At 55.5% G+C, this 57,671-nt stretch carries 42 protein-coding genes, 1 tRNA gene and 1 pseudogene (1 of these 44 cut by a window edge); 28 read left to right on the forward strand and 16 right to left on the reverse strand.

Features of this window, described 5'->3' with window-relative positions; translation table 11 throughout:
* Window positions 1-33: 33 nt before the first annotated feature.
* From A3709_RS17995 to A3709_RS18015, 5 genes are all read left to right on the forward strand, one after another.
* The gene (locus tag A3709_RS17995; RefSeq protein WP_066058555.1) at window positions 34-747 is read left to right on the forward strand and encodes an RNA polymerase sigma factor FliA; all 714 of its coding nucleotides are present in this window, start codon (window positions 34-36) and stop codon (window positions 745-747) included.
* An 82-nt stretch (window positions 748-829) separates the two neighbouring features.
* Window positions 830-1,618: a MotA/TolQ/ExbB proton channel family protein gene (locus A3709_RS18000; RefSeq protein ID WP_066057778.1), complete on the forward strand. Its 789-nt coding sequence runs from the start codon at window positions 830-832 to the stop codon at window positions 1,616-1,618.
* Window positions 1,615-2,517, forward strand: a complete 903-nt coding sequence (locus A3709_RS18005) for a MotB family protein (protein WP_082850197.1) — start codon at window positions 1,615-1,617, stop codon at window positions 2,515-2,517. The genes A3709_RS18000 and A3709_RS18005 overlap by 4 nt, the downstream gene beginning before the upstream one ends.
* A gap of 109 nt (window positions 2,518-2,626) precedes the next feature.
* Window positions 2,627-3,019, forward strand: coding sequence for a response regulator (locus A3709_RS18010; protein ID WP_156507844.1), 393 nt, complete (start codon window positions 2,627-2,629; stop codon window positions 3,017-3,019).
* 246 nt (window positions 3,020-3,265) lie between these two features.
* On the forward strand, window positions 3,266-6,556 hold the full coding sequence (locus A3709_RS18015) for a response regulator (protein ID WP_197484279.1): 3,291 nt from the start codon (window positions 3,266-3,268) through the stop codon (window positions 6,554-6,556).
* A gap of 22 nt (window positions 6,557-6,578) precedes the next feature.
* On the opposite strand, the gene A3709_RS18020 is transcribed toward A3709_RS18015, so the two are convergent.
* From A3709_RS18020 to A3709_RS18035, 4 genes are read right to left on the reverse strand one after another with little or no spacing between them, the layout of a single operon-like run.
* A complete protein-coding gene (locus A3709_RS18020; protein ID WP_066057787.1) occupies window positions 6,579-7,586 on the reverse strand; it encodes a diguanylate cyclase response regulator in 1,008 nt (335 codons plus the stop codon).
* Complete coding sequence (locus A3709_RS18025; RefSeq protein WP_066057790.1) at window positions 7,580-8,302, reverse strand: ATP-binding protein; 723 nt, start codon at window positions 8,300-8,302, stop codon at window positions 7,580-7,582. Before A3709_RS18025 ends, A3709_RS18020 begins: the two co-directional genes overlap by 7 nt.
* Window positions 8,299-8,853: a response regulator gene (locus A3709_RS18030; protein ID WP_082850199.1), complete on the reverse strand. Its 555-nt coding sequence runs from the start codon at window positions 8,851-8,853 to the stop codon at window positions 8,299-8,301. Before A3709_RS18030 ends, A3709_RS18025 begins: the two co-directional genes overlap by 4 nt.
* The gene (locus A3709_RS18035; RefSeq protein ID WP_197484280.1) at window positions 8,834-10,189 is read right to left on the reverse strand and encodes an ATP-binding protein; all 1,356 of its coding nucleotides are present in this window, start codon (window positions 10,187-10,189) and stop codon (window positions 8,834-8,836) included. Before A3709_RS18035 ends, A3709_RS18030 begins: the two co-directional genes overlap by 20 nt.
* 311 nt (window positions 10,190-10,500) lie before the next feature.
* On the opposite strand from A3709_RS18035, the gene A3709_RS18040 reads away from it, so the two are divergent.
* A complete protein-coding gene (locus A3709_RS18040) occupies window positions 10,501-10,926 on the forward strand; it encodes a hypothetical protein (protein ID WP_066057796.1) in 426 nt (141 codons plus the stop codon).
* Here the strand turns inward: A3709_RS18040 and A3709_RS18045 are convergent.
* From A3709_RS18045 to A3709_RS18055, 3 genes are all read right to left on the reverse strand, one after another.
* A complete protein-coding gene (locus A3709_RS18045; RefSeq protein ID WP_197484281.1) occupies window positions 10,910-11,299 on the reverse strand; it encodes a GGDEF domain-containing protein in 390 nt (129 codons plus the stop codon). The genes A3709_RS18040 and A3709_RS18045 overlap by 17 nt on opposite strands.
* Before the next feature lie 4 nt (window positions 11,300-11,303).
* Window positions 11,304-11,678: a hypothetical protein gene (locus A3709_RS18050; protein ID WP_066057803.1), complete on the reverse strand. Its 375-nt coding sequence runs from the start codon at window positions 11,676-11,678 to the stop codon at window positions 11,304-11,306.
* A gap of 126 nt (window positions 11,679-11,804) precedes the next feature.
* On the reverse strand, window positions 11,805-13,754 hold the full coding sequence (locus A3709_RS18055) for a CHASE3 domain-containing protein (protein WP_066057809.1): 1,950 nt from the start codon (window positions 13,752-13,754) through the stop codon (window positions 11,805-11,807).
* A gap of 365 nt (window positions 13,755-14,119) precedes the next feature.
* Here A3709_RS18055 and A3709_RS18060 point away from each other — a divergent pair, with 365 nt between their 5' ends.
* Window positions 14,120-16,204 carry a DUF3604 domain-containing protein gene (locus tag A3709_RS18060; RefSeq protein WP_066058565.1) on the forward strand — a complete coding sequence of 695 codons (2,085 nt, stop codon included), beginning with the start codon at window positions 14,120-14,122 and terminating at the stop codon, window positions 16,202-16,204.
* The gene (locus tag A3709_RS18065; RefSeq protein ID WP_066057812.1) at window positions 16,197-17,228 is read left to right on the forward strand and encodes an alpha/beta hydrolase; all 1,032 of its coding nucleotides are present in this window, start codon (window positions 16,197-16,199) and stop codon (window positions 17,226-17,228) included. The genes A3709_RS18060 and A3709_RS18065 overlap by 8 nt, the downstream gene beginning before the upstream one ends.
* Before the next feature lie 387 nt (window positions 17,229-17,615).
* On the opposite strand, the gene A3709_RS18070 is transcribed toward A3709_RS18065, so the two are convergent.
* Window positions 17,616-19,466, reverse strand: a complete 1,851-nt coding sequence (locus tag A3709_RS18070) for a Na+/H+ antiporter NhaC family protein (RefSeq protein WP_197484282.1) — start codon at window positions 19,464-19,466, stop codon at window positions 17,616-17,618.
* A 1,567-nt stretch (window positions 19,467-21,033) separates the two neighbouring features.
* Here A3709_RS18070 and A3709_RS18075 point away from each other — a divergent pair.
* Window positions 21,034-22,116, forward strand: coding sequence for a pectinacetylesterase family protein (locus A3709_RS18075; protein ID WP_231871235.1), 1,083 nt, complete (start codon window positions 21,034-21,036; stop codon window positions 22,114-22,116).
* Between the two features lie 755 nt (window positions 22,117-22,871).
* On the opposite strand, the gene A3709_RS24645 is transcribed toward A3709_RS18075, so the two are convergent.
* Window positions 22,872-23,255: a hypothetical protein gene (locus A3709_RS24645; protein ID WP_231871236.1), complete on the reverse strand. Its 384-nt coding sequence runs from the start codon at window positions 23,253-23,255 to the stop codon at window positions 22,872-22,874.
* Window positions 23,256-23,474: a hypothetical protein gene (locus A3709_RS24650; protein ID WP_231871237.1), complete on the reverse strand. Its 219-nt coding sequence runs from the start codon at window positions 23,472-23,474 to the stop codon at window positions 23,256-23,258.
* A gap of 489 nt (window positions 23,475-23,963) precedes the next feature.
* On the opposite strand from A3709_RS24650, the gene A3709_RS18085 reads away from it, so the two are divergent.
* A complete protein-coding gene (locus tag A3709_RS18085; RefSeq protein WP_066057818.1) occupies window positions 23,964-24,815 on the forward strand; it encodes a TauD/TfdA family dioxygenase in 852 nt (283 codons plus the stop codon).
* Between the two features lie 180 nt (window positions 24,816-24,995).
* Here A3709_RS18085 and A3709_RS18090 read toward each other — a convergent pair.
* A tRNA-Met gene (locus A3709_RS18090) sits at window positions 24,996-25,072 on the reverse strand.
* Window positions 25,073-25,306: 234 nt separating this feature from the next.
* Here A3709_RS18090 and A3709_RS18095 point away from each other — a divergent pair.
* On the forward strand, window positions 25,307-26,203 hold the full coding sequence (locus tag A3709_RS18095; protein ID WP_231871238.1) for a LysR family transcriptional regulator: 897 nt from the start codon (window positions 25,307-25,309) through the stop codon (window positions 26,201-26,203).
* A gap of 101 nt (window positions 26,204-26,304) precedes the next feature.
* Window positions 26,305-26,628 carry a hypothetical protein gene (locus tag A3709_RS18100; protein WP_066057821.1) on the forward strand — a complete coding sequence of 108 codons (324 nt, stop codon included), beginning with the start codon at window positions 26,305-26,307 and terminating at the stop codon, window positions 26,626-26,628.
* 33 nt (window positions 26,629-26,661) lie between these two features.
* Here A3709_RS18100 and A3709_RS18105 read toward each other — a convergent pair whose 3' ends face one another.
* A complete protein-coding gene (locus A3709_RS18105) occupies window positions 26,662-28,164 on the reverse strand; it encodes a hypothetical protein (RefSeq protein ID WP_066057824.1) in 1,503 nt (500 codons plus the stop codon).
* 158 nt (window positions 28,165-28,322) lie between these two features.
* Here A3709_RS18105 and A3709_RS18110 point away from each other — a divergent pair, with 158 nt between their 5' ends.
* The 3 genes and pseudogenes from A3709_RS18110 to A3709_RS18120 all read left to right on the forward strand — a co-directional run bounded on the left by A3709_RS18110 (window position 28,323) and on the right by A3709_RS18120 (window position 30,719).
* Complete coding sequence (locus tag A3709_RS18110; protein ID WP_066057828.1) at window positions 28,323-29,111, forward strand: SDR family NAD(P)-dependent oxidoreductase; 789 nt, start codon at window positions 28,323-28,325, stop codon at window positions 29,109-29,111.
* 55 nt (window positions 29,112-29,166) lie between these two features.
* Window positions 29,167-29,802 (forward strand): annotated as a pseudogene (locus A3709_RS24655) (DUF1223 domain-containing protein).
* A 176-nt stretch (window positions 29,803-29,978) separates the two neighbouring features.
* Window positions 29,979-30,719 (forward strand): SDR family oxidoreductase, encoded by a 741-nt coding sequence (locus A3709_RS18120; RefSeq protein ID WP_197484283.1) that lies wholly within the window; start codon window positions 29,979-29,981, stop codon window positions 30,717-30,719.
* Window positions 30,720-30,822: 103 nt separating this feature from the next.
* On the opposite strand, the gene A3709_RS18125 is transcribed toward A3709_RS18120, so the two are convergent.
* Both A3709_RS18125 and A3709_RS18130 read right to left on the reverse strand, forming a co-directional pair.
* A complete protein-coding gene (locus A3709_RS18125) occupies window positions 30,823-32,067 on the reverse strand; it encodes a sulfotransferase (RefSeq protein ID WP_197484284.1) in 1,245 nt (414 codons plus the stop codon).
* Window positions 32,068-32,175: 108 nt separating this feature from the next.
* The gene (locus tag A3709_RS18130; RefSeq protein ID WP_066057834.1) at window positions 32,176-34,047 is read right to left on the reverse strand and encodes a CocE/NonD family hydrolase; all 1,872 of its coding nucleotides are present in this window, start codon (window positions 34,045-34,047) and stop codon (window positions 32,176-32,178) included.
* 260 nt (window positions 34,048-34,307) lie between these two features.
* Between A3709_RS18130 and A3709_RS18135 the strand changes: the two genes are divergently transcribed.
* The 5 genes from A3709_RS18135 to A3709_RS18155 all read left to right on the forward strand — a co-directional run bounded on the left by A3709_RS18135 (window position 34,308) and on the right by A3709_RS18155 (window position 43,796).
* The gene (locus A3709_RS18135; RefSeq protein WP_066057837.1) at window positions 34,308-36,710 is read left to right on the forward strand and encodes a TonB-dependent receptor; all 2,403 of its coding nucleotides are present in this window, start codon (window positions 34,308-34,310) and stop codon (window positions 36,708-36,710) included.
* A gap of 71 nt (window positions 36,711-36,781) precedes the next feature.
* On the forward strand, window positions 36,782-38,404 hold the full coding sequence (locus tag A3709_RS18140; protein ID WP_197484285.1) for a glycoside hydrolase: 1,623 nt from the start codon (window positions 36,782-36,784) through the stop codon (window positions 38,402-38,404).
* Window position 38,405: 1 nt separating this feature from the next.
* Complete coding sequence (locus A3709_RS18145; RefSeq protein ID WP_066057841.1) at window positions 38,406-41,444, forward strand: beta-galactosidase; 3,039 nt, start codon at window positions 38,406-38,408, stop codon at window positions 41,442-41,444.
* 3 nt (window positions 41,445-41,447) lie between these two features.
* Window positions 41,448-42,845, forward strand: coding sequence for a melibiose:sodium transporter MelB (melB, locus tag A3709_RS18150; RefSeq protein WP_197484286.1), 1,398 nt, complete (start codon window positions 41,448-41,450; stop codon window positions 42,843-42,845).
* 27 nt (window positions 42,846-42,872) lie between these two features.
* Entirely contained in the window at window positions 42,873-43,796 is a 924-nt protein-coding gene (locus A3709_RS18155; protein ID WP_066057844.1) for a hypothetical protein, read from the forward strand.
* 5 nt (window positions 43,797-43,801) lie between these two features.
* Here A3709_RS18155 and A3709_RS18160 read toward each other — a convergent pair whose 3' ends face one another.
* A complete protein-coding gene (locus A3709_RS18160; RefSeq protein ID WP_066057847.1) occupies window positions 43,802-45,820 on the reverse strand; it encodes a tetratricopeptide repeat-containing sulfotransferase family protein in 2,019 nt (672 codons plus the stop codon).
* Between the two features lie 105 nt (window positions 45,821-45,925).
* Here A3709_RS18160 and A3709_RS18165 point away from each other — a divergent pair, with 105 nt between their 5' ends.
* The 4 genes from A3709_RS18165 (at window position 45,926) to A3709_RS18180 (ending at window position 52,292) form a co-directional block, all read left to right on the forward strand.
* Window positions 45,926-46,960: a UDP-glucose--hexose-1-phosphate uridylyltransferase gene (locus tag A3709_RS18165; protein ID WP_066057850.1), complete on the forward strand. Its 1,035-nt coding sequence runs from the start codon at window positions 45,926-45,928 to the stop codon at window positions 46,958-46,960.
* Window positions 46,961-46,963: 3 nt separating this feature from the next.
* Window positions 46,964-48,115, forward strand: coding sequence for a galactokinase (gene galK / locus A3709_RS18170; protein ID WP_066057853.1), 1,152 nt, complete (start codon window positions 46,964-46,966; stop codon window positions 48,113-48,115).
* Window positions 48,116-48,265: 150 nt separating this feature from the next.
* On the forward strand, window positions 48,266-50,578 hold the full coding sequence (locus tag A3709_RS18175; RefSeq protein WP_082850205.1) for a TonB-dependent receptor: 2,313 nt from the start codon (window positions 48,266-48,268) through the stop codon (window positions 50,576-50,578).
* A gap of 103 nt (window positions 50,579-50,681) precedes the next feature.
* Window positions 50,682-52,292, forward strand: a complete 1,611-nt coding sequence (locus tag A3709_RS18180) for a sulfotransferase (RefSeq protein WP_231871239.1) — start codon at window positions 50,682-50,684, stop codon at window positions 52,290-52,292.
* Here the strand turns inward: A3709_RS18180 and gcvA are convergent.
* Window positions 52,274-53,209 (reverse strand): transcriptional regulator GcvA, encoded by a 936-nt coding sequence (gene gcvA / locus A3709_RS18185; RefSeq protein ID WP_066057856.1) that lies wholly within the window; start codon window positions 53,207-53,209, stop codon window positions 52,274-52,276. The two genes, A3709_RS18180 and gcvA, sit on opposite strands and share 19 nt — an antisense overlap.
* A 187-nt stretch (window positions 53,210-53,396) precedes the next feature.
* Here gcvA and A3709_RS18190 point away from each other — a divergent pair, with 187 nt between their 5' ends.
* The 4 genes in view from A3709_RS18190 to A3709_RS18205 are tightly spaced (at most 26 nt apart) and all read left to right on the forward strand, a layout consistent with a single transcriptional unit that may run on beyond the window.
* A complete protein-coding gene (locus A3709_RS18190; protein WP_066057859.1) occupies window positions 53,397-54,173 on the forward strand; it encodes an SDR family oxidoreductase in 777 nt (258 codons plus the stop codon).
* Between the two features lie 26 nt (window positions 54,174-54,199).
* Window positions 54,200-55,189 (forward strand): NADPH:quinone reductase, encoded by a 990-nt coding sequence (locus A3709_RS18195; RefSeq protein ID WP_066057862.1) that lies wholly within the window; start codon window positions 54,200-54,202, stop codon window positions 55,187-55,189.
* A complete protein-coding gene (locus tag A3709_RS18200) occupies window positions 55,189-56,727 on the forward strand; it encodes a carboxylesterase/lipase family protein (RefSeq protein ID WP_066057864.1) in 1,539 nt (512 codons plus the stop codon). Before A3709_RS18195 ends, A3709_RS18200 begins: the two co-directional genes overlap by 1 nt.
* Window positions 56,724-57,671 carry the 5' portion of a BCCT family transporter gene (locus A3709_RS18205; RefSeq protein ID WP_066057866.1) on the forward strand. Its footprint extends 570 nt past the window's final position, so the window shows 948 of its 1,518 coding nt (coding positions 1-948); the start codon lies at window positions 56,724-56,726; its stop codon lies beyond the right edge, outside the window. The genes A3709_RS18200 and A3709_RS18205 overlap by 4 nt, the downstream gene beginning before the upstream one ends.

The following is a 57,671-nucleotide window of genomic DNA, read 5'->3' on the forward strand; positions in this document are numbered from 1 at the left end:
CGCTCAACGCGGCTGTCAGGGATGGAAGAAACGATGTATACGGCAAACGGACAGCTTGAGCAGCGTGACTTGGCCGAGGAATATATTCCGATTGTACGCCGTCACGCACTGAGCCTCAGGGTGCGGTTGCCGGCCAGCATAGAGTTGGATGACCTGGTTCAGGCGGGGTATCTCGGTTTGCTCGAAGCGATGCAGCGTTTTGATGAGAACAATGGCACCCCATTTCAGGCCTATGCTAGTGCCCGTATACGCGGTGCTATGGTGGACGAGTTGCGCTCGCGTGACTGGTTGCCGCGCAGCGTTCGTCGTCGCGCCCGGGAAATGGAAGCCGTGGTGTCGCGGCTGGAGCAATCCTTGGGGCATCCGCCTTCGGAATCTGATATTGCAGCCGCCATGGGAATTGATCTGGAGGACTACCTGCATCTTCTGGCCGATACCAATAACGGCCTTATTCTGCCGCTGGCGCAGTTGGCTGAACAGGGGTGGGAGCCGGGCGACGACGCTGATGAAGATGGCACACCTTATTTGGACGCCCTCTATGAGGAACAACATGAACATTTGGTAGAGGCCGTCGAGGCTGTCCCTGAGCGCGAGCGACTTCTGCTGGCGCTTTATTATCAGGAAGACCTTAATTTGAAAGAAATTGGCTCGCTGATGGGCGTAAGTGAATCCAGAGTATGTCAGTTGCATAGTCAGGCCGTGGCCCGTATCCGTTCAAGGCTGGGACGAACTATGGAGATGAACTGAGCCTAACCCCCAGGCTCAAGTATTGGATTTGCGGGCCGATCATTTGCTTAGGTGAATTGTTTAATTGTGGTGGCGAAGGCAAATGGATTCGGCGACGCTTATTGGGATGGTGGGTGCAGTTATAGTAGTTGCATTGGCTATTGGGCTCGGTGGCTCAGCAGCCACGTTCATCAACTTGCCGGCATTACTGATTGTTCTGGTGGGAACCCTGTTCGTCGTTATGATGAAATTTTCCCTGCACGATTGTCTCAATGCTTTCAGTGTGGCTTCCCGCGCCTTCAAATATCGCCTCGTGCCTCCCCAGGAGCAGGTCGATACACTCGTAGAGATGTCCAAATTATCGCGCAAGGAAGGCATGCTGGCACTCGAGCGGCTAGAGATAGACGACCCGTACCTGGCGGATGCGGTGGTGATGCTGGTTGACGGTATGGACCGCGCATCTGTCGAGGCGCGTATGAGCAAGTTGTCGCAGCAGACGGCGGATCGCCATTCCTGGGGCGCCGAAGTATTTTATGCGGCGGCGGACGTTGCGCCGGCGATGGGTATGATTGGCACGCTGATTGGGCTTGTGCAGATGCTATCGAACATGGATGACCCAAAGAGTATCGGTCCGGCGATGGCAGTGGCCCTGTTAACAACCTTGTATGGTGCGGTGCTGGCCAATGTATTTGCCAAACCGATTGGTGATAAGCTCAGCCTGCGAAAAGACGAGGAAGCACGCAGTAATGCGCTTTCCCTGGACGGTATTCTGGCTATACAGGATGGATTGAATTACCGTATCGTTGAAACGCTGTTAGCAGTGTATCTAAAGCCCCAGCCGCAGGGGGAGGAAACAGAAGAAGTAGCTGAGGCTTCGCGGGCCGCCGCGTGAGCTCGCGAAACTCAGGCTCCAGCGGCGCCCCGGCATGGATGGCAACATTTGCCGACCTTATGTCGCTGATGGTTTGTTTTTTCGTATTGCTGCTGTCGTTCTCGCAAATGGATATCGTCAAGTACAAGAAGCTTTCTGAATCTATGCGACTAGCTTTTGGCGTGCAGCGGGATGTGCCTGCGATGGAGATCCCCAAGGGGACCAGTGTCGTTCGCCGGGAGTTTAGTCCCGGTACACCCAGATCCACGCCTCTGCCTGAATTCAAGCAGCAAACCACGGATCAGGTCAGTCGCAACCTGAAAATCGGGAACACCGACAGCGAGGAATTGTCCGAATACGACGTCGAGAATATGCGGCCGCAAGAAATCGATGAACTGAAGAGTATGCTGGCAGAGCTTGGCGAGGAGGAAGTGCTTCGCAAGGTACTCAAGCAGGGCATTGATGAAGGTAAAGTGGAATTTGATTCGACGCATAATCAGGTGACGATCCGTATCCGTGAACACGGATCTTTTGCCTCGGGCCTGGCGGTGCTCAATGAGGATTTTCTGCCGCTGATCGCTGAGTTACGTTGGGCCTTGCGAGAGGTTCACGGTACGATATCGGTAGAGGGTCATTCGGATGATGTTCCTTTTCGCGGCGCGGGCTATGACTCCAATTGGGAGTTGTCGATTGATCGCGCTATGTCTGTGGCGCGAGAGCTGATGCGCGATGGGCTGCTTGATGAAGATCGCTTTATGGTAGTGGGGCATGCTGATACACACCCGCTAAAGCCCAATGATTCGGTTGCCAATCGCGCCGCGAACCGACGTGTGGAGATCGTGATTCGTGACAAAAAACTTCCACCCATTGCCGAAACCCCGGGTGGCACTTTGGAACTCATCTCCGATTCAGTTCCCTAGTCTGCTTATTGCCCTGACACGTCAGCTATTGGTCCGAAAAGATGACGATTTTCTCAATCGCGTCTATAATTTTCGAGGCGGTTATCAGTGACGTTAGGGAGGACGTCGAGTGCACTTAGTAAAGATCGTTTACATCGAGGACAATATCTCGAATATGACCTTGGTGAGAAAAATTATTGATCTTGTCGACTCAATTGAAATGGTCGGCGCATCGACAGGTAGTGAAGGCATTGAGCTGGTGCGTTCAACGCTCCCAGACATCGTACTTCTGGATATCAACTTGCCGGATATGGACGGCTTCAGCGTTCTACGCACCTTGAAAGAGGACAGTAGCACTGAGCGTATCCCCGTAGTGGCACTTACAGCCTCGGCCACCCGGGCGGAAGTATTGGAAGGGAGAAAATTGGGCTTTGATCGCTACCTCACCAAGCCCTTTAATATAGAAGAATTTCTAGACCTGCTGAGCAATCTCGCACCCACTGCTGAACAATTGAAACTATGAGTCGCTGGGAAATATCCTATGGCCGATAATCACCCGCTTGTAGCACCGAAACATACTCCGAGACAACTTCCTGAGTCGTTGCGGCTGTTGATAGGTGGCGTGGTTTTTGTGCTATTACTCCAATTTATCTACATGGCGTCTGTTACGCTGGCATATCGCGAGCTGCAAAGAGACGTTGATCATGCCGCTGCGGCTTTAATCTCGACTCGTGCAAACGAAGTTGCTGTTTACAGTCGGTGGGTCGACATGATGGGCCCCGTCCTAACTCGTTCACCGCCCGCCAGGGCGTTTGCAGACCAGGGCTTGGGTTCAGATGCATCTCAGGTTGGGAGTTCGAACGATGATTTGTTCGAATGGTTGTCCGACGTTCTGGTCAGTCATCCAAATATGCAGGGTATCTACTTCGTCAATGAGTCGTTGGATGAGGTGACGTACTCGATTCAACGCGGGCCATCTGGCACCCCCACCAGTGGCATGTATGTCGATACCGAGGCCCTTATGGCGGCCTTACGTCAGCCAGGCTTGGGCAGTGCCGGAGTGAGCTCGGAAACGGAGCTACGGTACTACTCGCTTGAGCTCTTACAAGGGCTTGATGAAGAAAACAGTTACACGATCCCCGGGCGGCTCACTGCGATGCATCTATTTGATTCCCAGGGGCGGCCGGCGGGGCAAATGGTACTTCAGTACTGCATCATAAAATGGGCCAAATCCATTGCGCTTAGGGATCCGTCGAATCTTTTGTCCAGCTATCTGGTGGACGAACGCAACCAGTTTTTAGGTGTAGACGTTGTCAGTGACAGTGCCAGGGATTTTCTGCATTCCCAGCTTCAACCTGAATCGCTCATGGGCTGGCAGGAGGGTGGTCTTATGCAGGCCTATCGGAGGAACGGCGAGTTTGTGATCGCGGCGCGAGTGCCACTGGCAGAAGAAGGCATTATTAGCGAACTCAGCCAGGTCTTAATCGGCAAGCCCGAGGTCATCGCTAGTTACCATGCACAGCTGACCCGGGATAACTTTATTGCCGGTGCTGTACTTTTGGTTGTTCAGTCGCTGTTCTGTATCTACCTCTATCAGTCTATATATCGGAGAAACCGTCTTTTGCAGAGCAATGTCGAATACGAGCGCATCGTAGAACACAGTCTCGCAGGAGTCATGGTTGTTGCCGCCGATGGCGAAGTGTTGTCGTGTAATGAAGCAGGCCTGGCGATATTTGGCTTTGAGGACGAGCAAATCGTAGGTGACGATCTCTATCGCCGAGTGCATTGCGGCGACGATGTCAGGCTTAGTTTCGAGTTGCTCGACGAACTTGCCGACAGCGGGCACGGTAACAACGAGGTAACTTGGACGGTCGCCGCGCAGAAGTTGGAGCTACTGATCAATGTGGCCTGGTTGGATTATGAGGGCCACGAAGGAGCTTTCACACTCATCATTGTTGATAATAGCGAGCAGGTCGCTCTGCGTCATCGCATGGAATCCGCCAATGAGAAGCTAGAGGATGAAGTTCGTAAACGCACTATTGAACTTGAAAAAGCGCATGAACTGGCCCTGACAACCAACGAGCTGAAAACCGGGTTTATTGCTAATATCAGTCACGAGTTGCGCACGCCTATTCATGGCATCTCTGGTACATTGCGCCTGCTGCGCCAGGATCCGCTCAACGAGCGTCAGAATCACCGCCTAATGATGGCGGAGGAGAGCGTTGCCGAACTCAGTCGCATTATCGGCGGCATAATCGATGTGTCGAAACTGGAGGCCGACCGACTCGATCTCGAGGAGTCCGAGATCAGTTTGCCAACGGTGATAAACAAGGTAGTGGCAGATATCGCGCCACGGGCGGCCAAGAAAGGACTGGAGTTGGTCGTCGATATCGTGGACGTGAGTGAAGGGCTGATCTATGGCGACGGTGATCGCGTAGGGACGGTGATTGAGTCGTTGCTGGACAACGCAGTCAAATTCTCCGAGCAGGGCGAAATCTATGTGCTAGGTAGCACATCCCTTGGCTACGAAGATGAAGTTTTGTTCCATCTGAGCGTGCTTGACGACGGTCCGGGTGTGACGCCATCTGAGGTGGAAAGCCTATTCGATCCCTACTATCGTGGTCAGGCAGCCGGGGACGAAGGCTGGAAGCCAGGTGTTGGCATGGGCCTCGCGGTTGGTCGCCAATACTGCAGACTGATGGGCGGTGAACTACATGTCGAGGCACCCGAGAGTGGTGGCAGCCGCTTTACCATGGAACTTCGATTAAGTGCGTTGGAACCGGAGCGGGTTACCAGTCTTGTTGCCGACGGGGTTTTACAACAACGGCGTATCGTGGTCATGGAGAGTGGTCCAAATGCCTTGTCAGTCATGCGCCGCACGTTGGATGCGCAACGAGTTCAGGCGCATTTCTGTGTAGATTTAATGGATTTGAAACTCTCCCAGTGGGAGTCGCTGGATACACTAATAGTGCCGCTGGGGGTCTATGAAGAGTATCGCAGCATGATCCGGGATCGGCTTAATCGGGATAAGGGTATTGTGCCACCTCTGGTGCTGGTAACTGCCTATCCGCTGCCAGAAATTCTTATGCGACAAACAAGTTTCGACGACAACGTATTTCTTCTGAGGAAGCCGGTCACGCCATTCACGCTGGAGAATGCGATTCTGCAGGCCGAGGGCGAGCAGCCGCCGTCGCACGGTGATAGTCGCGAGCTGGGCGACGACGATAGCAGAAAGATCTGGGAGGTATTACCTTCATTGACGGTCATGGTTGTCGATGATAACGAGATCAATCTGCGAGTGGTCGGTGGTCTACTCGAAAGCTACGGAACGAACGTTGATTACGCGCGCCAAGGCCAGGAGGCGATCGATATTTTGTTGCGCAACCGCGGCAAAGTGTATGACGCCATTGTTATGGACTGCCAGATGCCGGTAATGGATGGCTATGAGGCTACTCGACGTATTCGTGCTGGCAAGGCCGGTATTGAGCGCCGCAACGTACCTGTTGTAGCCGTCACTGCCGGTGCCATGGGCGCGGATCGTGCCAAGTGTCTTGAGTCGGGCATGAATGATTACCTCGTCAAACCACTTGAGCCCAATGCCCTTGAGCTCAGCCTGGTGCGCTGTGCGGACGGCAGTGACGTAAGCGAGACAAGCCAGGTTCAGAGTTTGGCCGCGAAAAGCGAGGAATTGAAGCTGGCAGAAAGAAACCTGAGAGGCCTGCCAGACTGGAGTCGAGAAGATCTCGAGCGGCGTATACTCCACAATCGCGATATATTCCATACTATTGTTGAGCTCTATACTCGTACCTCTCCAGACCTTGTTGCCCAGATGGACGATACGCTGGAGGCTGCCAATTATCGTGATTTGCGTACTGCAGCCCATGATCTGAAAGGCATGGCGGATAATATCAGCGCCTCCAAAGTAGCCTATCTCGCTCGCGACATAGAAATGGCCACGCTCGACCGACGCATCGATGATGTCAGTGCTTTGCTGGAGTTACTCAAGCGATGTAACCGGCGCCTGGTGTGGCTGCTGGAGGAAGAAACTCAAGCGCTTTAAGTCGATGAGTTGGCTGACACCGTCAGGGCTGGTACTGAACAGTTCTCGTCAACGGTTGTGTTGGTACGCTACGTGGAATTTCTGTGGGTTTGAGAGCGGCGTATTTTTTCTGCTTGTACATTGCTTTGTCGGCATATCGGAGAAGCGCCGGTAGGTCGGGACATTCGGGATAGGTTGCTATGCCTATTGCTGGCCGGCAGGTGACATCGATCTCACCCACTCGAAAGGGTTCGTCAAAGGCGCCTTCTATGCGTTTAGTCAGGCTCTTAACTTCACAAAGGTCTTGCAGAATGTCGGTGAGAATGACAAATTCGTCGCCTCCCAATCTGGCCAGCAGATCGCATTGACGCACCAGCGAATTTAGTCGACTAGCCACGCCCTTGAGCAATTCATCACCGACATCGTGGCCATAGCTGTCGTTAATCAGCTTGAAGCCGTTAAGATCAAGAAACATAAGCGCCAGCGAGTGTTTTCTCCGACGCGCCTGTTTAATCGCGCGCTCTCCGACTTCCTGCAGCATCAGACGATTCGGTAGCCCTGTGAGGCAGTCGTAGCGTGCTGCGCAGGCCAGCAGCTCGTTTTGCTCGGCCGTCCGCTCCAGCTCTTCCTGAAGGCGTTGGGTGATTTCCTTGCGCTCTACGGCGTAACGAATCCCCCGCGAGAGTAGTTCTGGGCTAAGTTGGCTTTTTGGGAGATAGTCCTGAGCGCCCGAGCGCAGTGCCCATGCCGCAACTTCATCGTCCTCATTGCCTGTAAGCACTACAATCGGCAGTGCCGGCACGCGGTTGCTGATGTCGTCGATCTTGTCGACACCCTGGTGATCAGGGAGGCCGAGATCGAGTAGTAGTATGTCAAACACATTGCGCTCTATGGCTGCCAAAGTATCGTCTAGGCGTGTGACAAAGCAAGCTTCCAGATGCTGCGGGAATGCGCGGTTCAGCATCTCTTTGATGAGTTCGGCATCTGCTAGGTTGTCTTCCGCAACTAATATTCTTCGGATAGCTGGAGCGATAGTTGGTGTCGTTAACATGGTGCATCTCCTTTATTTCGAAGAGGCATTCTGCAGTGCACTGCTAGCCCGCCTAGAGCACTGTGATTGAAAGAAATATGACCGCCCGCCAAGTCGACGATTCGCCAGCAGTGAGCGAGGCCCATGCCAATGCCAGGGTACTCCTCTGCCCCATGCAGCCGAGAGAAGGGCGATGAAATCTGTTCGTAATCTTTGGGCTTTACTCCAATGCCATTGTCCTCCACCAGAAGCTCAAACTGGTTCGCTATTGAGCTTGCAGAAATTGCAATCTGTGCTGCGTTACCGGTGCGCTGGTAAGTTAAGGCGTTGTTCAGCAGATGCTTCAGTAATTCCTCGAACTGAGCTCGATCACCTGTGATGTATTGATTGGATGCTCTCGAATGGACGACGGCACCGGCCTCTCGAAGTTTGGCTTGTAGCTCGCTGAGTACATTAGCGATGGCCTGGTCAACGTCGATTGGCTGGCCCTCCTGCCGCTCGCTGGCTAGTTTAGTATAGTGAAGAAGCGCCGCGAGCATTGTCTGACTACGCGCACCATTTTCGGCGACGAGTTTTAGCCAGAAGCGTTCCTTGTCGTCCAGGCGCGAGTCCAGACGATCCAGCAATAATCCCGAAAATTGTACGACCGAACGTAGCGGTGCGCCCATGTCATGGGCAAGCCCGTATAGCAGTCTTTGTTCAATATCAGTCTGGCTTGTAGGCTCAAGTCGGCTCATACTTCGCTCTCTTGAAAGTTTGGGGTTGCAGACTGATCTGCGCGTGGAAGCGCGACTATGTTAATCCAGAACGTTTCGATCATCTGTATGACATTGAGAAAATCCTGTAGCTGAACGGGTTTGGTAATAAAGCAGTTAGCGTGAAGCTGATAGGTTTCTTGAATGTCGCGGCTGGCCTCAGAACTGGATAGTACGATGATTGGAATACACCTGAGGTTTTCATCGGCTTTGACCTGGGCGAGAATTTCCCTGCCGCTGACCTTCGGTAGGTTTAAGTCGAGCAAGATCAGGTCAGGTAAGTTTGTGGACGAATAGGGTTCACGCTGTAGTAGATAATCCAGGGCTGTCTCGCCGTCGGTGATGACATCCAGCTGATTGGTGAGTCGCCCCGTTTCCAGAAGTGCTTCGCGGGTAAGTTCAATATCTCCAGGATTGTCCTCGATAAGTAGAATGCTTATCGAGCCACTCGCCCTGGTCGAGTCATCGTTATGACCGTCGAGCCTACTTATGTTCCGGTTGAATGGGGAAAGGTTATGCGACTGACTTGACATGACGACTCTCCTCGCTGGTTTTGCTACTGCTGTCGGCGCTAGTGACGTTCTTTCTGGGCCATTTGAGGACGAATCGAGAACCCTCATCGGCGCTGCGATCGAGACTGATAGTGGCGTTGTGTCGCTCGGCTACCCGCTTGCAAATGGCGAGTCCCAAACCCGTACCCGGATAGTCTGCTCTTGAGTTCAATCGCGAAAACATCTCGAACAATGAGTCGGCATACTTTGGAGGGATGCCAATGCCGTTGTCGCTTACGCTGATCGTCCATAGGTCCTCGTGACATTCAGCAGATACTTCGACACAGGGAGCTGCGGATTCGTTGAATTTTATGCCGTTAGTAATCAGATTGGTAAGCAGCTGCAAAATCTGGGAGTGCACACCTACTATTGTAGGCAGGTCATGCCATTGAACACTGCCGTTAGCTTCAGACAGAGAAATCTGCAGTGTTGTACATACCTGTTCAAGTACAATATTGAGGTCTACCTGCGCATAATTCTCGGCACTCTGATCTACCCGACAAAAGCTAAGGATATCGGTGATCATGGTCTTGGTGGTGGTTGCTGAATTGGTAATATACTCCAAGTATTCGCGGGATTTGTGGTCGAGTGAATCTGCCGCGCGTTTCTCTAGGAGTTGACTGAAGCTATGCATCATGCGCACAGGTTCTTGTAGGTCATGTGAACAAATAAAGGCGAAACGTTCCAGTTGCTCATTGGACTGGGTAAGCTTTTCAAGAGCAACATTCATTTCCCGATTGCTTTCCTCGAGTTGCTGCATCACCCGGCGACGGTCACTAACATCCATAACGGAGATTGCAACTGAGCGATCCTTGCCCAGCACAACAGGCGCCAGCCCGATTTGCAGCGGCAGTAGTTCACCGCTCCGCGACAAACCGAATAATTGATCATTCCCTTCAGACATATTGCGCTGGCGGTTTTCCTGCGAGAAGGCGGCGCGATAGCGCGGATGGATTGAGCGTTTTTCCTGTGGAATCAGGTTCTCGATAGGCATATCCATAAACTCCTCCTCCGAAAAACCAAATAACCGACAAGCTGCGCTATTGGCCTCAGTTATGAGCCCCTTGCTGTTGATGATCAGCAGGCCAGTCGGCATCAGTCTGTTGATGGCCCTGGCGCGCTCACCTGCCTGAACGAGTTTGTCGCTTAGCTGGTTGTACTGTTGTGGTTGGAAGGCCAGCAGCAACAGCGCCATGGGAGTAACCAGGAGGTGACTCCACAGCAGGGCCTTCGAGCCGAAAAACTCGGTTGTCTCAAAAAGCAGCTGATAGTACGACACCAGACCAAATATCAACTGCAGGAACAGCAGCAGTAACACAAGTGGCATGGCGAACTTACGCATATTGCATCCCGATTACCTTGACCTGAGCGTGTCAGATCTGTCGCCTTTCGACATCACGATCGCCTTTGTAAACTTCGATATTCCAGATTCTATCGGCCGTTGGCGGCTTCTCTGAAATACATGACCGAGCACGCCAATAAATATCATGCCGGAGCCTTAATTTACGCCTTTCGTCGTCGATAATGTTGGGTAGAGGTAGGTGTATGGGTCAGTGTTTCGTTACTATTTGTGTTGGGGTAGCCCTCGCCGTATTGGCAGGTTCGCTACGTGCGCAGGAATCATTACTTATGGAGATCCGCTGGCAGACGCCGGCTGTAGAGCCTCGTTACAGCACGCGAGATGCCCGAACAGAGCAACAGTTAGTGCAAGTAGTGACGGGCAGCACCACGCGGTTGCAGCGCCAGAGCGGGGTGGATTATGAGCTACGGTCCAGCTATCTGGGCTTGCCTCAGGTTCAGCAGTTGGCCCATGATGTTGAGGCCTTTAGTGTCACGCCGGGTGTTGAGGGTGACACGGTCATCGCCGACCTGTCGGTCACTAAGAAACGTGGTAGTGAGAGATTTAGCTTTGATACTCGACTGCTGGGGAAAATCGGCGAGTGGCTCGTCGTGCTGCCGGAGCAAAACGCATCGCAATCCAGCCATAGCTACTCCAAGCGATCCAGCAGTCATGACGCACCGGCGCTTTACCTTCGTTTTACCCGTTCTCGGTAGCTTTAGTATGCGCGTCTGATGCAGGCAGGTCGCGAGTGGTTGAGCGCGTCACCGGGGTAGGGTGCATGGGGCCTTCTCCCATATTTTGGAAGGCTTTGGTTCGGTTGCGACCGGCAGACTTGGCGCGATATAGAGCTACATCGGCATCATGAACCAAACCCTCGAAATCAATCTGCTCCCCAGAGCCAATCGCAACTCCAGCGCTGACAGTAAACGACAGTTTTCGCTCTTGTGAACCGCGTATCTCCAGCCCCGCGATTGCCTTACGCATGGTTTCTGCCTGTAAGCAGGCATGCTCCAGAGTGGAGCCAGGGAGTATGACCAGAAACTCTTCTCCGCCCAACCTGCCTGCCAATGCTCGGTGTCTGCACAATTCCTCAATCGTCTGGGCCGTCAGGGCAATAGTCTTCGGTACTCCCGGTGAGGAGATACTGCATATAAGACCGATCGATAAGGGCCTGAATCAATTCAGGGCTGGCTCCAAAGGGCTCTAGTAACGACACACTGCGAGAGTAACTTGCGTGCGCGTTTTCTTGCCGCTCGAACGCTTCCCACCGAGCGCCGATTAACGCATATCCTTCGGCGAGTCCAATCGGATTCAGATTCCTGCTGTCGAGGTTCGTCTCGAACACAGCAAGGGAATTCTGGTCTGCAAGCAGATTAATCTCAGCGCTAAGCTCATTGCCCGATGTATTCATCGCAGACAGCAGGCACAGAATCGTCAATATGCAAGAGCGATATTTGATTGCCATAACGAGTTGTTTCAAAATTAGATCACTACAACAACCGTGCGGTTGCACGAGTTGAATCCTGTTCGTGCAACATAGACCGGTTGTGGCCTGCTAGCCACTACGTATCACTGTCATTGGCCATTGTCGTCACGAGGATGGAGCAGGCACTACTATATTATTTGGGCCTTTAAGGTAGGCGTCGAGTAGATCGTGGAGATGGGCAAAGTCGAAAGGTTTAGCCAGGTAAGCAGCAAACCCTGCGTCCATGCCTCGCTCGATATCCCGGTGCATAGCATTAGCAGTCACTGCGATCACAGGTATGCTCTTAAGCTCGTTGGTTTGCTGAATGATGTTGAGTACCTGATAACCATCCATACCGGGGAGATTAATGTCCAATAAGAGCAGGTCAGGTTTGTGAGTATTCGCCAGTTCGATACCAAGTTGGGGGGTATGCGCGGTTAGAAGCCGCAGTTTACTCCGTTTAGCCAGAACTTTTCGCATGAGCTTAAGATTAGCGGGGTTGTCCTCGATATACAGTACAGTTTTCAGCTGCTCAGGCAGAGTGCTCATAGTAACCTCTCCGTCATTTTCATTGACGTCATGTAATGTGGCAAACACCGGATCACCAAGAGGGAGGAAAATGTGGAACGTAGCTCCTCTGTATTGATTGTTTGCATAGGAAAGTTCACCGTCCATCAGTGTGATGAGTTTCTGGGTGAGCGTCAGCCCGATACCTGTGCCCTCAATGTCGGTAAATTCAGCACCTAGTCGCTCAAAGGGCTTGAATAGTGCTGCCTTGTTTTCCTCGGCGATTCCTGGCCCCGTATCGGAGATGCTGATGCGGTATTTCCCGTCGCTGCTTATGGCACCCGATAATTCGATTTCGCCGTACTCAACATTGTACTTAATCGCGTTGGAAAGCAGATTAAGTACAGCTTGCTTCAGACGGATTCGATCAGCAAAAATCACCCCTGGCTGGATATTCTGAAATTTAAAAGTCAGGCTTCTTCTTTCGATCATTGGCTGTACAAGTTCGATGCATTCTTTGAGTATTGACTCAATCCCCAGTGATTCCAATGACAGTGACACTGTACCGGTTTCGACCTTGGAAAGATCAAGGACCTCGTTAATGAGATCCAGAAGGTGGTGCCCTGCCGCTGTGATTTCATGTACGCTGTCGCGGTGTTCTGGACTAAGTTTCTCATCGTGGTCCATATATTGGCCGAAACCGATAATGGCATTGAGCGGTGTGCGCAGTTCGTGGCTCATGCTCGAAAGAAATTCGGTTTTTGCATTGTTTGCTTTTTCGGCCTCCTGCACTTTCACAGCCAACTGGCGTGTGCGTTCCTCAATCAGTAGTTCCTGGTTGTCTGAGTGTATCCTGAGCTTTTCTAGTGCAGCGGCTCGCTCTTTCTGTGCTTCGATGAGACTCTGGCTTTCACCGCGGCTGTGCGCCAGCAGTCGGCGAAAATTGCGAGTCGCCGAGAATGAAATCGCCAGAATAAGAACAAGGCTGACAATTTCAACGGTAGTGCCGGCTATCTGAGTCCTTTTCAGTGTCGCCTCGCGAGTACTCAGCAGATACGTTTCTTCATCTGCCATGCGCTTCAATACCTTCCGCAGCTGTACCATGAGTGACCTGCCCAGGTCGGAGTCCACGATTTTCAGCGCTCCCGCCCGGTCACCATTGGCCGTCAGATTAACGGTTTCCTTTAGCTCGGCTGTTTTGGCATCTATCAGGTGTCGTGCGTCGTCGATAAGTGCTTGCTGGCGGACATTCTCGGCGGTCAGAGCGCTTAGATATGTGATCACTCCGTCCACGTCGCGCAGCGCCTTGTCAAAGGGCGTCAGATACTTGGGGTCTGCTGTGAGAACATATCCGCGTTGGCCGGTTTCCATATCCTTCATTACCGAGAGTAGGTCGGTGATGGCGGCCATTACCGTTTGGGTCTGAAATAACTTTTCGGTGGCTTCACGCTGTTTATTACCCACGTAGACCTGGGCGACTACGAAGAGCAGAACAACGGGGAGTGCCAATAATAATCCGCTCGAGTTAACGCTGGTCGACTTATTTGTTATTTTGCCGAGGTGCTTCATGAAATGTCCCTTCTCTAATATATACAAGCTAGCACTAAAAGAGATATTCGTCCTCTCGCAATCTAGATATATTTATCCCAGTTACGTTGCAGCGAGGCGGTTGTATGTCTCGCCAGTAACTTGCATAAACGATCCGCGGAATTCAGATTTTTCTGCGTACACGGCGATTTCGCATAGTGAACAGTGGTATTCACCGGACGTTGATTGCCAGTCAATTCGATTGCAAATCGATTCAATCAAGACCTATGATGAGTGCTTCTGTGAGGACACTGTGAATAACAACAATACTGTGTCGGATGGGGACGTCACCTTTTCGATCCATGTGCCAGAACAGCCTCTACAATCTGATTTACACGGCATCCGATATGCACTTTAAAATAGCCCGAAGGTTGATGTTACCTGTTGCCATAAGCCTTCTGGCTAGCTGTGGCAGTGACGGTGAGGCCCTCAAGGGCATTGGCTCTGACGAAAATGCCAGCCTGACCGGTACCAACTCCAGCGTCCCCGCGCTACCTGAGCCGCGAGGCACGCTTGAGCGGGGCCCCTATCCGCGGACAAAGGAGACCTCTGTTTACCCCCAGCGCACGGCTTTATTTGGCGACTTACACGTGCACACCGAAAATTCCTTCGACGCTTACACCTTCGCATCGCTGGCCACTCCGGCAGACGCCTATCGCTATGCGCGGGGCGAGGCTATCGCCCATCCGGTTGGTTACGACATCCAACTTGATCGCCCGCTGGATTTCTATGCGGTGACTGACCACGGTATGTTGATGGGGGTCGCCAAGGCCGCGGCTGATACCAGTACTGAGGTTTCCAGACTGGCGATCTCAGAGCGCATGCATGATATGAATCGTTCCGACAACATGGGAACGCTAAGCCTGCTCGAGCGCGGCTTGGCGTTTGGCCTGTTTGTGCCGGAAATGACGCGTATGTTGCAGGACGGTGAGGTCGATCCTGAATTGGTGTTGGAAATTACTCGCTCCACCTGGAAGCAGAATGTGCAGGCGACTGACGACGCATATGATCCAGGCACGCTGACTACCTTTGCGGCCTACGAATACACCACCTCCACCGATGCGCGTGGCAACCTGCATCGCAACGTGATTTTCCGGGATACTGAGCGTCTGCCGGCGGTGCCATATTCACGCTTGCACTCACAAAACCCCGAAGGATTGTGGGCCTGGATGGATGGCTTGCGGGAGCAGGGGGTTGAGAGCCTGGCGATACCGCATAACTCCAATGGCTCCAATGGGGAGATGTTCAAACAGATTGACTGGTCGGGCCAGGCCATGGATGAGGCCTACTCCGAGCAGCGCCTGCGCAACGAACCCTTGGCAGAGATTACTCAGATTAAGGGTACTTCCGAGACGCATCCGATGCTGTCGGATACCGATGAATGGGCCGGTTTCGAGCTTATGGAGTACCGGGTAGCTACCAAGTTGGCTTCAGAGCCCAAAGGCTCTTATGTGCGTGATGCGTTACGTATGGGCCTGGAGATGGAAGCTGCGGGAAACGGTAACCCCTATCGTTTAGGTTTTATCGGCTCAACCGATACCCATGTGGGTGGCGGGGCACTCAAGGAAGAGAAGTACTTTTCCAAAGCCGGTGTTCAGGATGGGTTGCCCGAGCGGCGTGGCTCGATACCCATGAACTGGCTCTACGGGGTGCTGGCGAGCTGGGTGTCGGATGACCTCGTTAAGGACGTCGATGGCCGCAGGTACATGGCAAGCAGTGTGTTCGAATACTGGGGTGCTTCCGGCTTGGCCGCAGTGTGGGCCGAATCCAATACCCGTGAAGCTGTGTATGCAGCGCTGCGGCGCAAGGAAACCTTTGCCACCTCGGGCCCGCGCATTCAGGTGCGATTCTTCGCGGGTAATCATTACCCCGACAATCTGATCAATGATCCCGATTTGCTGTCGACCGCCTATGCTGAGGGCGTGCCTATGGGAGGATCCCTGGTGGGCGAGCCCGAAGAACGACCCAGTTTCTTGGTTTGGGCGATCGCCGATGCTGAAGCCGCGCCATTGGACCGTATGCAGGTGATTAAGGGGTGGATGGAAGAGGGGGTCAGTCACGAAAAGGTCTTCGATGTGGCCTGCTCCGGGGGTGGTGAGGTTGATCCCGTGACCCACCGCTGCCCTGATAATGGCGCCTGGGTGTCTAGCGATGACTGCAGTATCCCCACCGAAATTGGCGCGTCGGAGCTCAAGGCGCAGTGGCAGGACCCGGAATCAGAATCGAATCAGGATGCGTTCTACTATGTGCGTGTACTGCAAAATCCCACCTGCCGCTGGTCAACCTGGGATGCACTGCGGGCGGGTGTAGCGCCGCGCAGCGACCTGCCGCGCACTCTCCAGGAACGTGCCTGGTCCTCACCGATCTGGTATCAATCACCGAATGAGGCGGTCTCCCACCTCGACAAGCAAGGAATAGTAAGTCATGAGTAACCTCAACGACGATCCCCGAATCGATCCCCGCATCAAGGCCCTCATGGGCGGCATGCCCGCCCCTGTGAGCAAGGACATGGCCTCGCGTGAAGAACTGTTGGAGGCCGCGCAGCGGCCGGAGAGCCAGGAGCGCCTGGAACAGATGCGGGCCATGTTGGACATGGTAGACAACGAAGATGTGGCGCCCTCGGAGGGGCTGACGATCAGCGATCTTGAATTCATCTCCCAGCCCGATGGCAATACGATCAAGATCCAGTTTATTCGTCCGGAATCGGAAACGCCGCTGCCCTGCGTGTACTACATTCACGGCGGAGGCATGCAGTCTATGTCCTGTTATTACGGCATTTACCGGGCCTGGGGCAAGATTATTGCCGCCCAGGGCGTGGCGGTGGCCATGGTCGATTTTCGCAATTGCGTGAACCCATCCTCCGCCCCGGAAGTGGCCCCTTTCCCGGCAGGGCTGAACGACTCTGTCTCCGGTGTGCGTTGGCTGGCGGCGCAGGCCGACGAGTTGGGTATCGACAAAGACCACATCATAATTTCCGGTGAGAGTGGCGGCGGTAACCTTACCATTGCGACGGCCCTGCGCCTGAAGCAGGATGGCGATCTCAATCTCATTAGGGGGCTCTATGCATTGTGCCCTTACATTGCCGGCGCCTGGCCTCAGGATCGCTATCCGTCATCCATCGAGAATAATGGCCTGCTGTTGGACCTCCACAGTAACTATGGCGCTATGGCGTACGGGATGGAGGAGTTTGATAAGGGCAACCCCCTGGCCTGGCCTGCTTTTGCAATGGAAGACGACGTGAAGGGGCTGCCACCCACGGTCATCAGCGTGAACGAGTGTGATCCTCTGCGGGATGAGGGCATTGAATTCTACCGCTTGCTGCTGCGGGCCGGTGTTTCAGCCCGCTGTTTGCAGACTATGGGCACTATCCACGGTACTGAGATCTTCGCCGTGGCCTGCCCCGATGTGAGCCGCGAGACCGCCGCGAGCATTGCGCGCTTCTGCTCGGAGGCCTAGTCCGCCGGCAAGGAAAGGAGACGCGCGAATAGTCTGGTCCAGTGAAGTGACTTGTTTCTCTCTTTTTACAAAAGTTGCCGAAACTGCGTGATGGCGCACTGAGTTACAGCATTGGTGAATATAGCCGAATTGTCGATCCCAATAGTGTCATCTGGCGCATGACAGGCAGCACGCCAGGACCTCGCCAGATTATCAATGAAGTGACCGAAGATATCGTGAACCGCATACCTTAGCCCATTCCGGCACTGCCTGCCGGCTTGCTGTTGCTCACTATTGGCGGTGTGCTGCTGGTGGTGCTCCGTCGAGTGCGCTGAAGTAGCAATCTTCGGCTATGAGCCACCTACTGGTGGCTCATGGCCTCTTCAGATTGGGCTGGTGTTCATTCAACTAGGCAAGAAACAGTGCAGAAAGGGTCCACAATACGCCAGCACTTGCGGCAGCCAATGTGGCGGGAGCAATCTGTGTTTTCACGTGGTCCATTAAATCACAGCCGGTTGTCATCGAGCTGAGAATCGTGGTGTCTGAAATGGGCGAACAATGATCGCCGTAGACACTTCCGTTGAGCACCGCCGCAAAGCAGATTGACATGTAGAGCATTGGGTTTTCTATGCCGGGCTGCTGGGCAATCACCCACGCCAGCGGCATTGCCAGGGGGAACGTAATCGCATACGTGCCCCAGCTAGTACCCGTGGAGAATGCAGTCACCATGGTAAGCAACTGCAGAATCACCGGCAGGGCCCAGAAGGGTATGCTTTGACCAAGCAGGTCGACCATGTACTGCCCGGCACCTACCTCCTTACTGATCGCACCCACGGTAATGGCGAGCATAAGAATGACGGACGCCACGACAACCCCCTTGAGTCCATCGCCAAAACCCTCGATCAGGTTGCCCAGGCTCATGCCCCTGAACAGCGCGCTGAACGCCGAAACCATCAAAGCCGCGCCGAAGGCCCAATTGACCTTGGGGGTTCCGCCGACGATGAATGACCCGATGGCAATACTGATCAGTACGATAAGCGGCACGAGGAACTCGAGTACATGTGGGCTATAGCCGGCGGGAACGCGACTCTCCTGCAGCTCACGAGCGCTGAGTGGGGAGGCCCCTGGGGCATCCAATGCACCGGTTTCACGCGCGCGCTTCCGTGCTTCCCGAAGTCCCTTGCCCGCGAAACGGTCGATATCCAGGCTCAGCAGAAGGGTTCCGGTGACTGCCAATATTCCATAGAAGCTGAATGGAATGCTGCTGAAAAAGAAAGCGATTCGGTCCGCCTCAGTGGCAAGAAAAGCAACCCCGGGGACAAAGATCAGGGCCTGTACATAGGCAGGCCAGGCATTGAACGCAAGTATTGAGGCAATCGGCGACGCTGTAGAGTCGACAATATAGGCAAGCTCTTCATGGCTGACCTTGTTCTGGTCCGCCAGCGGCTTGACGGTTGATCCCACCAATACCGTGCTCATGGTGCCTCCTTGGAAGAAGAGGGCGCCCAGTAGCCAGGCGACCAGTTTTGCTGAACGTGGCCCGCGCACAAAGTGCTGGGTCATGAATGTGGCGAAGGCCTGGGCTGCCCCGGTGCGCGACCATATGCCCATGAGCCCGCCCAGAAGCCAGAGGTACAGCATGAGTACGCCCGCAGCGCTGTCGGTCGCCAGGTTGGGTATTAGTACTTCGTCGGTGATATCGAACCTACCCAGTAGGAACGCTCCGACAATAATACCGCCGAGCAGAGCGGTGAGGGGCTCCCTGGTCAGCAGGCATAAGGAGACAGCCACGAGCGCAGGCAGTAATGACCAGAAGCCGAAATGGCGGGTGGCTGACAAGGTTGAATAGGTGGGGGTGCCGTCATCGGCGAATTCCACCACCCATTGTTGTCCCAGGGTGGGCTGCGCACCGGGTACGTCGAGTGCTTCCTGACGCAGCGGCGAGCGCTCATAAGGCACCACGTTTGGGAGCTCGATTTGCTTGCCACGATGGGAGTACACCAGCTGTCCCTCGGCGCCCTGTTCAACCTGATAAACGGTCTTTTGCTCAAGCCAGTGGGAATCAATATTGAAGTGAACATACAGGGCGCAGATAAGCCCTACCACAATCAACCACAGAGAAGGTTTTAGCAGAGGGTCCAACATAGCCGCCTGCTCTGGTGAAAGGTCGGGTTGTTCCAGGGTTCCTGTGCCGGCTTCTCCAATACGGGTAAAAGGCTCCACTCCAGGTGATTTCTCCGGCCTGCTGTTGTCGCTCACGATTATTTTCCTTTTTGATAGTCTCAACAGTTTCTGGGCAGCTTAAGTATAGAGACCCACGTCAGCTTTGGGGCCGAAGTTGAAACTGTTAACTGTCTATTTACAAAACGCCACAGATGGGCGGTCTGTTGCCTACGGCTGTTGGTAAGAAGTTACTGTGAGAGGGAAGCAGCATCCGAACCGGTATTAACAACGTGACCGATGAGGATCAGTCGCTGGGATTTTAAGCCTTCGGATTTGAGGCAGAATTGCTCTGAAACTGCGCGTTACTATTATCTGAGTCTGCGCTATGCGCTCAAGTTCTACACCTCCCTTGTGCCTGGCTGAAGAAGCTTCTGGCGAACCTACCATTTTCTACCGCGCCAGTAAGCAGGGTATGAGGGGACGGTTTTTTTGTTAATGTGGGAAAGGCGATAAACAGGTCCGATATTGCTCTTCGAGCATTGGAGAAACCGGTTCTATCATCCGAGGGCGGTCCTTTGCTCGGTTGAAGACAGAATATATGAGCGGTGCTAGTGCGAGCATGAAGTGGACACACTTTGGGTGTAATCAAAGTGGCAGCGAAAACGCTTCGCCGCTGCAGAAACTTCAGCTCATGCTCTTTCGTTCGGTCGGCTCCTAGAAAATAGCTATCAATGGCTATAGCCAACCAGCGTATCCTATCCTCATTCCATTGAACGTCGACGTAAACATAAATATAGCATCCGTTCTGACAGCCATACACAGTCGCTATGCTGATTTTTTGCGCATAACTGTGAGCCGTAACATGCACGGTATTGCTAGCAATAATTCGTATGAATGTTTCTGTGCAACGACCCTGAGCAAATAATTTAGGAAACTCTTTGTTTAAATATCCTGCAGTGCGTTCTCGTCCGCCCATGTGTCCTGGTAGGTGGCTTCGTCGTCGCTTGCAGGCGGTAACTTATCAATGCGAGTTTATTCATAAGGTGTCCGTGTTCAGCCAGAGCATCAGCTCATTCTATGAGGTCGACAGCCGAGTAAGTCGTTTCTTGATGCCCTGAAGCTGCCCACGCAGTTTAGATCAATGACCATAAGGCACTGCTCCGATACTGCCATTCGCAGCTCATGCCTTTGACCGGGAAACGCACTGTGCCGGACTGGTCAAGTTGCGGCCTTTCAGGTTAGTATCCAGCCGGTGCGCGTGGAATGTTGATTGGCGCGGGCTGATAGCCCGTGGGCTAAAGCTCCGAGCATGGATCAATCGAATTTACACCTTGAACAGCAAGCAGCGACAACGAGGGACGCACAAGAGTACGTTGAAGAATATCCTTCGGACGCACCCGGCGAGGTTGAAAGGTAAAACCGGGCGGGCGCTCCAGTTCAGGATACACCAGTTGAAAAAATGGACTGAAGATTGCGACTAAGCGCAGGATGGCCTGTCATTCTGCGATCGACGATGTGTAGTAGGTTGCGCACCGCAGGGACCGCCAAACCTTCACTACTGCCGACAAGTCTATGAGTGAAAAGAGAGATAAAAGTGTTAAAAATCAATAGTTTGAAAAATCCCGGGGCTCGGCGCGGCTGGGTGGTATGCAGCGCGATGTTAATGACGTTGTTGGTTGGCTGTTCTGACGGTAGCGACGGTGGCAGTGATTCCGGGCCAGACCCCGTGATCGCACCGTTTCAGGAACTCTATGACCAGGGTATTAATCGGTACATAGGCGTTTACACGCCGATGCAATCTGAAGGAGCCGACGGTGTTGTCGATCACACATTCGGCGCGGGTGATGGCCCCCTGTGCCTCGATGGTTCTGAGTATGCTATGGCTACGCGGGACGTCGGTTCTGAAGATCTTATGATTTTTCTTCAGGGAGGGGGCGCTTGCTGGTCAGAACTGTGTGCGGCAACCCCGTCAGTTGAGGGTTCTGGCGTGCCGCAGGGCGGCATTTTGGACCCCGGTAAAGCAGACAATCCGCTGAAAGGCTACAACGTTGCTTACTTACCCTACTGCGACGGCGGCATTTTTAGCAGCGATATCGACTATGACAGGGATGAAGACGGGAGCGATGACCAATTCCAGCGCGGCCTGCATAATCTGTCGGCCGGTCTGGATGTTGCCGTACGTACGTTTCCAAATCCCAGAAGAATTGTACTCGCAGGATCAAGCGCAGGTGGCCTGGGTACGACGATCGCGTTGCCCCTGGTGCGACTGCTTTACCCGGACGTACGCATTGACATCATCAACGATGCCGGAGTGGGTGTAGCAAGGCCCCAGCAACCAGAGTATCTGGAATTGCTGCTCAGCGACTGGAACTCCCGTGAATTTATTCCGGAGAGCTGCCCCGAGTGCATTCCAGACGATGGTCACTTCAGTGACTACCATATTTGGCAGATGAATCAGGATCCGAACGTGCGTCGCAGCATGCTGAGTCACAGCGAGGACACTGTCTTTGCATTGGGTTTTCTCCAAATTGGTTATGAAGCCTGGAAGGAGGCGCTCTATCCCGAAATGCAGCAACTCGAAGATGCTCACCCCGAGCGCAGCAAGTACTGGATTCCCGACGCCACCGGCCACACTTTCGTTCAAATTAGTGAGGAGTTCGAGCGTACAGCGGGGGGCGTACGTTTAGTGGATTTCATCTCGGCTATGCTGGATGATTCTACTGAATGGCAGTCCACCAGGGACTGAAAAACGGCATCAAGGCCGAGGCATTAATAGAGCGTCTTGTCGCTGGCTTGGTCAGTTTTCGTTTGCTGCCGGCGACAAGTATTCTAGCGACCTGAACTACAAGTGGCTTTTTATCGCAACGAGCTCGGCGCGACGTAATGCTGAGCCCTGACCAGGCGCCTCCCTAGACCGAACAAATGCTGAGCCACAGCATAGGCGGTTGCGAATACCTGAGTCTGGTCAGTGGACTGGCATCGTCGCATCCGTTGCTCTCGCACCCCAGTCGCCCCGTGTGATTGTTGAGTCCGGTGGTTTTCATACTGCTGTTGGCTTTGGAATAGATATTTTCCCATCGCTCTAACTGAACCCATGGTCGCCTTCTTATTGAAGGCCAGCCATGAGGGCTCTGGTAATCGTGGGTCGACTTATATCAAGAAGAGTCGTTTCGCTAATCTAGATCAGCTTGCGGCCTGAACTGAACGCTCGGATATGGTGGCCCCCTTCGAGCAGTACAGCGTCTTTTAGCCGGTTCCGAATCGTCCGCTCGTCTTACTTTACGAGGGTAGCAAGCTCGGTGGTAGTGAGATAGGTTTGGTTGTCTATAGTAGGCTCCTAACGATGCGGCAATCGGTGGGTCCTTACACATGAACGGGTGGATTTATGAACCCCAGATTCTGTAGGTCTCATGGGGCATTCAATGAACACCGCAAAGTTGATGGCTGCTATCGATAGCAAAGCGATGACTTTCCTGATTTCTGTGCTCTAAGGGTTTACTCTTAATCCTGTTGCTGTTTCGCCAGAGCCTTCCCGCAGAGCCAGAAGTGGCCGGAGCCCCACAGCCCCACCAGGCTAAGGAAGGCAAGTGCCACGCTCAGTGCATCTTCTCTATGTTGAGGAGTAAGCAGGTCGCTCAGTAAGCCTACCAGCAGTGGCCCCAGGCCCATGCCAACGAGGTTGAGGCACAACATCATGATGGCCGACGAGGACACGGCTCGCATTTGCACAGGCGACAGCGTCTGTACCATGGCGATCGTGGGCCCTATGACGTAGTTTGCCGCTACACCTGGAATGATGAAAAGCAGTATCGCTGTGAGCAGGTCGTCGGCCAGCAAGCCCGCGATGAAGAAGGGCAGGGTGACAAAGGGAACCATGGCGAGCATTCATATGCCGTGTTGGAAACCGCGGTGGGAGAGCCGATCGAACCACTTGCCAAAGGCCAGCGCGCCTATTGACCCCGGAATGCCAAATACGCCGGCCATCAGCATGCCAGTCTGGGACTGGCTGAGATCGTGAACCCTGAAAAAGAAGGTCGGCAACCACTGTGTGAGGCCGTAACTTATCAGCCCCGCGACCACTGAACCTGCGATAAGGTGTCGCATGGCGGGATTAGCCCACATGGTGGTAGCAGTGGTCAGTAAGGGCGGGGGAGCGGGTGGTGCTTACGTTTCGAAGGCCCCTCTAGATGTCGTCATTGAATCCCACCATATCACCATGGGGCCCAGTGCAGTTTTCAGTAGATAGGTTGAGCGTGGTGAGCTGGCTCTATTGGAATTGCCCGTGCCTATTCGTTGGTATGCGGTCTGTCTCACCCGCCCTAAAAGTGGCTGCCTCCCCGTGGTCCAGAGGGTGATGCAGCGCTGACCAAGGAACAATATCGCTATGATGCGGCAGTGAGCTACCTGCCTTGTGTACTGATAGCCTGGAGACGAACTGAATTGTATTCTTGAAGAAGTTGAGAAAGTGGAAGTGGCTGGTGGGTCGAGGGCTGTGCGCACGAAGACCAGTACCGGTGAACTCCACACCCCGAATGAGGGGCTCTTGCGAGAACGCATCTCCCAATTCAAGCATAGAAAATGTTGGAGAATATAATGTCTATAACTATTGAACCGTCAGCCGCGGCATGCGGCGCCTTCGCTACCGGCGTTAACCTTGCAGAAGAGGTTTCGCCTGAAGTTGTGGCTGAGCTGCGCAGGCACTGGCTTGAACACAAGGTGCTGGTCTTCCCGCAGCAGGACCTGAGCAATGATGATCTTGAGCGTGTGTCAGCTTACTTTGGTGAGCTGGGTGACGACCCCTTCTTTGCGCATATCGACGGACATGAGCATATCTGTGCGATTCAACGCAATGCAGATGAAACCGCACCGGTTTTTGCCGAGGTCTTTCACTCCGACTGGAGCTTTATGCCAGTACCGCCCGCTGCAACAGCGCTTTATGGAATTACTATTCCACCGATGGGAGGAGACACCCTTTTTGCCGACCAGGTAGCTGCTTATGAGCAGATGCCGGATGACTTGCGAGTGAGAACAGAGGGACTTATTGCGATCCACTCCGCTGAATTGGGCTATGCGCCGGACGGTCTGTACGGTGATAGCGAAGAAAACAGCAAGCGCAGTATGAAGATTGTGACCAGCGAAAAGGCGCGAGAAAAGCAAGAGCACCCACTGGTGATTACGCACCGGGAAACGGGCAAGAAAGCGCTGTTCTCTTCGCTGGCCTATATTCAGGGGTTTGTCGGTATGGACAAGACTGAGTCTGATGCGCTGCTGGTTGACCTCTATAACCACCAGTCAACGGAAGAATTCGTCTATCGTCACAAGTGGGAAAAAGGCATGCTGGTTATATGGGATAACCGGTCGCTACTGCACTCTGCCACTGGTGGCTACGATGGCTATGATCGGCTGCTTCACCGCACTACCATTGCGGACTCAGTTGCCAGCTAAGCAGACTTTAAAAGCCTGAGATTGAATCTCCGGGGGCTGCTCGATGCTTGAAATCAGCATCGGGAGGCGACCCTGAGCGCAGTTTTCATCTCAATAAACTGATTGCTTGATAGAACGATCACGCCATCTAGGGACGTCGACCAGACCTTATCAATAGAAAGGAAAAGCGCAGAAAAAAAGTGGTAGCTACGGGTGGACTTGAACCACCGACCCCAGCATTATGAATGCTGTGCTCTAACCAGCTGAGCTACGTAGCCACATTCTGCAAAACGGGACTGGCTGTCCCGAGAAGGCGCGCATTTTCCGCGATTGTCGGGTTCGAGTCAAGGCCCAGCTAAGGCATTTCTACCCCCTCCTCGATCGGGCCTAAAAACAGTCGGTTGGCGGCTGTCTGCAGGGTCAGAATCACGCCCAACCAGGCGCCACTGGCATCTCATTTTGCAATCACTCACTATAGATGGCCTGACTTCGCAGCTTGCAGGTAACGAGTGATGAACGGGATGGATTGGGACGATATCAAGGTGCTGCTGGCGCTGGCGCGCCAGGGCTCTGCACGGGGGGCTGCCCAGGTGCTGGGCGTGAGCAACTCCACCGTGACCCGTCGTCTCGATGATCTTGAGCAAACCCTGCAAACGCACTTGTTCGATCGCACCCCGGATGGTTATCGCATGACGGCCGCGGCGGAGCAGCTATTGCCCACCGCCGAGCATGTGGAGGAATTGATTCTTGCGGCGGAGCGCCGTATTCAGGGGGGTGATCAGCACCTGGAAGGGCCGGTGAGAATCACCTTGCCGGCCAGTGGTGGTATGAGCCGCCTGATTGACCGGTTGGCGCTGTTTGCCGAGGAGTACCCGGGTATTGAACTGGAGATATCCTCGAGCGCCCAAGCCCTGGATCTCAGCAGGCGGGAGGCCGATATTGCCTTGCGGGTGATGCCGGTGGGTGTGAAGCCTCCCGATTACCTGATTGGGCGCTATCTTTCGCCCATTTCTGCCAGCACTTATGTACACCGTGATCTGCTGAATCCCGATACGCCCCAAGACGTCTCGCACCTGCCGTGGGTAGGAAAGGCCGCCGCTGGCGACAGTGAGGATTGGCTTGCGGAAACGAATCTGCAGGACAATCCGGTGCGCCATGCTATTGTCGATCTCTCGTTACTGGTGAGCGCCCTGCAGGCCAAAATGGGTATGGGGTTTATGCCGTGCTTTTACGCAGCAGACCATGAGGAATTGGTGCGTGTTCCTGGTGCCACGGTGGTCCATCAAACCGACCTCTGGGTGTTAACCCACAAGGACCTCCGCCCCAGTGCCCGTTTGCGTGCGGTGCGGGATGTGATTGCCGATGAATTGCAGCACCAGCGGCCGCACCTGGATCGCCGCGGCACATAGGGTGCCCAAAAATGCAGCGCAGCTAATCATTTTTGGCCATTTTCAGCATAAATGGGCATGCCTAGTATTGATCTCGCAGACCCTATAAAGGAGAGCGAGTAATGAACAAGGTAGTGGCAATGGCAGTAATGAGCGTCGCGTTGAGCGGCGCAGGTGTGGCCCAGGCTGAGTCTCCGCTCGGGCAGCAGTTCACCGAATGCAAGGCGCAACTGGCGAATATTTATGGTGATGACACCCGCATGCGTTTAGACGGTAAGGCGCCAGGTCGAGGAACGATTCTCAAGCTGCGTGTTTATCCGGAAGGGCAGGGGGTGACACGAGTCCACTGCACACGCGATGTCGATGGTGAACTCAGTTTTGTCGATCAGCACGGTATGGCGCTGGTGCCAGCAAAGCAGGATGAGGACGCATTGTCGGCGCTCTAACGGGAGCGGCTGTACCCGTTCGGGTGCAGCCGTTCACTCATTGTCGGTGATTTTCACGAGTCCGCCCATCATGCCGACATAGGCTGCGCCGTCAGGGCTGATGGAGATCGAACCATAGTGGTTGTTGAACAACCAGCCGGTGCCGGTGAGCTGCTTATACACCACGTCACCCGTGTGAAAATCCACTGCGGTAAAGTACCAGGCGTGTAGGTCCTCCGGGTTCTTGTCGTCACGGGTATAGAGGTATATCAGGCCATTCGCGGTAGACACTTTAGGCACGGCAGAAGGCGAGGTGATTGTCAGTTTTTCCCAGGCGGTGTCGCAGCCGCTGCCGTCAGCGCGAATGTCCACGCGGGCGAGGCCGGGTTCGGATTGCGGGATGTTCTTCGGGCCTGAGTAACCGAAGTTGTTTTCAGCGATCAGTGACAGGCCGACAGCGGCCAGCGAATTTTCCGTGGTGCCTCGGTTCTCTAGGAAGATCGGATGCTTGCAGATCTGCTGCGAACCATTGCGCGGTGCCTGCGCATACACCATAACGTTCACCCGGCCGTCGGCGTTGTCGGTGATGGCCACGTAGTCATTGCCGACAAGGGTAGGCGTGGTGCCGGAGCCCCAGCCCATCGTGCCTTCCTTGGGAGCGCTGCCCCGGTCGTAGGGTGCGCGCCAGGTAATGCTGGGCTTGCCGCTGTCATCGCGGCTGAAGTTGTACATGGCATGGCTGGAAACAACGAACACACCGTTCTTGCCCACGGCCAGGGCATTATCAATGCCTTCTTTACGTTGCGCCTCGCCCAGTTGTATTGCGTGGCCGTTCTGACCGGCGCGGTCGATGCTGCCGATAATGCCTGCGCGGGTGATAAACCAATAGTTGCCCTGCCAGTCCGGCATCACGTCGATGATGTGGTGAGGGCCCTTGTCGATGCGGTTAAGTGGCTCGGCGAGGTCCAGGCTCTCGTCCAACTGCCAGCGCCAGTTTTCACCTTCTCGGGCCAGTTTCCACAACTGTATCGCCAGTTCGTTGGTGGCCAGCAATACCCGGTCCCGGTGGTCGAGATGAAAGTAGACGCCGCCGCTGAACTTCTGTCCGATGGGTAGCCAGCGGGTAATGATTTGCCGAGCCAATACTTCGAGCGACTCAGGATCACGGGCGACCAGCGTGACACCAAAGGGGCTGACGCAGGTGCCTACCATGGGCCCCGCCTGCGTAAATGACTGGGCCACACAGCTGCCCGCCAGACGGTGAAACTGACGCGAGCTCACCTGCGCAGAGTGCCCCAGGGGGCCGCTCCACGGATAGCTGTCGGTCTGGCTTGCATCGTTGTGCATGCTGTTCACGCCGGCGCCGGCGAGGTACGGGTGTTGGATGGGTGACTGTTCCGTAAGTGCCACAGGTCGTGGCTGTGCGGGGCTGCCGAGAAAAGTGGGGACGTCGGCCGCTGTTGACGGTGTGGGTCGCGCCGGATCGGCGTTAAGCCAGGCCCAGCCCAGCCATAATGCGGCACACAGTGAAGCGAGTACTATTGTTGTGCGTTTCATCGAGCCATCATAGCAACGGTGTCATGGTTCATTTCTATAAGTGTATATCGTGTGCACCTGCTAGTATGACCGGCGATACCGGCGGCGAGAAAAATCATCCTTTCACGGCTACGGCATCGAAACATATACGCGCAGCGCGACAGGAAAACCGAAACACAATGAATATAGAACTAGCTGGGCGCACAGCCCTCGTCACTGGCTCTTCCCGCAATACCGGGGAGGTGATCGCACGCTCACTGGCCCTGGCAGGTGCAAAGGTGGTGGTGCACAGCAACGACGACGGCAGCGCACAGGCCACCGCGGCCGAGATTGAGCAGGCCCATGCTGTGGTCGGGGACATCGCCACGGTAGACGGTTGCGATGATGTGCTGGCGCAGTTGTCGGCAGCAGGTATGACCGTAGACGTCCTGGTGAACAACTACGGCACCGCCTCCCGGGGCAAGTGGCAGAGCGCCAGCGAAGAGGACTGGTTGGATATGTATCAAAAGAATGTGATGTCGATGGCGCGGTTGGTGAAGGGGCTGAGCCCGGGCATGGTCGAGCGTGGCTGGGGGCGTATTGTGAACCTGGGCACTGTGGGTTCGCATCGGCCCGGGCACCTGATGCCCCATTATTACGGTGCCAAAGGTGCGCTGGCGACGCTCGGGGTGAGCCTGATGCAGGAACTGGCCGGCACAGCCATTACGGTGAACACCGTGTCGCCGGGCCTGATCCACACGCCGGAGCTGGAGGCGGGTTATCGCCTCAAGGCGCAGAAGAAAGGCTGGGGTGAAGATTGGGACGACATTCTGCGTCACATCGTCGCCGAGGATTTTCCCAACCCCTGCGGCCGGCTGGCCACACGCCAGGAGGTGGCGGATCTGGTGGTGTTCCTTTGCAGCGAGCATGCCGCCTTTATCAACGGGCAGAATGTTCGCATCGATGGTGGTGCGGTGGCCTATGTTTAAGTCTTGCCACGGCTGAATCGGGCGAACCTACGCGCCGTGTTGTGGTCCTACCCACATGGCGCGATATTTTCCTCTTGCGATTTTTCTTGTCTTCCTGACACTGCCGGCACTGGCCGAGCAGCGCTTTGTATCGCCCGAGCGCCAGGCGAGATTGCTCGAACTCTACACCTCCCAGGGCTGCAGCTCCTGTCCGCCGGCGGAGCGTTGGTTAAATACCCTGACTGATTCATCTTGCCTCTGGGACGATCTCGTGCCGGTGGTCTTTCACGTGGATTACTGCAACTACCTGGGCTAGAAAGATCGCTTTGCCCGGGCCGAGTTCAGCCAACGGCAGCGCCGGTATAAAGCCGAGGATGCCGTGCAGGTGGTGTACACCCCGGGGGTGATGGCCATGGGTTGGGAATGGCGCGCCTGGCGTCGAGGCAGTGGCGTTCCCCGCAGCGATGAGGTGGTAGGTGCGCTGTCCCTTGTATTGGATAGCAATGGGTTCACCGCGCAGTTGAACAGCAACAAGTTGGTGAACAATGCTCGCTTGTCTGTGGCGATTCTCGGCTTTGGTCTAGAAACCCCTGTGCGGGCCGGTGAAAACCGTGGTGAGCAACTCGAGCATGAGTTTGTGGTGCTGGGCTTTGCGAGCTACCAGAGCAATGGCCGATGGCAGGGTACGCTGCCTGAAGCACCGCTTAGGTAAGAGGCGACGCGCCTGGGCATTGCCGCCTGGGTGAGTGGGCCTGACGCCCAGCGTCCCCTGCAGGCCGTAGGGGGCTGGCTCAACTAGCTGTTCACATTGCGAGCCACACCGCGGCGCCGAATCTAGCCCAGCTGCTAGACTGAATCCATCTGAATAATCCATAGGAGATAACAACGGTGTTCAAATCAATTGTACTTTTTGTGTTGGTTAGCCTGACCAGTGTGTCCGCCAGTGCTGCCACAGTAATGACGGTGCTGGTGACCGGCGCCAATCGCGGTATCGGGCTTGAGATGGTCAAGCAAATGAGAGCCCAGGGCCTGGATGTGATCGGTACGGCGCGCAAACCTGCCGAGGCAGAGGAGCTGCGTGCTACCGGTGCCCGGGTAGAGCAGTTGGATGTAACCGATGCTGAATCACTGGCGGCCCTCGCCGAAACCCTCAAGGGCGTGAAGATCGATATGTTGGTGAATAACGCTGGTGTCGGTGGTCAGGCCCCCGTCAGTTTCCGGGAAACTGATTTCGCCGCCACCGATTGGACCTTTGCCGTGAATACCCTAGGGCCGATGCGGGTCACCCAGGCGCTGATCGACAACCTGGACGCCGGTAAGCACAAGACCGTTATCCATATCAGCAGCGTGATGGGTAGCATCGAGCGCAACCGCGGTGGCTACTACGGCTACCGGGCGAGCAAGGCGGCGCTGAACATGATGAACAAGTCCCTCGCTCAGGAATTGGGAGAGGAAGGCTACACTTGTGTAGTGATGCACCCTGGCTGGGTGCAAACGCGTATGGGAGGGCCAGGCGCCGCGATTACCTCTGAAGAGAGTGTGAAGGGTATGCTGCAGGTGTTCGCCGGACTCGGTACGAAGGACAACGGTCGTTTTTATGACTACCAGGGCGAGTCAATTCCCTGGTAGCCTCGGCGCTTTAAAAGCACTGATAACATTAACAAAATAGCTGATGGAGCATGGCGGTCTGGTGAGTGAACAGCATCTTGTGTATCGGCGCCACTCTAGCTGCCTAGCTCACTTCCTCAAGCGCAATACCATAAGCGTTCTGATAATCGGTAAAACGTTCGCGCTCAAAGTCTAGGTCCAGGCCAGAGTCCGCAAGGGTATAGCCATGTTGCCCGTGGCGTTTCGACTCATGCCCTGCAGCGAGGAAGGCGGCCATGCGCTCGCGCACATCGGCTGACAGTTCGTAACCGAACTGGTCATAGATAGTTGCCACCACGGCCAGCGGATCCTGGCGGAAATCCTTGAATTGTACATCGTAAGCTCGCTCTGCACTTAGCAGGCCGCGCTGCCGGACACTCATGGTTTTGCCGACACCGTAATGCAGTAGGTCAGCGTATTCCTGGGTGACCTCGGTCAGGTCGACCTTATTGGAGCTGAGCTCGCGCAGGGTAGCTGTCAGGCTGCCTATCGACATGGCTACCCGCACTGGGTCACGATGCGTCTGGACAATGCGAGCATCGGGGTACTCGCGCAGCATGTCTTCGATATTCCACAGGTACTGAGGCGATTTGAGCACCCATGTGTCGGCGGGGCACTTCCATTGCAGGATTTGCAGCCAGCGACGATGGTTTTTGAACACTTCTGACATGTCTTCCTGCAGCAGCCACTCCTGGTACTGTGCAACCCGGAACTGCACGTCAAAAATCATGGACGTAAAGTCGTAGGCAAAAAGCCCTACGCATTCCTGGGGCAACTCGGCGCCCATGGGGTGCATATATTTGAAGTCGGGTAACAGGCGGTCGATGTTTGCTAGCTCTGCGTCAACCTCAGCAATCCGAGGATCACTCCGATAAGTGGCTGAATCAGGGGGTGGGAAAGGGTATGCCACTTCCCAGCTCATGGGTACGCGAAACTGCGGGTCCAGGGCCACCAGTTCATGCAGGCTGGTGGTGCCTGTGCGCGGCATACCCAGAATGAAAATAGGCTGCTCTATGGGAGTGTCGTTGATTTCGGGGTGTCGCTCCAGTAGGTCCACGAAGCGCAGGCGGTTACTCAGCAGGCGCAGAATATCCTGGCGCGCTATCATCCTGCCCAGCGCATTCAGGTGGGCGTCTTCCTCAAGAGATTGGCACAGGCGTACCAGCGGAGCGCGGAAATAGTCCGACCCGAAATTCGTGAGGCCGGTACTCCGCTGGGCCGATTGCATGAGTTTGTCAGGATCCAGTCGGGCTATGCGCCGACCCACTGGGCCAGTGAGACTGAATGCGCCGTTCATAGCGCGAACCGCGAGTGGCAACCTTGCCGTCATAGTGAGACTCCGCAGCATGGGCGATTAATGTCGTGGCAGTGCAGTGTATGTGCTGAGAGTGTGCCCCACAAACGTGGGCCTGCTGACAGGCCCCGTTGGCGCAGTTTGTTAAACCGGGTTTCGCCCGCCCGCGGCCAGTGACCTGGTTTTTATCGGCAGCGCGATGTAGCTGGCTTTCTGACCGCCCAGCAGAAGCCTGTTGTCGGCCTTGATATAGGTGGTTTCGTCGTAGTTGTTGCCACCGGTATTCAAATTCCGTTCCAGGCGCGGATAGTTCGAACTGCTGATCTCCACCCGGATCCTATGTCCAGCTTTAAAAGTATTCGCGGTGGTATGTAGATCGATATCGGCCGGGTAAATCTCACCAGGCGTCATCAGTTCACTGTCGCGCAGGCTGTTGCGGTAACGCATTCGCAGCGCGCCTTCCTGGATATTGTAAGCGGTGCCATCCGGGTAGACGTCCAACAGTTTGACTGTGAAATCGGTGTCTTTGGCTGAGGAGCTGACATACAGCCTGGCGTTGATGCGGCCGACCATTTCCAGGTCTTCGGTCAATGGCTCGCTAGTGTATACCAGCACGTCATCGCGCAACTCGATCTCGCTCTGATCGTAGCCACCGGCTTCGGTGTCAGTGCCGGTGCAGCACGTATGGCCGCCAAGTGACGGCACCGGGTTGCCCGGGTCGTAGGTGAAGCGGTCATCGTTCGCCGTTTTGCTTGCTTCGCGAAGCAGGCGGCCATCGCCAATGCGAGAGTTTGCTCCCTCTTGACTGCTGAAGTACCACTTCTGGGGAATAACGCCTTCAGGTGGCCACTGGTTCGTGGACTTCCACTCATTGTCGCCCATCTGGAAGTAGTGAATCCGGTCACGATCGAGTACGCCGTTGTCTTCACCTTTCATCCAATAGTTGTACCAGTCGATCTGCAATTGATGATAGGGGTAGCGGGCGTCGCCAACGGGGCGCTCACCGACAATCGTGTTTTCGGTTGCGCCGGAGAAGCTGCAATGGGTGCCAGGGCCAATGACCAGGTACTGGTGTTTCCGCGCGGCTTCAGTGCGACCGTTGGCGCTGAACTGGGCGAACATTTCCAGTGTCTCGGTGGCGCCATAGTCATACCAGGAGTCCATAAACAGGGCCGGAATACTGAACTCATCGTCGCGCTGTACCAGGTCGAGGTTGCGGTAGTAGTCGCCGTCCGGTGCCGAGCGGCGCCAGGTTTCAAAATCAGTCGGGGGCACGCCGGCACGTTGAAGCACGTCGATCGTGGGCAGGGTTTGCAGTTCTTTTAGGTAGCGGGCGAAGTCTACCGGAGGCGTCATTTCGATCTTGCCACCGTATTCTCGGAAGTACTCACCGCGGTCGACGCCTTCCGGGGGCTGGGTATAAACCTTGGAGCCACTGCCGGCGAACCAGCCGGCTGTCTGGCCCAGTTCAAACACTCCGCCACTCCACGCTTGCCAGGCGCGTCCTGGTGCGTAAAAGCCTGAGCCTGGCCACATTGGCACTGCCGTTACCAAGGCCGGGTGGTTGGTGGCGGCCAACACGACCTGTGATTCACCCTGATAGCTGCAACCGGCCGTGGCCACCTTGCCGTTGGACCAATCTTGGCGCGTAATCCAGTCCAGTGTATCGATACCGTCTTCGCGCCGGCCCATCCCCAGTTTGTAGCTGCCGCCAGACTCATAGCGGCCGCGGATATCCTGTATCGCGAGTGCATAGCCCTGACCGATGAGTGCTACCCAGGCCGGGTTCCAGCCAAAGACCTGGCGTTTGTTGTACACCGTCCGTACCAAAATAAGCGGCATCTTTCCCTTGTAGCCTTTGGGAAAGTAAAAGTCGGTGGACAGTTCAACACCGTCGCGCATGGGAATCATGACACTGGCCTGCTGCTCGTAAGCTATTTCATCCGCCGCTTGAGCCGGGGTAATCAGGCTCAGGCAGGTGAGCAGTATCAGGGTGTTTAGGGCCAGTGTCCGCATGCGGTACCTCCGAGAGCAGAAAGGGCTCATTGGTGAGCGTTTTTGTTGTATGTTTTTCGAGGGTGCTAGTAAACCTTGGTAGCAGAGCCCTGTGAATAGATTTACAGATTAGATTATCAAATCTATTGTATAGTTATTCTCACTCTGAGTTGCGAGCCATGAAGCGGGGGATTGGTTTAGCATACAGGGAACGAGGAGAGTCGCACTTACGCAAGAGTGCACCGCTCTAAGATGAAAAAAATAACCAAGGCTGCACGCACATGAAGAACAAGCTGGTTCGTTACAAACTGCACCCATTGGCCAGGGCGATTGCCCTTGCCACCGCCACCGCACCTGCCGCTACACTGGTATTCGGCCAGGAAGCGCAAACTCCGGCGCTGGAAGAAGTCATCGTCACTGCTACCAAGCGCGAAGTAAACATGCAGGACCTCGCCCAGAGTGTCCAGACATTTAGTGCGGAGCAGATTTCCAAACTTGGTCTGGACAACATGGGGGATCTGCTGCGTGCCATTCCCAGCATGTCCACCGTTACTACTTCACCCGGACGCAATGAGGTCGTTTTTCGGGGCATAAGCACAGGCACGGGTGAGTGGCGCACAGATTCTGGCTCTGCTGTGTATCTCGGCGATGTCCCAATGACTTCTGCGACGCAGGCTGTTGATCCACGCAATGTTGACATCGAGCGTGTCGAGGCCTTGCCGGGGCCTCAGGGTACTTTGTTTGGTTCTAGTTCGCAGTCTGGTGCGTTGCGTATTATCCCCAACAGACCTGACTACTCTGGGACTTATGGCGCTGTTGATGTGGGTGCCACATACATGGAAGAGGGTGACCCCGGACACACGCTTGATGGCTGGCTGAATCTGCCGGTTATTGAGGACAAGTTGGCACTCCGAGCGGCGCTATTTGACGTTAAAACGGGCGGTTTCATTGACAATATTTATGGTACTAACGTTTTTAGCGACGATGACAATGCGGATGTCGTTGAAGACGACTTTAACGAGTGGACCCAGCGAGGAGGTCGCATCAGTGCGCTTTGGAGTATCACTGAAGACTGGGAAGCTGAACTCATGTATATGCAGCAGCACCAGAGATCTAAGGGTGACTGGAAGTCCGACCCAAATGCACAAGGAGTTGGTGATTTAGAAATCGTTCGTTTTCACAAAGATGATCGAGAAGATGACTGGTGGATCACATCGCTGACCGTTACAGGAGATTTGGGATTTGCTGAGCTCAAATCGATCACAAGCTATCTAGATCGAGACATTGTCTACGAATTTGATGCCAACCTTGATGGCCAGATTCGTGCTGAATCGGTGCGCACTCCGGGTGAATATATTTACTACAACGTACTTTACGATACTGGTTTCCAGCCAGAAACAACGGTCAATGACCAAAAGGCTGAGCGCTTTACCCAAGAACTTCGACTTGCATCGTACGGCGATTCGCGGCTGCAGTGGATGCTTGGCGCGTTCTACGAGAAAACAGAAGATGCGTGGATATATAGTTTTGCACGGGTGGAAAATCTGAGTGAGACCAACTTTGGTCAGTACTGGGACTTGGGTGGGGAGCTCGCAGACACCGACGACTGGTTTAGGGAAGACTACCAAGCCACAACAGAACAGATCGCGGTATTTGGCGAGGTTAACTACCAATTCACAGACAATCTATCGGCAACCGTTGGCGCGCGCTGGTTTGAGTATGATCGAGATCGGAAGGAGTTCAAGAGCTGGCCTGAGGGCAATCCTTACGACACTGACATCTATGAGGGTACCGACGACGATACGTTGTTCAAGTTTGCCGTGAATTACGATTTGTCCGATGACAAGATGCTTTACTTTCTGTACAGCGAGGGATATCGGTTGGGCGGTTATAACTCGATTAAGAACCCGGCGTCGCGATTGCCTGAGACTTACGAGTCTGACAAGTTAATCAATCATGAGGTCGGTCTGAAGAGTGAATGGTTGGATAATCGCCTGCAGCTGAATATCTCCAGCTACTTTATGGAATGGCAAGACATTCAGCGCGGTATCACCGACCCCGATGACTGGACCGCCAACGGCACCATCAATATGGGCGATGCTGAGATACTGGGCGTTGAAACGACGCTAGCCTACCAAATAACGGGTAATTTGCGAGTAGATGCTTCATACGCGTGGAACGATTCCGAATTAAATGACGATTATTTTGCTAGTGATACCTTCGATCTGAGTGATCCAAGTCAGGACTTCCAACTGGGTGCCGGCGGTCAGGAATTGGCTATCGCACCTCCTTCGAAGTGGTGGGTTGGTGTGGAGTACAACATGCCGGCGCTGGTCGGAAGCATGGACGGCTGGATACGTTATGACCACTCTTGGCGCGATGAAATGTACCATGATTGGTGGAATGCCATGAACGCGGAAACAGGTTTGGGTGGCCGAAAACTCCTTGAGGAGGCTGACGAGGGCAGCCTGCAGATGGGGCTAGTGGCAGCCGGTGACTGGAGCGTGACACTGAGTGTATGGAATATCTGGGACGATCGTAATGCCGAGTGGATTGACTCTGGCTACGACGGCAGTTTCGGGCCAGAGGGCACCTGGTCGGGTGTCGGTCGCTACGTGAATATGCCCGGTTATAACCGTCCCCGTGAATTCGAATTGACGTTCAGCAAGGAATTTTCCTTCTAAACCTTCTCTGTTCCCCGGGGCCGCGACGCGGCGCCGGGGTGCCGCTGCGGCAGCAATTTCCGAGGTATACAGTGATCAGATCACGGCGGCTGCTCCGCTCTTTCAGTATTCTTTCGTTGGTGGTGGCGCCTGCGCTGCACGCTTCTGACGCTCAGACGCTGAATATTGATTACCAGCAGACATTTCAGACCATCGAAGCCTTTGGCGCATCCGATGCCTGGGCGATCGATCCTGCAGTGAAACGCTGGCAGCACGAGGGTAATCCAGAGGCAGTCGACATGCTGGCCGATCTCCTGTTTGACACCCAAGAGGGCATAGGCCTTTCAGCCTGGCGGTTCAATATAGGCGCGGGCAGTGCCGAGCAAGGGGATGAGAGCAGTATTCCCGATCCCTATCGTCGTGCTGAGTTGTTTGTGGCTGAGCCCGGCGGTGAGGTTGATGCAAGTAAGCAGGCGGGCCAGGTGCGGTTTCTGCAGGCGGCTCACCAGCGGGGCGTGAAAACCTTTGTGGCCTTTGCGAACAGTCCTCCGCACTGGGCGACCAAGAATGGCCTGACGCATCCAGCAGACGGTGCGGGCGTGGGCTCCACCAACCTGAACCCCGTGCACCGTGATGACTTCACCCAGTTTCTTGTGCGGGTGCTACAGCATCTTCGCAGTGATGCGGTTGGTGTGCCCGTGAACTACATCAGCCCCGCCAACGAGCCCACCTGGCATTGGCAGGACCAGACTCAGGAAGGTAGTCGTTATAACAACGAAGATCTGAAAGCACTGTATCGTTCACTCTTCGGGGCACTGAAAGCTCAGGGACTTGAACATGCCGTGGAGATAGATGGCCCTGAAGCCCCCGAATATCGAGTAGCCCTCGACGACGATCTGCACAAGGGCCTGTATGGCAAGGTCTATAAGGGCGGCATGAATAAGGAAGGCGAGGGCAGTTTCAGGAACTACTTTACCGAGTTTCTGGGCGACCCACAGATGCAATCCCTGCTCGGCAACAAGGTCTCGTTGCACGGTTATTTCTCTGAGCAGGGTGAGTTACAGCTGGGTCCATTACGTGACGCCATGATGGAAAATCTTTCCCGATATTCGCCGTCACCCAGGGTGTGGATGAGTGAATATTGCGTGTTGGGCGGCCCAGGCGATGTTCGCGATTTCGATGGGCACGGTTTTGATGCCGAGGATTATCACCTGGCGGAGCATATTGCGCGCATCATTCATCGCGACTTCACTCGCCTCAACGTCACCGCGTGGTTCTGGTGGTTGGCACTGACGCCCTACGATTACAAGGACGGGTTGATCCAGGTGGCCGATGATCTCGATGCTCGGTCCGTAAAGCCTTCTAAAGTGTTCTGGGCGCTGGGGCAGTACAGCCGCTTTATTCGCCCGGGCTACGAGCGTGTGGCAGCACCAGGCTTTGACGATGTTCACGGCCTAATGGCTTCTGCCTATCGCAGCCCCGAAAACAAGCGTCTGGTGGTGGTTGTCGTTAATGCGGGTGATCAATCCCAGTCGCTGTCACTTGAATATCAAAATTTGCCTGCAGAGCGTGCTGCCGCCTTACCCAAAATCTACAAGACCGACGCGACAAGCAATCTCGCCCACTCACCAGCGCTACTGAATCAGGGGCGGGTAACGCTGCCTGCACACAGTATCGTCAGCCTGGTGGTGGATCTCGTCGCGGATACACAATGATATGAATGCACTGGAAATACTTTGTAAGAGCGAACCGCGTGATTGGGAAAATCCCGCTGTGTTCGCGGTTAATCAGCTGGCGCCTCATGCGCCACTGTTTTCTTGGACGGATGAAACAGCGGCGAGGGTCGGTGCTGACAGTCCGCGTGTAAGGTGTCTGGACGGGCAGTGGCAATTCAAGTTGTTTGCGTGCGCTGAGCAAGTGCCTGCGCAGTGGTTACACGAGGACGTGGCAGGAACCGATGAGATTACCGTGCCGGGCAACTGGCAGTTGCAGGGCCACGACCATCCCATTTACACCAATGTGAAGTACCCATTCCCCGTTGAGCCACCACAGGTACCCGCAGACAATCCGACCGGCTGCTACTCGCTAGACGTTAAGCTGGACGAGGCATGGCTCGATGACGGGCGAGTAACGCTACAGTTTGAGGGCGTTAATAGTGCATTCTATCTGGTTGTTAATGGCCAGCCTGTTGGCTACTCACAGGATAGCCGCCTGCCCGCTGAATTTGATATCAGCGGAGCACTTACGCCCGGTATGAATCGTATCGCCGTCATGGTCCTGCGCTGGTCTGACGGCAGCTACCTGGAAGATCAGGACATGTGGTGGCTAAGCGGTATCTTTCGCTCAGTGCGTTTGCTTCATAAGCCAGCCAGCTACCTGGCGGATTATCGGGTCACAACCAGCGATTGCTTGCAAACGGTGGCGCAGGTGGAGGTGCGAGCGAGTGTGCACGCAGATGCAGGCCATTCGCTACTGGCCCAGTTGTACGATGGCAGCACCGCTATTAGCGAAACGTTAGCCACCATCGACAGCGATATGGAGGGAGGCTGGTGCCACCTGTCCGTGCCTGTACAAGCGCCCCGCCTGTGGAGTGCAGAGTGCCCGAACCTGTACCGCTTGACGCTCAGCCTGCTCGATGACAATGGTCACGTGATTGATGTGGAGGCCACTGATGTGGGGCTGCGCGAGGTGGCGATTGCTGATGGCTTGCTCACGCTCAATGGTCAGCCACTGCTGATTCGTGGGGTGAACAAGCATGAGCACCATCCCGCGCTTGGTCATGCTGAGCCTCTGGCGCAGGTTGAGCAACACCTTAAGTTGATGAAGCAGAATAACTTTAATGCGGTGCGCTGTTCTCACTACCCGCATCAGTCTGGGTTTTACGCGTTGTGTGATCGGCTGGGGCTGTACGTCGTAGACGAGGCAAACATCGAAACCCATGGGATGCAGCCCATGAATGCATTGGCCGAGGACACCGCCTGGACGGGCGCCTTCGTGGACCGCATGCAGCGCATGGTCGCGCGTGACTTCAATCATCCCAGTGTCATTATCTGGTCGCTGGGGAATGAGTCGGGCTACGGCGCAGCACATGACAAGATGTACCAGTGGGTGCGCGCCGCCGATCCTTCCCGGCCGGTGCAATATGAAGGCGGCGGCGCAGATACACCGGTTACTGACATTATCTGCCCGATGTACGCACGCACCGACGAAGATTTCCTTTATCCGGGTGATACAGTGCCGGTGCCTTCGTTGATGACGCGGCTTGAACTTGATCATGAGCGACCTGTGATTCTTTGTGAATATGCCCATGCCATGGGGAATTCACTGGGCAACTTCGGCGACTATTGGGATGCCTTCCGTGAGCAGCCCCGACTGCAGGGCGGCTTCATCTGGGACTGGGTGGATCAGGGGCTGGATAATTACACCGACGCAGGGCGCCATTTCTGGGCCTATGGGGGTGACTTCGGCGATACCATTAACGATCGCCAGTTCTGTATTAATGGCCTGGTGTTTCCTGATATGACGCCTCATCCGGCGCTGCAGGAAGCGCGTTACTGCCAGCAGCCGCTGCAGTTCGAGTTACGTTCCGCACAGCCACTGCGCGTGCAGATGAGTAGTGAGCACCTGTTCCGTAGCACCGACAATGAGCATCTCTACTGGGAAGTGGTTAGCGCCGACGAGGTGCTTGCGCGCGGTGACCATGTGCTGCGTCTGGCACCCGGTGAGGTCAGCGAGATTAAGCTGCCTTTTGAGCTCCCTGACAATGGAGAGTCGATATGGCTTAACCTGCGCGTCGAACAGCCTCATGCCACCGCCTGGTCAGAGTCGCAGCACGTGGTTGCACAGGAGCAGTTCGTGCTGCGTGACATAGCGTCTGCATCGCACAACGATGTGTCGGCTCAATTATTTCTCGATCAGGGTGATCACTGGCGTATTCAGGCTGCTCGCAGTGAGTGGCGAATTGGCAAGACCAGTGGCCGTATCGAATCCTGGTTAGTCGATGGCGTGGAACAACTGGCGGTAGAGGTCGCGGACAATTTTGTGCGGGCGCCATTGGACAACGATATAGGCGTCAGTGAGGTGGACAGACCCGATCCGAATGCCTGGCAAGTGCGCTGGGACAATGCGGGCCTATGGGATCTGCAGCACCTGTGCCGTGACCTGGTTGTAGACCCGGAGCGGGGTTCCGTTACCAGCATGCATGACTATATGCACAACGGACGCACTGTATTGGCGACTGTCTGGAACATGCATTTCAGCGAGTCTGGGCAGGCGACACTGAGCATTGATGTGGAGGTCAGCGAAGATGCGCCGCCACTCCCCAGAGTCGGCCTGGCAATGGCACTTACCGCAGCCCCCCAGGTCATCGACTGGACCGGTCTCGGGCCCCATGAGAATTACCCGGATCGCCTGCGTGCCGCTCAAATGGGCCGGTGGCAGTTGCCACTGGAGCAAATGCACACGGACTATATTTTCCCTACGGACAACGGCTTGCGCTCGCATTGTCGGAATCTGCGGCTGGGTAACGTACAGGCTCAGGGAGACTTCTATTTCAGCGTATCGCCTTATGGTCAGCCGCAGCTACGTGAGGCAATGCATACCAGCGATTTGGAGCCTGCGGATGTTGTCTATATCTATCTGGATGGTTTTCATATGGGTGTCGGTGGCGATGACTCCTGGTCGCCAAGTGTGAAGCCAGCGTATCGTCTGGACGGTAAGCGCTATCATTGGTCGTTAGAACTGAAGCAGGTGTAATCTGTGAGCAATAGCAACGAAATGGACGCGCAGCAGAGCGACACCGTCAGCCTCGGTACCAAGGTATCGTATGGCCTGGGGGCGCTGGGTAAAGACTTCGCCTGCTCCATCATTTACATCTTCCTGATGTATTACTACACCGACGTGGCAGGTCTGTCAGCGGCGTTTGTCGGCACCTTGTTCCTGGTGGCCCGGGTAGTCGATGCGGTGACTGATCCTATGATGGGGCTGGTCGTCGACAACACTCGCAGTCGCTTTGGCAAGTTTCGTCCCTGGATTGTTATCGGCACGCTGGTCAATTCTTTTGCGCTGGTGGCGGTTTTCAGCACGCATATGCTGACTGGCCCCTGGTTGTATGTGTATGCCGCGGTCACCTACATTCTATGGGGTGTGACCTACACCATTATGGACATTCCCTACTGGTCAATGGTCCCGGCCTTGTCCAGCAGTCGCCCCCAGCGCGAGCGTCTTGTGGTTTGGCCGCGGATTTTCGCGAGCATTGCCTGGATGTTAATGGGCGGGTACGGCCTCTGGGCCGTGGGTATCCTGGGCGGCGATAACAAGGGCGAAGGCTTCTTTTATCTCTCTCTGGCGATTGTTGTGTCGTTTGTCGCCAGCGCCCTGATTACGTTCTTCATGGTGAAAGAGAAATTTAGCGCTCCTGCGACCGCGGCCCGGTTTACGATGGCCGATGTGAAAAACATCATCATGAGTAACGATCAGCTCAAGGTACTTATCGGTGTTGTACTGACGTTCAATATCGCCATTCAGCTGATTGGCGGCTTCGCCATTTACTATTACACCTATGCCGTTGGTCGCGAAGATCTATATCCCACCTTCGCCCTGGCCTCCGGTGCCGCCGAGATAGCCGGTGTATTTGTCTTCCCCTGGCTGTGCCGGGTATTGCCGCGGCGGACCATGTGGCTGTTAGCATGTGCGTTCCCTGTGCTGTGTTCGATGGTGCTGCTGTTTACCGGCATCTTTTCACCGGAGAGCGCGCTGCTGGCTGCTATCGCGGGCGGGGTGCTCAAATTTGGCGGCGGCCTGTCCAACGGCCTGTCCACCGTCATGTTGGCTGATGTAGTGGACTACGGTGAATATCGTACCGGTCAGCGCTCAGAGAGCATTATTTTCTCGGTGCAGACAATGCTGGTGAAATTCGCCGGCGCTTTCTCCGGGTTCTTCATCGGTGTGGGTTTGTCGCTGGTGGGCTATATCCCGAACGTCGTGCAGTCTGAAGAAACTGTACTCGGATTGCGGTTTATGATGATTGGAACCCCTTTTATTCTCGTCATCCTGAGTGCGCTGATTTATCGCAGTTGGTATAAACTGCACGATCAGTTTCAGGAGCAGGTCATCGAGCACATTACAACCCGCAAGGGCGTGCCGGCTGAAGCCTGAGTTCGCACTGGGATTAAAGAGAAATTCATGACAACACTTATCGCCAGTTCTGTTGTCCGCGGCAGTCAGCAGGGCGACAGCCACGGCGGCGTTTACCTGGTTGATCTGGACGCGCAGCAGGTCGAGCAGGTGCTCGACTGGAACACCATGGATATTGACTGGCAAGGCCGCGGCGCTGATCGCGGCTTGCGAGGGATTGCCTTTCATGGCGACACCATCTTCATTGCTGCCAGCGATGAGCTAATGGCGTTCGATAGAAATTTCAGGCAGACCGGTGCATGGCGCAACCCCTATCTCAAGCACTGTCATGAAATTTCTGTGCACGAAGGGCAGGTGTTTCTCACCTCAACCGGGTACGACTGCATTCTGGCGTTTGATATTGCCCGAGCTGAGTTTCACTGGGCTTTATACGTGGCAGACACGGGCTATCGTTACGAGGGTCGGGTGTTTGATCCGCGCGGTGGCGAAGGGCCACTGCAGCTCAACAAGTTGCATTTAAACAGTGTCGTTGCCAATGCTGACGGACTGTATATCGCCGGTGTAAAAAGTGGGGGCATGCTGCACTTCAACGGCAAGAAAGTGAACCTCAGCGCCAGTCTGCCGGCTGGCACCCACAATGCACAGCCCTATGGCAATGGTGTGTTGTTCAACGATACGCGAGCCGATTTCGTGCGCTACGCCAGCCGTGTATCTGAGGAGGATCGCGCGTTCAAAGTGCCGATGATGGCTGAAGACCAGGTCACCGGTCAGGGTAAGGACGACAGCAAAGTCGCCCGCCCGGGATTTGGGCGGGGCCTTTGCGTATTGGGTAATGGTCTGATAGCGGCAGGGGCTTCACCTTCGACACTGTCTGTGCACGATCTGAAGTCGGGTAAAACACTGCTCAGCGTGTCACTGTCCACCGACGTGCGAAACGCTATTCACGGGCTCGAAGTCTGGCCCTTCTCCTGAAGCAATCATCCTGACGCAGCACGCACTGACGGTGGCAGCGTGTCGATAATATCTGCCATCGCTTCCTGCCACTCTCCCAGATGTGATTCGTAGTTGCGCCACAGACCAAGTGCGCTGGTGTAAATGGGCCGCCTGACCTGTTCGGAGCTGGCGGTTTTTACCGCCCGGTCGGTTTCGTAGTAGCGCAGGCAGTTTTCCTCAAAGGGTAGTCCGCAATAATCCAGAATACGCCTGACTTGACCTTCGAGGTCTGTCACCGTGTCCTCATAATGGACATCGAGCACTTTACCTGGCAGAACCTCGTGCCAGTACTCCATAAGGTCGACATAACCCTGATAGAACTCGGCGAGTTCAAACATGTCGTAGGTAAAATGCTGGCCCTTGGCAAACAGCTGTTTGTAAACACCCAGGCAGCTGTCCATAGGGTGGCGTCGGGTATTGATGATGCGGGCATTTGGCAGGGTGAGTGCAATCCACCCGACATGAATAAAATTGTTGGGCATTTTGTCGATAAAATGGGGTGTACCCTGAACCCGATGGCGCTGCACCTGTTGCAGGTATTCTTTTCCATACGCTGTGAAATCACGCGACGTCAGCGCGTCAACGGTGCCCGGATAAATCAGGCCGTCATGGCGGTACCGACCTGTGCCAGTGGCAATCGCAGCGAGATTGGGGAGCTCTGCGGTGCCTTCAACCATGCTGTGGGAAGCCAAAATCTGTTCAATCAAGGTAGAGCCAGAGCGCGGCATGCCTACAATGAAAATGGGTGATGGGGCATCGCAACCAGCATCGGTATTGGCGGCGAAGCGCGCTGCGCTGAATGCCTCGCGAAGTTTGCGAAGGTGCATGTCATTTTCGACAGGGTCGTAGTCTACGCGTGGGCGCTGTAATTGATTGCCCGTGTGGTAGTGATGCCAGGCACGCTCGTAATCGCGTTGGTCTTCGTAGGCTTTGCCTAAGGCAAAGTGAAAGTTGACCCGACCTTGTTCCGAAACTTCTTCGGTGTTCAGCTGAGCCTCCATTGAGGTGACTTCCTCGGGTTTGAACTTGAATATTTTGAGGTTGGCCATGCTCCAATAGCTTTCACCCAGGCTGGGCTTGATGCGTATTGACTCGCGATACGCCGTCAGGGCGTCTTCTTGCTGGCCGATGGTCTTCAGCATATGTGCTAGGGCCATGTGAGCCGAGGCGATGTCTGGATTAAGCTTGATTGACTCGCGATACGCCTCAATCGCTGCTTCGATTTCGCCGAGGTGGGCGCGGGCGCGTCCCAGGCCTGACCAGGCCTCGTCATTGTCAGGTTTGAGTGCGACCCAGCGCTCGTAAATTTCCGCCGCCTCCTCTGTTTTGCCGTTCTCAATAAGAATCCGACCCAGATTGCCCAGCGCCTGGTGAAAGTCCGGGGCGATGCCAATAGCGCGGCGCAGCAGGGCTTCAGCGTCGTCGAGCTGGCGGCCCTCACCGTGATAGACCATGGCCAGGAAACGCATTGCGTCTACATTGTCGGGATTGGAGCGCAGCGCTTTCTTGAGTGTGTCCTCGGCCTCGGTCATACGTCCGGCGCGCCAATGTTCAGCGCCGGTGGCCACGAGTGCGGCGTCCGCATTGTGATCGAGAAACCCTTCCATGGCCTCATCGATCTCATTGTGACGTCCTGTTGCCTGCAGGGCCTGGGCCAGTTTCTTGTGTGCAGAGCTGAGCCCCGGATCAATCTGTACCGCGCGCTTGAGAGCATCGATAGCAGCGTGATGATCACCTTGCATGCCGCGTATGCTGCCGAGGTCCTCGTACAGGGGGGCAAAGTCCGGCGCGATTTTTATGGCCATCTCCAGTTGTTCCAGCGCCTGGGGTAGCGCGCTTTGGCGAACCAGGATGCGGGCCAATAGTTGCAGGTGTGGAACAGAACCCGGGCTCTCGATTAGATAGTTACGGCACAGGGTTTCGGCAGTGCCAATATCCCCATTGCGCAGGGCGGCGACCACGGCACTGATGGATTGCTGTTCAGGAGCTGGTGATTGTGGCATGAAAAACGGCTTTTTTTACGGAGTAACAGGAGAGTACCCGCGACAGACCAATGCTCGCAAGCGTAGAATGGGCGTCGCAAAATGAGTCTGCGAAAGGATGGAACAATGGGTGCTTTCAATCGGGAAGATAATCCCCATCGCCGGCGTAACCCGCTAACCGGTGATTGGGTGTTGGTCTCTCCTCACCGCAGCAAACGTCCCTGGCAGGGGCAGACAGAAGAGGCCGTCCCTACCGAGGCGTCAACTTATGACGAAAGTTGCTATCTGTGCCCTGGTAATCATCGGGTCAATCGCGAGCAGAATCCACTCTATATCGGTCCCTGGGTATTCGATAACGACTTCGCGGCGCTGCAGGATACCGGGCTGACCGAGCGCAGCGATGACCCGCTCATGGCAATGCAGGCGGTATCAGGCGTCAGCCGGGTGATCTGCTATTCAGAACGCCACGATCTTACGCTGCCTCAATTGCCCGTGAGCGGCGTGCAGGCGCTGGTTGATACCTGGTGCGAACAATGGGATGAATTGTCCAGGCAATACCGGTGGGTGCAGATCTTTGAAAACAAGGGAGCGATTAACGGCTGCTCGAACCCCCATCCACACGGCCAGATCTGGGCCAGTGACTTTATGCCCACATTGGTCGCGCGCGAAGATGAGCAGCAGGCGGATTATCTACAGAAGCATGGTTCCTCACTGCTGCTCGACTACGTCCACCGCGAGTTGGAGCAGGGCGAGCGCGTGGTGTGCCAGAACGATGACTGGCTGGCGGTGGTTCCCTGGTGGGCAAGCTGGCCCTTTGAGACTTTACTTATGCCATTGGTCCCGACGCCAGATCTCGCCGCTTTGAGCAATGAGCGCCGTGTCTCGCTGGCAGCGATACTGCGAGATCTCACAACGCGCTACGACAATCTGTTTAAGTGTTCTTTTCCCTACAGTATGGGCTGGCATGGTGCGCCGGCGCGTGACACGCGAGGTTGCTGGCAGTTGCACGCCCATTTTTACCCGCCGTTGTTGCGCTCAGCGACAGTAAAGAAATTCATGGTGGGATATGAAATGCTCGCTGAAGTGCAGCGAGACCTCACACCTGAGCAGGCCGCTGCCAGGCTGCGTGACCAGCCTGCGAAACATTATCTGGAAAGCTAACCCATGCAAGACCAAATCTTGTCGGCCTTCGAGTCGACATTCGGTGCCCGCCCTGCGGCGCTGGTGCGAGCCCCTGGCAGAGTCAATCTGATTGGCGAACACACCGATTACAACGCGGGCTATGTGCTGCCCTGTGCGATTTCCTATGAAACACTGGTGGCCATCAGCCCCCGGCAGGATTCACATGTCAATGTGATTGCGCTGGACTGGGAGTTGCAGCGCGACGCCTTTGATTTACAGCAGCCGATAGACCATCACCCACAGCAGCAGTGGAGCAACTATGTGCGTGGTGTCGCGGTGGAGCTGATCCGGCGTGACTACGCTCTGCGGGGCTGCGATATCGCCATCACAGGCAATGTGCCTCAGGGGGCTGGTCTGAGCTCATCCGCCGCGCTGGAGGTAGGCCTTGCCAAGGCTATGCTGGTCGCCAGCGATCTCGATGCTCCCCCTCTGGAGTTGGCCCTTATCGGACAGGCTGCAGAGAATGACTTTGTCGGCTGTGCCTGTGGCATTATGGATCAACTGATCAGCGCTGCTGGTGTCGACGGGCAGGCGTTGCTGATCGATTGCCAGGATCTTGCCATAACGCCGGTCCTCTTACCGGATTCCCTGCGGCTGGTCATGATTAATTCGAACGTTCAGCGCGGACTGGTCGATAGCGAATACAACACGCGCCGAGAGCAGTGTGAAGCGGTAGCAGCTCACTTTGGCGTCAGCAGTCTGCGCCAGTTAGACCCCGCCCAATTTGCGGCGCGGGCCTCTGAGCTGGAACCCGTCGCGAGAAAGCGCGCTCAGCACGTACTCGAGGAAAATCAGCGGGTGCTGGATACCGTCGCTGCATTGGAGCAGGGTGATCTGCCGCGGCTCGGGCAGTTGATGGCGGCCAGCCACGCCTCCATGCGTGATTTGTTTGAAATCACCACGCCGGAAATCGACCTGCTGGTCGAGACGCTGTCTGAGGTGGCGGGTGAGCGCGGTGGGGCGCGGATGACCGGCGGCGGTTTTGGCGGCTGTGTCGTTGCGTTACTGGCCAAAGACCTTGTTGATTCAGCGCTACAGGAGGTCAACAAGCGCTATTTTGCCGCCACCGGGCTGCGTGAGACGGTTTACCAGAGCGAACCCTGCGCCGGTGTCTCGGTTATTGTTACAGATTAACTGCCAATTCCTCAGCGCAGAAATTGATGGGTTATTTTTTCTAATGTATTATGAAGAATTACTCGTTTGCGTCACGCCGGTGAGCAAACGTAACCTGAGAGCAGGTGAATAAAACACCTGCCGAATAACTATAAACACCGGAGAAATTCTATGGCGCGCAAGACCAACCCTCGCCAACCGAAGTCCGTCCCCTTTACTCGTCACCGCTTGTCGCAAAGTGTGGGCCAGATCGCCCGGGCCGGTTTGATCGCCGCAGTTGCAGGTGTACCTGTTGCTCAGGCACAGGAATCGATGCAGCTGGAGGAGGTGGTGGTCACCGCTACCAAGCGCTCAGCGAGTATGCAGGACGTGCCGATTAGCATCACCGCTCTGGGTCAAAGTGATCTCGATGACCTGAATATCACCAATTTCCAGGATTACGTGATGCAGTTGCCGTCGGTATCGTTCGCTCAGCGACGCCCAGGCCAGGCTAATCTATTCATGCGCGGCATCTCAGATGGCGGCAACGGTAACCAGTCACTGCAAGGACCCTCTGTTGCGATATACCTGAATGAGCAGCCGGTCACGGCTATTGGTTTCAACCTGGATGTTCATGTCTACGACGTCGAGCGCATCGAAGTGCTCATGGGGCCCCAGGGGACGCTGTACGGCGCAGCTTCCCAGGCGGGTAACCTGCGCATCATTACCAACAAACCTGACCCAGAGGCGTTTGACGCGGGCTTTGACCTCACCGCGGAAACGATTTCTGAGGGTGACAATGGCTATATGGCTGAGGGCTTTCTCAATATGCCTCTCGGTGATGCTGCCGCGTTGCGCCTGACGGCGTGGTGGGACGATGACGGCGGCTACATCGACGCCGTTCCCGATACGATTACCTATCCACTTAGCGGAATTACCCGGAGCAACGAGGGTTATGTTGAAGACGATTTCAACACCTCGGAAAAGCGGGGCCTGCGCGCGGCACTGCTCGTTGACCTAAATGATAGCTGGACGGCTACTGCCAGCGCCATGTATCAGGAGTTGGAGGCTGAGGGTGTCTGGGACCACGACCCAGAAGAATTTGATGATTTTGAGGTCGACCGCTTCTTCGATGATCGCCAGGAAGACGAGTGGGCGCAATTTGCACTGACCGTTGAGGGCGATCTGGGTTTTGCCGATCTGACCTATGCGGGTTCGTATTTGGATCGCGACTTTGATACTTACAACGACTATTCGCACTATTCCATTGATGGTGCTGTAGAGGCATATTACACGTGTTACGTTTCTTACTTTGGCCCTTGTGTGGACCCGAGTATTCAGTATTCTAACCACTCTGAGCTGACCTTCCAGACGCACGAGCTGCGCTTGGCCTCGCAGGGTGATCGGGTCGATTGGATTGTCGGTACGTTCTACTCCGAGCAGGAGACTGCCTTTGATAGTCGCTGGTCTGTGCCTACGATCAACCCCGGCGCAGCGGTAGAGGATGATCTCTACTTCCAGACCGACCAGGTGCGGGAGGACTCGGAAGTTTCGGTCTTCGGTGAACTCACATATCGATTTACAGAGGACTTCTCTGCCACAGTTGGCTATCGCTACTTTGATGGCGAAACCACGTTGGAGGGCTTTGTAGGGACCGTGTGGTGGCCTAATTGCTGCTATACGTTCTCTGATACACGCCCACCGGATAACGTCGACAGCAAAGCTTCCTACGATGACGGCACTGCTAAGCTGAGCTTGAGTTACGATGTCTCTGAAGATGTCATGGTGTACGCTACCTATGCGGAAGGCTATCGCGCGGGTGGTGCAAACCGTTCGCCGGGTGTCGGTGAAACTTACGACCCCGACTTCCTGGATAGTTATGAATTGGGCTTTAAGAGCACCTTGCTGGATGGCCGCTGGCGTTTGAATGGCGCCGCCTACTTTATGGAGTGGGACGATATCCAGCTGGGCTTCTTCAACCCGGACATTTCGCTGCTGGGCCTGGTGGATAATGTTGGTACGGCAGAGAGCCTTGGCTTTGAGTTCGATACTACGTTCCTCGCCACCGAAAATCTCGAGTTGTCTCTGGCTTACGCCTACAATCAGGCGGAGCTGACGGAAGATTATTTTGCCAACGATAGCTCAACAACGCCGGACGCCGAAGACGGGCAGGATTTGCCGTTTACGCCTGACAATAAGTACACCGCGACCGCGCGTTACAGCTTCGATATGTTCAGCATGCCTTCCTCGGTGCAGCTGAACTACGCGTATACCGATGAGATGTACAACGATTTGTTCCTCTCTAATCGCGAGAAGATGGATGACTATGGCCTGTTGAATGCAAGCCTGCGCGTGGAAGGCGATGGCTGGCACGCTACGCTCTTCGGTGAAAACCTCACTGATGAAGTGGCGGAGCTGTATATCAATAGCGTCGATATCCAGCGCCTGGTTACCGTCAACAAGCCGCGTACCATTGGCGTTAGCTTCGGTATGCGCTTCGACTAACAGGCCAGGCCTGACCGAGAAGCCGCCGGTAGGATCACCGGCGGTTTTTTTTTCTGCGCTGCCCCCATAGACTGGCGTCTTACCTGAGTTCGCGAGTATCCGAGTGAAGATCGAAACTGATAAACAAAGCCTGCCAGAGCCATTGCGAGCCGCAACAGCGCATATCGTGGCGGGCGAACTGGCCAAAGCCGAGGCTATTCTGCGCCCTTATGTGCACGATAATCCCGTGGATGTGAACGGCATTCGCATGCTGGGTGAAGTGGGGCTGTCGCTCGGTGCACTGCGCGATGCAGAGCGGCTGCTTGCCCGCGCGGTAGAGCTGGCGCCAGATTACGACGCGGCTCGATTTGCCTGGGCGAATGCGTTGTACAAACGTCATCGCTATGCCGACGCGCTTTTGCAGCTGGATCAGCTGCTGGCCAAAGAGCCGGATCGCGCTGCCTGGATTACGCTCAAGGCAGCGAATCTGGTGGAAATTAATGAGCACGACCAAGCTATTCCGCTGTTTGAAAAAATCATTGAGCTTCATCCGGATCACCGCCAGGCTCACTTGAGCTATGGGCATGCCCTGCGCGCGGTTGGCCGGGTTGATGAGTGCATCGTGGCCTATGAGCGTTGTATCGAGCTCGATGGCGGTGTGGGCGAGGCCTACTGGAGCCTGGCCAATCTCAAAACCTACCGTTTCACCGATGCGCAAATTGAACACATTGAATCACTGTTGCAGAACAAGCAGTGTCCTTTCCGCGACTACTACCACCTGTTGTTCTCTCTGGGCAAAGCCCGCGAGGACCGCAAGGACTACCGTGCCGCCATGGCCGCCTATGTAAAAGGCAACCAGGTGCGTGGTCGCAATGTGCCCTGGGATGGTCGTGCGTTTCACGATGAATGTCTGCGGCTGCGTGAGTTTTTTACGCCTGAGCGTTTCGCTGCGCACCAGGGGCAGGGCTGTGAGGCGCCTGATCCCATTTTTGTGGTGGGATTACCCCGGGCCGGCTCGACCCTGATCGAGCAGATCTTGGCCAGCCACTCACAGGTGGAAGGTACGGCGGAACTGGCAGATATGATGGCCCTGGCGCGCAAAATCGCAGCCAAGCAGCGGCGCGACGATCCTTCCCGTTATCCGGAGGCGCTTGCGGAATCGAGTGCTGATCAGCTGGCGCAGATGGGGCAGAGCTACATCGATAATACCGCCGTGCAGCGCGTCACCGATGCGCCCTATTTTATCGACAAGATGCCAAACAATTTTGTCCACGTGGGTCTGATTCAGCTGGTGCTGCCAAACGCGCGCATCATTGATGCTCGTCGCCATCCTATGGATTGCTGTTTCAGCGGCTTTAAACAGCTGTTCGCCTCCGGTCAGGGATTTACCTACGGACAGCAACGCATCGGTCAGTACTATCGCGAGTATGTTGAACTGATGGATCACTGGGATGCGGTGCTCCCCGGGCGGGTGCTGCGCGTCCAGTATGAGGAGATGGTCGCGGATACCGAAAACCAGGTGCGTCGCTTACTCAATTATTGCGGCCTGCCTTTTGAAGAGGCCTGCCTGAATTTCCATGACAACACCCGCACCGTGCGCACCGCGAGTTCCGAGCAGGTGCGTCAGCCAATCAATCGCAGCGGCATGGATCGCTGGAGGCCTTTTGAGGAATGGCTGGATCCACTGAAGGAGGCGCTTGGGCCTGTGCTACAACGTTATCCCTTGGAGAGCTGAGGCAGGTTGGGGTCGCTCTCCACTTCGCTGATCAGCCACTGACGCAGCGCCTCCAGTTTGGCGGTGTCGCGCTTTTCGGTGCGGCAGGCGAGATACCAGCGGTTGGTATTGGGCAGACGCAGTTCGGGAAAAAGCTCCACCAGATCGCCGGTTTCCAGTTCGCCTTCCAGGTAGGGTTGTTGTCCCAGAGCAATGCCAATCCCCTGAACGGCGCTCGATAAGGCCACATCGTAGCTCTCCAGTTGCAGGCCTGAATCGGGTGCCACACCCGTTACCTCATTGCCCTCCAGCCACACGTGCCAGTCACCCGCTGATGGGTACACCTGCAGAATCGGATGGTTCGCCAGCTCCTGGGGGGCGTTGATCGGGCCGTGTTTCTCCAGATAGCCGGGGCTGCACACAGGGAATAGTTCGCAGTCGAACAGGTAGTCGTAGTGCAGGTTACTGTCGGAGGGGTGGCCCACCATGATTGCGGCATCAATATCCTCCTGGGCGAAGTTAACATCGGCCTGTGAGGTATGGAGCCTGACCTGAATGTTCGGGTTCGCTTCCTGAAAGCGCGGCAGGCGCGGTAGCAGCCAGCGCATGGTAAATGTGGAATACACATGCAGTGTTAGCACTGACACTGAGGTTTCTTCCAGCAGCATCTGGGTGCCTTCCCAGATGCTGTCGAAGGCATTGCGCAGAATAGGATAGAGCAGCTTGCCTTTGCGGGTGAGTTCCACCGCCCGGGTACGCCGGGTAAACAGTGACGTCGACAGGTATTCTTCCAGGGCTTTGATCTGGTGGCTAACCGCAGATTGGGATACCGCCAATTCCTCTGCGGCCTCCTTGAAACTCTGGTGTCGGGCGGCGGCTTCGAACGCGCGCAGCGCATTCAGGGGCGGTAATTTGCGTCGCTGCTGGAATCCTGACATAACACTCTCAAATTAGATTTTTTAGGGTGTAGTTCGTTGCCGATAGCATACACGATAGCTTTCTGATGAAAAAATGATGAGTATAATTCATGTATGCATGGAATATATTCATTTGCCCGGCGGCGGGTCGGCTGCGAGCATGGGCGCACTATCAGAGCCGGGTTTCGGCCAGAGGAAGAATATAAGAATGAGTGAAAAGCGAGTAGCCCTGGTGACAGCCGGTGCGTCCGGTATCGGGCGTGCAATCGCCGAGTGCCTGCTGGCTGATGGCGCCAGTGTTCATGTTTGCGATCTTGATGAGGCAGCGCTCGCCGCTTGCCGTGAAGAGCTGGCCGATGTGACCACCAGCTGTTGTGATGTGGCGGATGCTAGCCAGGTAGAGGGCTTGTTTGCGGATATCAGGCAGCACTACGATCGCCTGGACATACTGGTGAACAACGTGGGCATTGCCGGCCCCACCGCGGCGGTCGAGGATATCGCCCCTGAGGATTGGGATCGCACCATCGCCGTGGATTTGAACAGCGCCTTTTACGTGACCCGCCTCGCGGTTCCGCTGCTTAAACAAAGCCGCGGCAGCATTGTGAACATGGCCTCCAACGCAGCTTTGTTTGGCTTCCCGCTGCGCTCGGCCTATAGCGCAGCAAAATGGGGCCTGATCGGCCTGACGAAAACCTGGGCTATGGAACTTGGCCCGGACGGTGTTAACGTCAACGCCCTGTGCCCTGGCAGCGTTAACGGCCCGCGCATTGAAAATGTCATCAACAAAGACGCCGCCGAGCGCGGTGTCAGTCCCGACGAGATCCGCGACGTTTATCAGCGCCAGAGTTCAATGCGCCTGTTTGTGGAGGCCAGCGATATTGCCGAAACCGTGCGCTTCCTCTGCTCATCGGCCGGCCACTCCATCTCCGGCCAGGCTATGGGTATTGATGGTCATACTGAAGGTCTTTCCAACTGGTTGGACTAAACCGATTTCTGTAAGGAGTTACCACTATGAAAGCAGCCTGGTTTGAAAGCTTTGGCTCGGCGCAGGATGCATTGATCCTGGGCGAACAACCCACCCCGCAACCCGCCCCCGGCGAGGTTTTGGTGCGTTTGCACACCACGGGGGTCAACCCATCCGACGTCAAGAAGCGCGCTGGCGCGTTTCCCAATCTGCTCGATGGTGGGCTGGTGATTCCCCACAGCGATGGTGCCGGGGTAATCGAAGCCGTGGGCGAAGGCGTAGACGCAAGCCGGATCGGTGAGCGCGTATTTGTCTACCAGGCGCAGTACGGCCGACGTCTGGGCACAGCTGCAGAGTATGTTGCACTGGATGCTGCCCTGGCACCGAAGCTTCCCGACGAGGCGTCGTTTGAGGTGGGAGCGTGTATCGGTATTCCGATGATGACAGCGCACCGCTGTGTGTTTGCCGACGGTGACGTGAATGGACAGACCATTCTCGTGACCGGTGGCGCCGGGCGTGTTGGCTATTACGCCATTCAATGGGCTGCCCATGCGGGTGCCCGGGTAATCGCCACAGCCAGTAACGATGCCGATGCGGCCCTGTGTCGTGACATGGGTGCCAGCGAGGTGGTCAACCACCGCGAAGAAAACTGGGGCGAGCAGGTGGTCGCTGCCAATGGCGGCGAGAAGGTCGACCGCGTGGTTGAAGTCGAGTTCGGTGTTAACCTGCCCGAAGTGCTTAAATGTGTGCGCATTGGTGCAACTATTGCGACTTATTCATCTACCGTGGTGCCCGAACCCAGTCTACCGTTCCGCGACATGATGTTTATGGACCTGACGCTGCGCATGGTGATTGTGTACGCCATGCCCGAGCAGGCAAAAGAGGATGCCATTCGCGATACCTTTGAGGCCCTGGCCGCCGGTCGTCTCCAGCACCGCATCGCGCACAGTGTGCCGTTCGCTGAGATGGCGCGCTCCCACGAGTTGATCGAGCAGGGAGGCTTCGGCGGTTGTGTCGTGGTACGCATCAACGACTGATGCGTAAATGTCTGTCATTGCTGGCGTTGTTAGGTGGACTGGCATCGCCAGTAGTGGCTGCACCTGTACCGGAACTGGTGCTGGGCGAAGCCCGGTTTCAGGGCGTTAGTGCGCAACAGGGTGCGGTAGATGCGTTTCTCGGGCTGCCTTTCGCCCAGCCACCGGTAGGTGAACTGCGCTGGCAATCTCCCCGTCCTCCTGAATACCCCGCCGGCAAGCTAGCGGCGGATGCCTTTGCGCCTGCTTGTTTCCAGGGCGATCACATTACCAATTGGTATCGCGGTGTGGTTGAGGGTTTTGGTGGCAACCCCGACGAGGTAATGGCACCGGCGGTAAGTGAGGATTGCCTCTACCTGAACGTATGGCGGCCCGCCGAGCGCGGCGACGAGACGCTGCCGGTGATTGTATATGTGCACGGCGGCAGCAACGCCGGCGGCTGGTCTTACGAGCCCAACTATTTCGGCCATGAGTTGGCGTCCCGCGGTGCTGTTGTCATTACGGTTGCCTACCGTTTGGGGCCCTTTGGTTTCTTTGCCCACCCGGAGCTGGCGAATAGCAACTTCGGCCTGCAGGATATTGTGGCAGCCCTACGCTGGGTGCGCACCTGGGCACCCGAGCTTGGCGCTGACAGTGAGCGGGTCACGGTAATGGGTGAATCGGCAGGTGCGTCGAATATCTCTATGTTGCTGGTGATGCCTGAGGCGAACTTGTTGTTTCAGCGGCTGATACACCAGAGCGCTGGTTGGGCCATCCGCGAACTGCCCAGTCTGGAGACCGGTCAGCAGCAGGGGCTTGCATTACAGCAGGCGGCCAATGTCGAGGATCTGGCGGGGCTGCGTGCGCTGCCGGCGTCGCAGCTGGACACGCTGGCGAAAGCGGTTTACGCCGACAGCGGTTTCGATCCTGTGGCCGGTGATACGGTCGTGCCACTGCCGTTATCCGATCAACTGGCTGCGGACAAGTTACCGGCCATTGACCTGCTCATTGGCAGCAACGCGGATGAATGGAAAATCTATCTGTCAGCGGACGAGACGCTCGATAACTGGCTGCAGCAAAACCTGCCCGAGCCATTGCACGATCGCGCTCGCGCTGCCGTCGAGGGGTTAGATGAGGCGCAGGCTCTCGACCGGCTGATTACCGCCGGTGTTTATGTGTGTCCTTCTATGGACCTCGCAGAGGGATTGGCAGAGGTCGGTGCCAATACCTGGGTTTACTATTTCTCGCGGGTACGGCCGGGGCACAAGGCCGAGGGTATGGGCGCTTATCACGGCGCCGAGTTGCCCTATGTATTTAATACGCACGACAGCTGGCTGCCGACGGCGGCGCAAGATCGCGCGCTGACCAGCGCCATGATGGACTACTGGATGAACTTCGCTCGCAGCGGGAATCCCAACGGCGATGACAAGCCCTCATGGCCTGCGTTCAAGCCCATTGCAGGGCAGGTCATGCAGCTTGATACCCAAATCTCGGCAATAGCCCACCCCAGTGCGTCACTTTGCGGCATACTGAAAGAAAAAGACGCCGCGGAGGGCGCATGACAGACGCAAGCAAGGGAAGTATCGACCGCTGGGCCTTCGGGGCAACGCTGTTCACGATCGCCATACTGGTGGTGCCCATGTGGGTCGCGCCGCAACAGGCTGGCGTATTGATTCAGGCAGCGTATGACAGCCTCACCCAGAACCTGGGCTTTCTGTATCAGTGGTACGGGGTCGCGGTACTGGTATTTCTGCTTTATCTCGCCTTCGGGCGCTTTGGCAAAGTTCGCCTCGGCGAGGCGGATAGTCGGCCCGAGTTCAGTACCCTCAGCTGGGTGGCCATGCTCTTCAGTACTGGTATTGGCGCCGGTTTACTCTACTGGGCGGTCATTGAGTGGGGGTATTATATTGATACGCCGCCCTTTGGTGTTGAGGCGCGCAGTTCTGAGGCCGTAGAGTGGGCGGCGAGTTATGGCTTGTTTCACTGGGGCTTCAGCGCCTGGGGTTTTTATTGCCTGCCGGCATTGGCCATTGCGTATCCTTTTTACGTGCGCAAAATTCCCTACCTGCGGTTGTCCACCGGTTGCCTGCATTTTCTGCCGGGGGGCGTGACCAGTAAACGCGGCCGCCTGCTCGACTTCTTCTTCATGATTAACCTGATTGGTGGCACGGGTACGTCGCTGGGTTTGTCCTCGCCGATGATCGCCGCCAGTTTGGCTGAATTGCTGGGTGTCTCCCATGACTTCGTGCTTGAAGCGCTTGTTGTTGTGCTTTGTATTGGCGTGTTCGGTACCAGTGCTTATCTGGGCCTCGAGCGAGGCATCAAGAAGCTGTCAGATTTCAATTTCTGGCTGGCGATGACACTGTTGTTTTTTGTACTGGCGGTGGGGCCGACGCTGTTCATTCTCAAGATGGGTACGAACGGTATCGGTCTGATGGTGCAGAACTTCGTGCGCATGGCGACCTGGACCGACCCGGTAGAGAACACCCGCTTTGTCGAAGACTGG

The sequence above is a fragment of the Halioglobus sp. HI00S01 genome (assembly GCF_001635445.1).
Lineage (GTDB): Bacteria > Pseudomonadota > Gammaproteobacteria > Pseudomonadales > Halieaceae > Halioglobus > Halioglobus japonicus.

Coding starts and splice junctions, on each gene's coding strand:
- A3709_RS18000 (WP_066057778.1), top strand. CDS start 830: ATGGATTCGGCGACGCTTATTGGGATGGTGGGTGCAGTTATAGTAGTT.
- A3709_RS18200 (WP_066057864.1), top strand. CDS start 55,189: ATGCGTAAATGTCTGTCATTGCTGGCGTTGTTAGGTGGACTGGCATCG.
- A3709_RS18165 (WP_066057850.1), top strand. CDS start 45,926: ATGGGTGCTTTCAATCGGGAAGATAATCCCCATCGCCGGCGTAACCCG.
- A3709_RS18060 (WP_066058565.1), top strand. CDS start 14,120: ATGCACTTTAAAATAGCCCGAAGGTTGATGTTACCTGTTGCCATAAGC.
- A3709_RS18175 (WP_082850205.1), top strand. CDS start 48,266: ATGGCGCGCAAGACCAACCCTCGCCAACCGAAGTCCGTCCCCTTTACT.
- A3709_RS18145 (WP_066057841.1), top strand. CDS start 38,406: ATGAATGCACTGGAAATACTTTGTAAGAGCGAACCGCGTGATTGGGAA.
- A3709_RS18020 (WP_066057787.1), bottom strand. CDS start 7,586: ATGTTAACGACACCAACTATCGCTCCAGCTATCCGAAGAATATTAGTT.
- A3709_RS18135 (WP_066057837.1), top strand. CDS start 34,308: ATGAAGAACAAGCTGGTTCGTTACAAACTGCACCCATTGGCCAGGGCG.
- A3709_RS24645 (WP_231871236.1), bottom strand. CDS start 23,255: ATGCTCGCCATGGTTCCCTTTGTCACCCTGCCCTTCTTCATCGCGGGC.
- A3709_RS18125 (WP_197484284.1), bottom strand. CDS start 32,067: ATGACGGCAAGGTTGCCACTCGCGGTTCGCGCTATGAACGGCGCATTC.
- A3709_RS18195 (WP_066057862.1), top strand. CDS start 54,200: ATGAAAGCAGCCTGGTTTGAAAGCTTTGGCTCGGCGCAGGATGCATTG.
- A3709_RS18110 (WP_066057828.1), top strand. CDS start 28,323: ATGAATATAGAACTAGCTGGGCGCACAGCCCTCGTCACTGGCTCTTCC.
- A3709_RS18190 (WP_066057859.1), top strand. CDS start 53,397: ATGAGTGAAAAGCGAGTAGCCCTGGTGACAGCCGGTGCGTCCGGTATC.
- A3709_RS18030 (WP_082850199.1), bottom strand. CDS start 8,853: ATGTCAAGTCAGTCGCATAACCTTTCCCCATTCAACCGGAACATAAGT.
- A3709_RS18095 (WP_231871238.1), top strand. CDS start 25,307: ATGAACGGGATGGATTGGGACGATATCAAGGTGCTGCTGGCGCTGGCG.
- A3709_RS18065 (WP_066057812.1), top strand. CDS start 16,197: ATGAGTAACCTCAACGACGATCCCCGAATCGATCCCCGCATCAAGGCC.
- A3709_RS18015 (WP_197484279.1), top strand. CDS start 3,266: ATGATGGGCCCCGTCCTAACTCGTTCACCGCCCGCCAGGGCGTTTGCA.
- A3709_RS17995 (WP_066058555.1), top strand. CDS start 34: ATGTATACGGCAAACGGACAGCTTGAGCAGCGTGACTTGGCCGAGGAA.
- A3709_RS18105 (WP_066057824.1), bottom strand. CDS start 28,164: ATGAAACGCACAACAATAGTACTCGCTTCACTGTGTGCCGCATTATGG.
- A3709_RS18050 (WP_066057803.1), bottom strand. CDS start 11,678: ATGGCAATCAAATATCGCTCTTGCATATTGACGATTCTGTGCCTGCTG.
- gcvA (WP_066057856.1), bottom strand. CDS start 53,209: ATGTCAGGATTCCAGCAGCGACGCAAATTACCGCCCCTGAATGCGCTG.
- galK (WP_066057853.1), top strand. CDS start 46,964: ATGCAAGACCAAATCTTGTCGGCCTTCGAGTCGACATTCGGTGCCCGC.
- A3709_RS18085 (WP_066057818.1), top strand. CDS start 23,964: ATGTCTATAACTATTGAACCGTCAGCCGCGGCATGCGGCGCCTTCGCT.
- A3709_RS18100 (WP_066057821.1), top strand. CDS start 26,305: ATGAACAAGGTAGTGGCAATGGCAGTAATGAGCGTCGCGTTGAGCGGC.
- A3709_RS18025 (WP_066057790.1), bottom strand. CDS start 8,302: ATGAGCCGACTTGAGCCTACAAGCCAGACTGATATTGAACAAAGACTG.
- A3709_RS18130 (WP_066057834.1), bottom strand. CDS start 34,047: ATGCGGACACTGGCCCTAAACACCCTGATACTGCTCACCTGCCTGAGC.
- A3709_RS18055 (WP_066057809.1), bottom strand. CDS start 13,754: ATGAAGCACCTCGGCAAAATAACAAATAAGTCGACCAGCGTTAACTCG.
- A3709_RS18075 (WP_231871235.1), top strand. CDS start 21,034: ATGACGTTGTTGGTTGGCTGTTCTGACGGTAGCGACGGTGGCAGTGAT.
- A3709_RS18160 (WP_066057847.1), bottom strand. CDS start 45,820: ATGCCACAATCACCAGCTCCTGAACAGCAATCCATCAGTGCCGTGGTC.
- A3709_RS18155 (WP_066057844.1), top strand. CDS start 42,873: ATGACAACACTTATCGCCAGTTCTGTTGTCCGCGGCAGTCAGCAGGGC.
- A3709_RS24650 (WP_231871237.1), bottom strand. CDS start 23,474: ATGCGACACCTTATCGCAGGTTCAGTGGTCGCGGGGCTGATAAGTTAC.
- A3709_RS18040 (WP_066057796.1), top strand. CDS start 10,501: ATGGAGATCCGCTGGCAGACGCCGGCTGTAGAGCCTCGTTACAGCACG.